The organism is Streptomyces sp. NPDC047130 (assembly GCF_040643475.1).
GTDB lineage: Bacteria > Actinomycetota > Actinomycetes > Streptomycetales > Streptomycetaceae > Streptomyces.
On sequence record NZ_JBEYUK010000023.1, the window covers coordinates 56,767 to 104,556 of the forward strand.

40 protein-coding genes, 1 tRNA gene and 1 pseudogene (1 of these 42 only partly in view) are annotated in these 47,790 nt (G+C 74.2%); 20 read left to right on the plus strand and 22 right to left on the minus strand.

Annotation, left to right across the window (positions count from 1 at the left end; all coding sequences use genetic code 11):
- Positions 1-2,658, plus strand: partial view of a penicillin acylase family protein gene (locus ABZ836_RS23950; protein WP_356129844.1) — the 3' portion only. Its footprint begins 102 nt before the window's first position; only the last 2,658 of its 2,760 coding nucleotides appear in the window; the start codon falls outside the window, past its left edge; the stop codon is at positions 2,656-2,658.
- 134 nt (positions 2,659-2,792) lie between these two features.
- Here ABZ836_RS23950 and ABZ836_RS23955 read toward each other — a convergent pair whose 3' ends face one another.
- On the minus strand, positions 2,793-3,371 hold the full coding sequence (locus ABZ836_RS23955; protein ID WP_361145326.1) for a 5-formyltetrahydrofolate cyclo-ligase: 579 nt from the start codon (positions 3,369-3,371) through the stop codon (positions 2,793-2,795).
- Between the two features lie 159 nt (positions 3,372-3,530).
- Between ABZ836_RS23955 and galU the strand changes: the two genes are divergently transcribed.
- The 7 genes from galU to ABZ836_RS23990 all read left to right on the plus strand — a co-directional run bounded on the left by galU (position 3,531) and on the right by ABZ836_RS23990 (position 9,294).
- Complete coding sequence (gene galU, locus ABZ836_RS23960; RefSeq protein WP_356129842.1) at positions 3,531-4,433, plus strand: UTP--glucose-1-phosphate uridylyltransferase GalU; 903 nt, start codon at positions 3,531-3,533, stop codon at positions 4,431-4,433.
- Between the two features lie 5 nt (positions 4,434-4,438).
- Positions 4,439-5,803, plus strand: coding sequence for a gephyrin-like molybdotransferase Glp (gene glp, locus ABZ836_RS23965; protein WP_361145242.1), 1,365 nt, complete (start codon positions 4,439-4,441; stop codon positions 5,801-5,803).
- A 140-nt stretch (positions 5,804-5,943) separates the two neighbouring features.
- A complete protein-coding gene (moaC, locus tag ABZ836_RS23970; RefSeq protein ID WP_356129838.1) occupies positions 5,944-6,423 on the plus strand; it encodes a cyclic pyranopterin monophosphate synthase MoaC in 480 nt (159 codons plus the stop codon).
- On the plus strand, positions 6,420-6,953 hold the full coding sequence (locus tag ABZ836_RS23975; protein WP_361145245.1) for a MogA/MoaB family molybdenum cofactor biosynthesis protein: 534 nt from the start codon (positions 6,420-6,422) through the stop codon (positions 6,951-6,953). The genes moaC and ABZ836_RS23975 overlap by 4 nt, the downstream gene beginning before the upstream one ends.
- An 8-nt stretch (positions 6,954-6,961) precedes the next feature.
- Positions 6,962-7,570, plus strand: coding sequence for a GNAT family protein (locus ABZ836_RS23980; protein ID WP_356130267.1), 609 nt, complete (start codon positions 6,962-6,964; stop codon positions 7,568-7,570).
- A 197-nt stretch (positions 7,571-7,767) separates the two neighbouring features.
- Complete coding sequence (locus ABZ836_RS23985; RefSeq protein ID WP_361145248.1) at positions 7,768-9,123, plus strand: hypothetical protein; 1,356 nt, start codon at positions 7,768-7,770, stop codon at positions 9,121-9,123.
- Between the two features lie 97 nt (positions 9,124-9,220).
- Positions 9,221-9,294 (plus strand) — tRNA-Ala (locus ABZ836_RS23990).
- Between the two features lie 160 nt (positions 9,295-9,454).
- Here ABZ836_RS23990 and ABZ836_RS23995 read toward each other — a convergent pair.
- Positions 9,455-9,931 (minus strand): GNAT family N-acetyltransferase, encoded by a 477-nt coding sequence (locus ABZ836_RS23995; RefSeq protein ID WP_361145251.1) that lies wholly within the window; start codon positions 9,929-9,931, stop codon positions 9,455-9,457.
- 88 nt (positions 9,932-10,019) lie between these two features.
- Between ABZ836_RS23995 and xth the strand changes: the two genes are divergently transcribed.
- Positions 10,020-10,823: an exodeoxyribonuclease III gene (gene xth / locus ABZ836_RS24000; RefSeq protein WP_356129830.1), complete on the plus strand. Its 804-nt coding sequence runs from the start codon at positions 10,020-10,022 to the stop codon at positions 10,821-10,823.
- A 255-nt stretch (positions 10,824-11,078) separates the two neighbouring features.
- Here the strand turns inward: xth and ABZ836_RS24005 are convergent, their stop codons facing one another.
- From ABZ836_RS24005 to ABZ836_RS24020, 4 genes are all read right to left on the minus strand, one after another.
- Positions 11,079-11,261 carry a hypothetical protein gene (locus ABZ836_RS24005; RefSeq protein WP_356129828.1) on the minus strand — a complete coding sequence of 61 codons (183 nt, stop codon included), beginning with the start codon at positions 11,259-11,261 and terminating at the stop codon, positions 11,079-11,081.
- Between the two features lie 80 nt (positions 11,262-11,341).
- Positions 11,342-12,229 (minus strand): SDR family oxidoreductase, encoded by an 888-nt coding sequence (locus ABZ836_RS24010; RefSeq protein WP_356129826.1) that lies wholly within the window; start codon positions 12,227-12,229, stop codon positions 11,342-11,344.
- Positions 12,226-13,179, minus strand: coding sequence for an alpha/beta hydrolase (locus ABZ836_RS24015; protein WP_361145256.1), 954 nt, complete (start codon positions 13,177-13,179; stop codon positions 12,226-12,228). The genes ABZ836_RS24010 and ABZ836_RS24015 overlap by 4 nt, the downstream gene beginning before the upstream one ends.
- On the minus strand, positions 13,176-14,705 hold the full coding sequence (locus tag ABZ836_RS24020; RefSeq protein ID WP_356129822.1) for an NAD(P)/FAD-dependent oxidoreductase: 1,530 nt from the start codon (positions 14,703-14,705) through the stop codon (positions 13,176-13,178). Before ABZ836_RS24020 ends, ABZ836_RS24015 begins: the two co-directional genes overlap by 4 nt.
- 159 nt (positions 14,706-14,864) lie before the next feature.
- On the opposite strand from ABZ836_RS24020, the gene ABZ836_RS24025 reads away from it, so the two are divergent.
- The 3 genes from ABZ836_RS24025 (at position 14,865) to ABZ836_RS24035 (ending at position 17,023) form a co-directional block, all read left to right on the plus strand.
- A complete protein-coding gene (locus tag ABZ836_RS24025; protein WP_361145259.1) occupies positions 14,865-15,602 on the plus strand; it encodes a MerR family transcriptional regulator in 738 nt (245 codons plus the stop codon).
- A gap of 119 nt (positions 15,603-15,721) precedes the next feature.
- Positions 15,722-16,237, plus strand: coding sequence for a Pycsar system effector family protein (locus tag ABZ836_RS24030; RefSeq protein WP_356129820.1), 516 nt, complete (start codon positions 15,722-15,724; stop codon positions 16,235-16,237).
- 66 nt (positions 16,238-16,303) lie between these two features.
- Positions 16,304-17,023 (plus strand): Crp/Fnr family transcriptional regulator, encoded by a 720-nt coding sequence (locus tag ABZ836_RS24035; RefSeq protein ID WP_356129818.1) that lies wholly within the window; start codon positions 16,304-16,306, stop codon positions 17,021-17,023.
- Positions 17,024-17,051: 28 nt separating this feature from the next.
- Here ABZ836_RS24035 and ABZ836_RS24040 read toward each other — a convergent pair whose 3' ends face one another.
- From ABZ836_RS24040 to ABZ836_RS24070, 7 genes are all read right to left on the minus strand, one after another.
- Positions 17,052-18,761: a hypothetical protein gene (locus tag ABZ836_RS24040; protein ID WP_361145263.1), complete on the minus strand. Its 1,710-nt coding sequence runs from the start codon at positions 18,759-18,761 to the stop codon at positions 17,052-17,054.
- Positions 18,758-19,528, minus strand: a complete 771-nt coding sequence (locus ABZ836_RS24045) for a protein phosphatase 2C domain-containing protein (RefSeq protein ID WP_356129814.1) — start codon at positions 19,526-19,528, stop codon at positions 18,758-18,760. The genes ABZ836_RS24040 and ABZ836_RS24045 overlap by 4 nt, the downstream gene beginning before the upstream one ends.
- A gap of 695 nt (positions 19,529-20,223) precedes the next feature.
- Positions 20,224-20,901: a hypothetical protein gene (locus ABZ836_RS24050; RefSeq protein ID WP_356129813.1), complete on the minus strand. Its 678-nt coding sequence runs from the start codon at positions 20,899-20,901 to the stop codon at positions 20,224-20,226.
- A gap of 19 nt (positions 20,902-20,920) precedes the next feature.
- Entirely contained in the window at positions 20,921-22,621 is a 1,701-nt protein-coding gene (locus tag ABZ836_RS24055; RefSeq protein WP_361145267.1) for a hypothetical protein, read from the minus strand.
- A gap of 1 nt (position 22,622) precedes the next feature.
- Entirely contained in the window at positions 22,623-24,902 is a 2,280-nt protein-coding gene (locus ABZ836_RS24060) for a HEAT repeat domain-containing protein (RefSeq protein WP_361145270.1), read from the minus strand.
- On the minus strand, positions 24,899-25,663 hold the full coding sequence (locus tag ABZ836_RS24065; protein WP_361145273.1) for a hypothetical protein: 765 nt from the start codon (positions 25,661-25,663) through the stop codon (positions 24,899-24,901). Before ABZ836_RS24065 ends, ABZ836_RS24060 begins: the two co-directional genes overlap by 4 nt.
- Before the next feature lie 235 nt (positions 25,664-25,898).
- Positions 25,899-29,204 (minus strand): S41 family peptidase, encoded by a 3,306-nt coding sequence (locus ABZ836_RS24070; protein ID WP_361145275.1) that lies wholly within the window; start codon positions 29,202-29,204, stop codon positions 25,899-25,901.
- A 232-nt stretch (positions 29,205-29,436) separates the two neighbouring features.
- Between ABZ836_RS24070 and ABZ836_RS24075 the strand changes: the two genes are divergently transcribed.
- Positions 29,437-29,976 (plus strand): YbaK/EbsC family protein, encoded by a 540-nt coding sequence (locus tag ABZ836_RS24075; protein ID WP_361145278.1) that lies wholly within the window; start codon positions 29,437-29,439, stop codon positions 29,974-29,976.
- A gap of 188 nt (positions 29,977-30,164) precedes the next feature.
- On the opposite strand, the gene ABZ836_RS24080 is transcribed toward ABZ836_RS24075, so the two are convergent.
- Entirely contained in the window at positions 30,165-31,049 is an 885-nt protein-coding gene (locus ABZ836_RS24080; RefSeq protein ID WP_361145281.1) for an SsgA family sporulation/cell division regulator, read from the minus strand.
- Between the two features lie 132 nt (positions 31,050-31,181).
- Between ABZ836_RS24080 and ABZ836_RS24085 the strand changes: the two genes are divergently transcribed.
- The 4 genes from ABZ836_RS24085 to ABZ836_RS24100 all read left to right on the plus strand — a co-directional run bounded on the left by ABZ836_RS24085 (position 31,182) and on the right by ABZ836_RS24100 (position 35,264).
- Complete coding sequence (locus tag ABZ836_RS24085) at positions 31,182-32,297, plus strand: energy-coupling factor ABC transporter permease (protein ID WP_361145284.1); 1,116 nt, start codon at positions 31,182-31,184, stop codon at positions 32,295-32,297.
- Positions 32,298-32,302: 5 nt separating this feature from the next.
- The gene (cbiQ, locus tag ABZ836_RS24090) at positions 32,303-33,064 is read left to right on the plus strand and encodes a cobalt ECF transporter T component CbiQ (RefSeq protein WP_356129798.1); all 762 of its coding nucleotides are present in this window, start codon (positions 32,303-32,305) and stop codon (positions 33,062-33,064) included.
- A 73-nt stretch (positions 33,065-33,137) separates the two neighbouring features.
- Entirely contained in the window at positions 33,138-33,878 is a 741-nt protein-coding gene (locus tag ABZ836_RS24095; RefSeq protein ID WP_361145288.1) for an ABC transporter ATP-binding protein, read from the plus strand.
- Positions 33,879-34,073: 195 nt separating this feature from the next.
- Positions 34,074-35,264, plus strand: coding sequence for a serine hydrolase domain-containing protein (locus ABZ836_RS24100; protein ID WP_361145291.1), 1,191 nt, complete (start codon positions 34,074-34,076; stop codon positions 35,262-35,264).
- 16 nt (positions 35,265-35,280) lie between these two features.
- Here ABZ836_RS24100 and ABZ836_RS24105 read toward each other — a convergent pair whose 3' ends face one another.
- The 8 genes from ABZ836_RS24105 to ABZ836_RS24140 all read right to left on the minus strand — a co-directional run bounded on the left by ABZ836_RS24105 (position 35,281) and on the right by ABZ836_RS24140 (position 44,374).
- The gene (locus ABZ836_RS24105; protein ID WP_361145294.1) at positions 35,281-35,775 is read right to left on the minus strand and encodes a GNAT family N-acetyltransferase; all 495 of its coding nucleotides are present in this window, start codon (positions 35,773-35,775) and stop codon (positions 35,281-35,283) included.
- 103 nt (positions 35,776-35,878) lie between these two features.
- Positions 35,879-37,591, minus strand: coding sequence for a penicillin-binding transpeptidase domain-containing protein (locus ABZ836_RS24110; protein ID WP_361145297.1), 1,713 nt, complete (start codon positions 37,589-37,591; stop codon positions 35,879-35,881).
- Between the two features lie 219 nt (positions 37,592-37,810).
- Positions 37,811-39,430, minus strand: coding sequence for a penicillin-binding transpeptidase domain-containing protein (locus ABZ836_RS24115; RefSeq protein WP_361145300.1), 1,620 nt, complete (start codon positions 39,428-39,430; stop codon positions 37,811-37,813).
- Positions 39,431-39,535: 105 nt separating this feature from the next.
- On the minus strand, positions 39,536-40,411 hold the full coding sequence (locus ABZ836_RS24120; protein ID WP_361145303.1) for a TatD family hydrolase: 876 nt from the start codon (positions 40,409-40,411) through the stop codon (positions 39,536-39,538).
- Positions 40,412-40,445: 34 nt separating this feature from the next.
- Positions 40,446-40,754, minus strand: a complete 309-nt coding sequence (locus ABZ836_RS24125) for a hypothetical protein (protein ID WP_356129786.1) — start codon at positions 40,752-40,754, stop codon at positions 40,446-40,448.
- Between the two features lie 32 nt (positions 40,755-40,786).
- Complete coding sequence (locus ABZ836_RS24130; protein WP_356129784.1) at positions 40,787-41,728, minus strand: 4-(cytidine 5'-diphospho)-2-C-methyl-D-erythritol kinase; 942 nt, start codon at positions 41,726-41,728, stop codon at positions 40,787-40,789.
- On the minus strand, positions 41,725-42,597 hold the full coding sequence (gene rsmA / locus ABZ836_RS24135; RefSeq protein WP_356129782.1) for a 16S rRNA (adenine(1518)-N(6)/adenine(1519)-N(6))-dimethyltransferase RsmA: 873 nt from the start codon (positions 42,595-42,597) through the stop codon (positions 41,725-41,727). Before rsmA ends, ABZ836_RS24130 begins: the two co-directional genes overlap by 4 nt.
- 70 nt (positions 42,598-42,667) lie before the next feature.
- Positions 42,668-44,374 (minus strand): phospholipid carrier-dependent glycosyltransferase, encoded by a 1,707-nt coding sequence (locus ABZ836_RS24140; RefSeq protein ID WP_356129780.1) that lies wholly within the window; start codon positions 44,372-44,374, stop codon positions 42,668-42,670.
- Between the two features lie 63 nt (positions 44,375-44,437).
- Here ABZ836_RS24140 and rsmI point away from each other — a divergent pair, with 63 nt between their 5' ends.
- The 3 genes and pseudogenes from rsmI to ABZ836_RS24155 all read left to right on the plus strand — a co-directional run.
- Positions 44,438-45,337, plus strand: a complete 900-nt coding sequence (gene rsmI, locus ABZ836_RS24145) for a 16S rRNA (cytidine(1402)-2'-O)-methyltransferase (protein WP_361145308.1) — start codon at positions 44,438-44,440, stop codon at positions 45,335-45,337.
- A gap of 173 nt (positions 45,338-45,510) precedes the next feature.
- Positions 45,511-47,319, plus strand: a complete 1,809-nt coding sequence (locus ABZ836_RS24150; protein ID WP_356129776.1) for an ABC-F family ATP-binding cassette domain-containing protein — start codon at positions 45,511-45,513, stop codon at positions 47,317-47,319.
- Positions 47,320-47,542: 223 nt separating this feature from the next.
- Positions 47,543-47,790: pseudogene (locus tag ABZ836_RS24155) on the plus strand (hypothetical protein); the annotation flags it as partial.

Consider the following 47,790-nt stretch of genomic DNA (forward strand, 5'->3'; position numbering starts at 1 on the left):
CTCATAGGCGGCCTGGTCTACGGCGGGTACTGGACGGTCAGCACCGTCCGTGCCTCGTTCCCGCAGACCAGCGGTGCGCTGACCCTCAAGGGCCTGTCCGGCCCGGTGGAGGTGCGGCGCGACGGCCAGGGTGTGCCGCACGTGTACGCCGACTCCGAGGAAGACCTGTTCATGGCGCAGGGCTTCGTCCAGGCGCAGGACCGCTTCTACGAGATGGACGTCCGCCGCCACATGACCGCGGGCCGCCTCTCCGAGATGTTCGGCGCGAGCCAGGTCTCCACCGACGAGTTCCTGCGCACCCTCGGCTGGCGCCGGGTCGCGCAGCAGGAGTACGACAAGAAGCTGTCGGCCTCCACCAAGAAGTACCTCCAGGCGTACACCAAGGGCGTCAACGCCTACCTGGACGGCAAGGCGGCCGACGAACTCTCCCTCGAGTACGCGGCGCTGGCGCTCACCGGCGACTACGCGCCCGAGCCGTGGACCCCCGTCGACTCGGTGGCCTGGCTGAAGGCGATGGCCTGGGACCTGCGCGGCAACATGCAGGACGAGATCGACCGTTCGCTGCTCACCAGCCGCCTCGACGCCGAGCAGATCGCCGACCTGTACCCGGGCTACCCGTTCGAGCGGAACAAGCCGATCGTGCAGGAGGGCGCCTACTCCGGGGCGACCGGCACCTGGGACCAGAACGCCACGGCGACCGAGGGCGTCCAGGGCGGCGCGGCGGCCGGCCTGCCGGGCGTCCCGGCCGAGGACGCGGCCGGGCTGCAGTCGCAGCTCGCCGGGCTCTACGGCGCGCTGGAGGAGCTGCCCATCGCGGTCGGCGTCAACGGCAACGGCATCGGGTCCAACTCCTGGGTGATCTCCGGCGAGCACACCGTGGGTGGCGCCCCGCTGCTCGCCAACGACCCGCACCTGTCGCCCGCGCTGCCCTCGGTCTGGTACCAGATGGGCCTGCACTGCCGCACCGTCTCCGAGACCTGCCGGTACGACGTCTCCGGGTACACCTTCTCCGGCATGCCCGGTGTGATCATCGGCCACAACCAGCAGATCGCCTGGGGCTTCACCAACTCCGGCGTCGACGTCAGCGACCTGTACCTGCAGAAGATCAGCCCCGAGGGCTACCAGTACGACGGCAAGACGGTCCCGTTCCGGACCCGCGAGGAGACCATCAAGGTCGCCGGCGGATCCGACAAGAAGATCGTCGTCCGCGAGACCAACAACGGGCCGCTGCTCTCCGACCGTGACGACGAGCTGGTCCAGGTCGGCAAGAAGGCCGGCGTCGACTCCGGTTCGCCCGACCGGGGCGACGGCTACGGCGTCTCCCTGCGGTGGACCGCGCTCGACGCGGGCCGCACCATGGACGCCGTCTTCGCGATGAACACCGCGGAGGACTGGGAGGACTTCCGGGCCGCCGCAGAGCTGTTCGAGGTGCCCTCGCAGAACCTGGTCTACGCGGACCGCAAGAACATCGGCTACCAGCTGCCGGGCCGCATCCCGGTCCGTGCCGAGGGCCACGACGGCTCGCTGCCGGCGCCCGGCTGGGACTCCGGCTCCCGCTGGACCGGCTGGATCGACCAGGACGAGCTGCCCTACGAGTACAACCCGGACCGCGGCTACATCGTCACCGCCAACCAGGCCGTCGTCGACGAGGAGAAGTACCCGTACCTGCTCACCGGCGACTGGTCCTACGGTGCGCGCAGCCAGCGGATCAACGACCTGATCAAGGCGAAGACCGAGGGCGGCGGGAAGATCTCGACCGAGGACATGCGCGAGATGCAGACGGACAGCAGCAGCGAGATCGCCAAGCTGCTGGTGCCCGAGCTGCTGAAGATCGACCCCGAGGACGAGGACGTCCGCGACGCGCAGGAACTGCTGGAGCACTGGGACCGCACCCAGACGCCGGACTCGGCGGCGGCCGCGTACTTCAACGCGGTGTGGCGCAACCTGCTGCGGCTGGCGTTCGGCAACAAGCTGCCGAAGGAGCTGCGGGTCGAGGGCCAGTGCCTGTGGGTGGAGCCGGTGAACACCACCGGGCCCGCGGACGAGGCCGACAAGGTCCGCGAGTGCGGTCAGCGCAGCGCCACGCAGGCGCAGCCGGACGGCGGCGACCGGTGGTTCGAGGTCGTGCGCGAGCTGCTGGACGAGCCGGACAGTGCCTGGTGGACCACCGGCGAGACGGCCAGCGGGCGGCCCTCGGCGGACAACCGTGACGAGCTGCTGCGGCGGGCGATGATCGACGCGCGCTGGGAGCTGACCGCGAAGCTGGGCAAGAACATGGACACCTGGAGCTGGGGCCGGCTGCACACGCTGTACCTCAAGAACCAGACCATGGGCACGGCCGGTCCCGGCTTCCTGCAGCACATGCTCAACCGCGGGCCCTGGGAGCTGGGCGGCGGCGAGTCCACCGTCAACGCGACCGGGTGGAACGCGGCCGGCGGGTACGGGGTGGTGTGGGTGCCGTCCATGCGGATGGTCGTGAACCTGGGTGACCTCGACAAGTCGAAGTGGATCAACCTCACGGGGGCGTCGGGGCACGCGTACAGCTCGCACTACACGGACCAGACGGACGCGTGGGCGAAGGGCGAGCTGTACGACTGGGCGTTCACCGAGGCCGCGGTGAAGCGGGCCACGAAGGACACCCTCACCCTCAACCCGTAACCCGCCCGCCCGTTCCCGCCCCTTCTCCCTCCCTTCCCTTCTCTTCCGTCCCCTCCACGGGGCGGCTCCCTCCCGGGGAGCCGCCCCGTCGGCCTTTCCCCAGGGCGGCCCTGGAGATGGCGGATGCCGTGCGGTCAGGAGAAGTGGTGGAGGGCGGAGGGGGTGAGGGCGGTGGTCACGGGGCGGTCGTGGGGGTCGGCGGGGACGGTGTCGCGGAGTTCCGTGTCGTGGAGGAGGACGACCAGCGCCGGAGCCGCACCCGCCGCGTCGAGGCGGGCGAGAACCCGGTCGTAGGAACCGCCCCCGCGGCCCAGCCGCATCCCGCGGCGGTCCACCGCGAGACCGGGCAGCAGCACCACGTCCGCGTCGAGGACCGCGTCGACCCCGGCCCGCGGACCCCCCGGCTCCAGCAGCGTCATCCGCCCCGCCCCCAGCGGGACCTCCACCAGCGAGCCCGGGCCCTCGTACACGCCCCAGTCGAGGTCGTCGTCCTCCCGCAGCACCGGCAGCAGCACCCGCACCCCCCGTTCCCGCAGCGCGTCCAGCAGCGTCCGGGTCCCCGGCTCGGACCCCACCGACACGTACGCGGCGACCACCTCCGCCCCCGCCACCGCCGGCAGCTCCAGCGCCCGTGCCGTCAGCGCGCGTTCGGCCTCCCGCCGCTCGCCCTCCGGCAACCTTCTCCTCGCCCGGAGGATCTCCGCGCGCAACATTCCTTTGGCACTGTCGTTCGCCACTGTCCACCTCTTCCTGCTCGGCCCGACGCTCCACCGCCGCACGAACGGTTCTGTTTTCCCCCCGAATGCAGCCATATGACGCGGAATCGAATGGAGCTCCCGATTCCGTACAACTCAATGGATATGGTTGCGAACATGATGAAGGCACATCCTCGGATCAGTAAGGCTGTCATCCCGGCGGCCGGTCTCGGCACGCGGTTCCTGCCGGCCACCAAGGCGACGCCCAAGGAGATGCTCCCGGTCGTCGACAAGCCGGCGATCCAGTACGTCGTCGAGGAGGCCGTCCAGGCCAGCCTGCGGGACGTGCTGATGGTCACCGGCCGCAACAAACGCCCGCTCGAGGACCACTTCGACCGCAACTACGAACTCGAGAACGCCCTCGAACGCAAGGGCGACAGTGACCGGCTGGCCCGTGTGCAGGAGCCCACGGACCTCGCCACCATCCACTACGTCCGCCAGGGCGACCCCCGCGGTCTCGGCCACGCCGTGCTCTGCGCCGCCCCGCACGTCGGTGACGAGCCGTTCGCCGTGCTCCTCGGCGACGACCTCATCGACCCGCGCGACCCGCTGCTGGCCCGCATGATCGACGTGCAGGCGGAGTACGGCGGCAGCGTGATCGCGCTGATGGAGGTCGACCCGGCCCAGATCCACCTCTACGGCTGCGCCGCCGTCGAGTACACCAAGGACGCCGACGTGACGCGGGTGACCGGCCTGGTCGAGAAGCCGGACCCGACCGACGCGCCCTCCGCCTACGCCGTCATCGGCCGGTACGTGCTCGACCCGGGCATCTTCGAGGTGCTGCGCCGCACCGAGCCCGGCCGCGGCGGGGAGATCCAGCTGACCGACGCCCTCCAGCACCTGGCGGCCGACGAGTCCATCGCCGGCCCCGTCCACGGCGTCGTCTTCAAGGGCCGCCGCTATGACACCGGCGACCGTGGCGACTATCTGCGTGCGATTGTCCGACTGGCATGCGAACGTGAGGACCTGGGACCGGACTTCCGGACCTGGCTCCGCCGATTCGTAGCCGAGGAGATGTAACGGACTTGAGCACCACCGCGCCCCGCAGCACCGCGTCGGACCAGGACCGCGCGCAGGCGGACCGCCTGTGGACGGTGGAGGAGCACCTCGAGGACATCCTCTCCACCGTCCGCCCCCTGGAGCCGATCGAGCTGCAACTGCTCGACGCCCAGGGCTGCGTCCTCGTCGAGGACGTGACGGTCCCGGTCGCGCTGCCGCCCTTCGACAACAGCTCGATGGACGGCTACGCGGTACGCGTCGCGGACGTCGAGGGCGCGAGCGAGGAGTTCCCCGCCGTGCTCGACGTGGTGGGGGACGTGGCGGCCGGCCAGGAGCCCGGGCTGCGGGTGGGCCCGGGGCAGGCCGCCCGCATCATGACCGGCGCGCCCCTGCCGCCCGGCGCCGAGACCGTCGTCCCCGTCGAGTGGACCGACGGAGGGCTCGGGGCCGGACCGGCCACCGGCATGCGCGCCCGCAGCCAGGCGCCCGAGGGCGCCTCCGGTCAGGTCCGGGTGCACCGGCCCGCCGAGGCCGGGGCGCACGTCCGCCGGGCCGGCAGCGACATGAAGGCCGGCGACCGCGCGCTCACCGCGGGAACCGTGCTCGGCCCGGCCCAGCTCGCCCTGCTCGCCTCCGTGGGCCGGGCGACCGCCAAGGTCCGCCCGCGCCCGCGGGTCGTGGTCCTCTCCACCGGCAGCGAACTCGTGCCGCCCGGCGAGCCGCTGAAGACCGGGCAGATCCACGACTCCAACAGCTTCGCCCTCACCGCCGCCGCCCGCGAGGCCGGCGCCATCGCCTACCGGGTGGGCGCGGTCGCCGACGACGCGGAGACCCTGCGCACCAGCGTCGACGACCAACTGGTCCGCGCCGACCTGCTGGTGACCAGCGGAGGCGTCAGCGTCGGCGCGTACGACGTGGTCAAGGAGGCGCTCACCGCGCCCGAGCCGGCGGACGGCGAGGACGACGAACCGGTCGCCCCGGGCGTCGAGTTCCGCCGCGTCGCCATGCAGCCCGGCAAGCCGCAGGGGTTCGGGCTGATCGGGCCGGACCACACGCCGGTGCTGACGCTGCCGGGCAACCCGGTGTCGTCGTTCGTCTCCTTCGAGATCTTCGTGCGGCCGGCGATCCGCGCGCTGATGGGACTGCCCGAGGACCAGCTCCACCGGCCGCGGGTCCGCGCCGCGCTGGCCGCCGACCGGGCGCTCTCCTCGCCGCGGGGCCGCCGCCAGTTCCTGCGCGGACGCGTGGACGGCGACCGGGTCACCCCGGTCGGCGGGGCCGGCTCCCACCTGGTCGGCGCGCTCGCGCAGGCCGACGCGCTGATCGTGGTACCCGAGGACGTCACCTCGGTGGAGCCCGGTGAGGACGTCGAGGTGGTCCTGCTCGGCTGACGGGCCCGTCCTGGCGGTACCGTGGCGCGCATCGCCGAACGCGGGGCACACGGCATTCCGGCCCCGAACGACCGCCCCGCACGACCGCCCTGAACGACCGCTCCGAACGACCGCCCTGAACGACGAAGGACGCCTTCCGCATGGGTACGCAGGATCGACTGACCCACATCGACGAGGCGGGCGCCGCCCGCATGGTCGACGTCTCCGGGAAGGACGTGACCGCCCGCACCGCCCGCGCGAGCGGCCGTGTCCTGGTCCACCCGCGGGTGGTGGAACTGCTGCGCGGCGAGGGCATGCCCAAGGGCGACGCCCTGGCCACCGCGCGGATCGCCGGGATCATGGGGGCCAAGAAGACCCCCGAACTGATCCCGCTCTGCCACCCGCTGGCCCTCTCCGGGGTGAAGCTGGACCTCGCCGTCGCCGACGACGCGGTGGAGATCACCGCGACGGTGCGGACCACCGACCGCACGGGCGTGGAGATGGAGGCGCTCACCGCCGTCACCGTCGCCGCGCTCACCGTGGTCGACATGGTCAAGGCGGTCGACAAGGGCGCCGTCATCACCGACGTGCGGGTCGAGGAGAAGACCGGCGGGAAGTCCGGCGAGTGGAGGCGGGCGTGACGGCGGCTCCGGAACCGGCCGGCGGGTCCGGCGCCCGCCCCCGCAGGGGCTTGGTCGTCACCGCCTCCAACCGGGCCGCGGCCGGGGTCTACGAGGACCGCGGCGGCCCGCTCCTGGCGGCCGGCCTGGAACGGCTCGGCTTCGCCGTGGACGGCCCCGTGGTGGTGCCCGACGGCGACCCGGTGGAGGCCGCGCTGCGGGACGCCGTGGCGGCCGGCTACGACGTGGTCCTCACCACCGGCGGCACCGGCGTCTCGCCCACCGACCGCACCCCCGAGGCCACCCGCCGGGTCGTCGACCACGAGGTCCCCGGCATCCCCGAGGCGATCCGCGCCCACGGCCGCGCCAAGGTGCCCACCGCCGCGCTCTCCCGGGGGATCGCGGGTGTCGCCGGCTCCACCCTGATCGTCAACCTCCCCGGGTCCACCGGAGGGGTGAAGGACGGGCTCGCCGTCCTGGGGGACCTGCTCGCGCACGCCGTGGACCAGCTCCGCGGCGGTGACCATCCGTCGTCCGGGGGTGCCAGCTGAACGGCCTGATCTGGCCCGTGGGCCTGGAGCACGGCGACGTCCGGCTGCGCCCGATGCGGATGCGCGACCAGGCCGACTGGCGCGAGGTCAACCGGCGCAACCGGGAATGGCTGCGCCGCTGGGAGGCCACCATCCCGCCGCCGCTGCCGGGCGCCCCGGCCACCCAGCGGCCCACCTTCCGGCAGATGGTCCGCCACCTGCGCTCCGAGGCCAAGGCCGGGCGGATGATGCCCTGGGTCGTCGAGTACCAGGGGCGGCTGGCCGGGCAGCTGACGGTCGGCAGCATCACCTGGGGCTCCATGTGCTCCGGGAACATCGGGTACTGGGTGGACGAGGCGGTGGCCGGCCGCGGGGTGATGCCGACGGCGGTGGCGCTCGCCGCGGACCACAGCTTCCGGACCGTGGGACTGCACCGGCTGGAGGTCTGCATTCGCCCGGAGAACGGGCCCAGCCGGCGCGTGGTGGAGAAACTCGGATTCCGCGAGGAAGGGCTGCGGCCGCGCTATCTCCACATCGACGGCGACTGGCGCGACCACCTGGTCTACGCGCTCACCGTGGAAGAGGTCCCCGAAGGGATGATGACGCGTCTGTCCAGGTTGGGCGGCCGGACGCGGTGAAGGGTACGCAGCCCGCCGGAAATTGAATAAGTGTTCGAATTTAGGCTCAAGCTGATCACGTTTGGGCGTCTGAATTCACGCTTCCGGCGGCCTGTGATCACATCGGTCGCGTAAAAGGCTCGAAATATCAGCCAGATCGTGCGACACACCGTGTGAATAGGCAGATGGCCTCACCCGAACCGCTCTACCGTGTGACTGTGAGCAGCAGCGGCCTCATCTACGCAGTCATTGTCGGGGCCTGGGCCGCCTACTTGGTGCCGATGTGGCTCCGTAGGCAGGACGAGCTGAACGAGGCCCGTCCGACGGAACGCTTCAGCACCGCCATCCGGCTGCTGTCCGGAAGGGCGGGGATGGAGCGCCGTTACGCCAAGGACCTCGCGCGCTCCGCCGACGAGGCGGAGCCCGGGCCCGACGTGGTCGACCCGGACGCCGTGACCGACTCGGTCGACGTCCGGGCCTTCGCCGTACCCCCGGACGATCCCGGGCCCGGCGGGCCGGAGCGTCGCCGCGGGGAGCCCTCCGCCTCCCGCAGGCGTCCCGGGCCGGCCGATCCGCCGGCCGGGGCGGACGCCGGGCGGCCCGGCCACCCCGAGCGGGTCGACCGGGGCGAGCGTGCGGACCGGGCGGACCGGGCGGACCGGGCCGGACGGGTCGCCGCCGAACGGGACGCGGAGGTCGTGCGGGCGCGGGTCGCGCGCACCAGGGTGCTGGCCCGCAGACGCCGCACCATCACCTTGCTCTTCCTGGCCTTCACCGTCGGCGCGGTGGCCGCCGCGGTCGGCGGAGTGGCGTTCCTCTGGGCGCCCGCCGCGCCGGCCGTGCTGCTCAGCGTCTACATCGCCTACCTGCGCACGCAGGAACGCCGCCGCTTCGCCTACCGCATGGACCGCGGTCAGGCCGAGGAGGCGGCGCGGCGCGTCCGGGAGCGGGGCCGTGAGCGGGACCGGGAGCGCGGCGGCCGCCGTCGCCCCCGCCCCTCCGCGGAACCGGCCACCGACGGGCGCACCGAACGGATCGGCCGGGGCCCCCGGACCGGTGCCGAGCGGGCCGTCGTCCGGCCGGGCGAGGCCCCGCGGGCGCCGCGGGAACAGCGGGAGCCGCGGGAGCCGGAGGGTCACGACCCGGGCCCCGCCACGCTCTCCTCCCTCGCCGCCGACCGGCTGGCCCTGATCGAGCAGACCGACCACGCCGAGTGGGTCGACCAGCAGCGCGAGCCGGAGCGGGAGGAGGGGCCGGCCGACGGCTGGGAGCCGGTGCCGGTCCCGCTGCCGACCTATGTCACCGCCCCCGTGGCCCCGCGGGCCACCTCCGACCTCGACCTCACGGACGACGCGTGGAGCTCGGCGCGCGCCGCGCTCGACCCGGACCGGCACGAGCGGCCCGCCGCGCCGGAGGAGTCCGCGGCGCCCGCCGAGGCGGCCGGTCCGCCCCCGGCCCAGCCGGAGCCCCGTGGCCGGTCCGGCGCCCGCCGCGGCCGGGGCCGGGGCCGCACCCCGCTCTTCGACCAGTACGCCGAGTCGGACCGGGACCGGCCGCGGGCGGCCAACGAGTAGAGGGGGCGTCCGGAGGTGGCGTCCGGCCTGCGGGTATCGCCCCGGGACGAAATTGCCAAGCACCCGGATGGGGATGCTAGAGTTTCACTCGTTGCAAGGGCCTGTGGCGCAGTCCGGTAGCGCACCTCGTTCGCATCGAGGGGGCCAGGGGTTCAAATCCCCTCAGGTCCACTGCACGACAAGATCCCGCCGATCTCACGATCGGACGGGATCTTCGTCGTTTCCGACGCGATGTCAGACGGAGTGGACGCCGGAGCGGAAGCCGGAGTGGAGAGAGGCCCCGATCCGCCGCCGGGCGGGGGATCGGGGCCTCACCGGTCTTCGGCCGGGTTCAGAGCTGCTTGGACATGCAGATGCTGTTCTCGTGGAAGCGGTAGTAGCCGAACTTCCGGCAGCGGTCGTAGCCGGAGGAGGCGTAGAGGGCGACGGCCTCCGGCTGCTGGTCGCCGGTCTCCAGGACCATGCGGGTGCGGCCGGCGGCGCGGGCGTCCTCCTCGAGCATCGCGAGGATGCGGCGGGCCAGGCCCCGGCCGCGGCACTGCTCGATCACGAACATCCGCTTCAGTTCCGCGTCGCCGTCCTCGTTGCCCTCGCCGTTCTCGTCCTGGGCGCGCCAGCCGCCGGTGGCCACCGGGCGGTCGCGGTCGTCGTAGGCGATCAGGAAGAGGCCGTGCGGCGGGCGGAAGTCCTCGGGGTGGAGCACGGTGGCGTCGCCGCCGTCGCCGTAGCGGCGCTGGTACTCGGCCTGGACCTCGTCGTTCAGCTTCACGGCGTCGGGGTGGTCGAAGGGGACGCTGCGGATGTTCATGGACACGGATCGTACTTTCGTGCGGGAGGGCCGGGGGCCGGGCGAACGGGTGGGCGGGTCTCGTCCAGTGTGCCGGTATTGTGCTCCGGTGCTCACCGTGACCTCCGTCAATGTCAATGGACTCCGTGCCGCCGCGAAGAAGGGCTTCGTCGAGTGGCTCGCGGAGACCTCCGCCGATGTGCTGTGCCTCCAGGAGGTGCGGGCCGAGCCGGAACAGCTCCCGCAGGCCGCCGGGGCGCCGGAGGGCTGGCACGTCGTCCACGCGCCGGCTGCCGCCAAGGGCCGGGCGGGGGTCTCGCTCTACACCCGGCGTGAGCCGGACGCCGTGCGGACCGGGTTCGGGTCGGCGGAGTTCGACGGCAGCGGGCGGTACGTGGAGGCCGACCTGCCCGGCGTGACGGTCGCCAGCCTCTACCTGCCCTCCGGCGAGGTCGGCACGGAGCGGCAGGAGGAGAAGTACCGCTTCATGGACGCGTTCCTCCCCTACCTGAAGGCCCTGCGGGAGCGCGCGGCGGCCGACGGGCGGGAGGTGCTGGTCTGCGGGGACTGGAACATCGCCCACGAGGAGGCGGACCTCAGGAACTGGCGGGCCAACCGGAAGAACTCCGGCTTCCTCCCCGAGGAGCGCGAGTGGCTGACGCGGGTGCTGTCCGCGGGCGACGGCGGGTACGTCGACGTGATCCGCGCGCTGCACCCGGACATGGAGGGCCCGTACTCCTGGTGGTCCTACCGGGGTCGCGCCTTCGACAACGACTCCGGGTGGCGGATCGACCTGCACGCGGCGACCAAGGGGCTCGCCGACCGGGCCGTCTCGGGCCGCGTCGAGCGGGCCGCCACCCATGCCGAGCGCTGGTCGGACCACGCGCCGGTCACGGTGGTCTACGACCTCTGAGCGGGGTCCCGCGACCTCGGTGCGGTGGCCTGCGGCCTCGGTGCGGTGGCCCGCGACCTCTGAGCGGTGGCCTGCGGCCTCGGTGCGGCGGTCAGCGGCCTATGGGCGGTGGCCTGCGGACTCTGGGCGGAGGTCCGCGGACTCTGGGCGGAGGTGCGCGGCCTCCGAGCAGCCCGAAGGGCGCCCCTCGGTGAGGGGCGCCCTCGGTGCACGGCGGGCCGTGCGAGCCGGGCCAGGGGCCGGGCGGGCGACGCGTCAGATCGTGTCCTCGTCGTAGACGTCCTCGTTCGACGAGGAGCGGCGCGAGCGGTCGCCCTCGCGCTCCGGGGAGCGGCGGGACGAGCGGTCGGCCACGTCGTCCCGCTTCTGGCCGACGCGCTGGTCGGCCTCCCGCTGGAGACGCTCGGCCTTGTCCTGGAACTGGTCCTTGAGGCCCATGTGTGTTCACTCCCAAGAGTGGTGAGGGGATCGGGGCCCGACCAGCGTGACACGCCCGCGCACGCACCGCATTTCGATCATCACGCGCTGTGCCGGCCGGTCCGTTCCTGCTGGTCGGCGGCGCCTCCGGCGCCCACCAGGCCGGTGCCGACCTCGTCCAGACGGTCGTCGAAGCGGCGCACCTCGCGCGGCCCGATCGTGCCGATCAGGGTGGGCAGCGCGCCGCGGATCGACTGCATGCCGCGCAGCCACCACTGGGCGTAGATGTGCGCCGAGCGCCGCTCGATGCCGTCCACCAGCCGGTCCACGGCCGGGCCCAGCGGGTAGGTCTTGTTGGTCGGCCACGGCAGCCGCTTGCGCAGCTCGCGCATCACGTCGTCCTGGTCGGCGCCGCGGACCATGTCGGTGTCGGTCCACGACAGGTAGCCGACGCCCACGGCCACGCCCTTGTGGCCGACCTCGCCGCGCAGGCAGTGCGCGTACGCCTCGACGCCCGACTTGGAGGCGCAGTAGGCCGACATCATCGGCGCCGGGGTGAGGGCGGCGAGCGAGGCTATCTGCAGCAGGTAGCCGCGGGTCTCCACCAGCGCGGGCAGGAAGGCCCGGGCGGTGACCGCCGAGCCGATCAGGTTGACCTCGATGACCCGGCGCCAGGCGGCCGGGTCGGAGTGCATCAGCGGGCCGCCGGTGGCGACGCCCGCGTTGGCGATCACGATGTCCACCCGGCCGAACCGCTCCTTGACCTCGGCCGCCACCTGGTTCATGGCGTCCTGGTCGGTGACGTCGGCGTGCCACCAGTCGCTCTCGGCGTACAGGCGCGAGGAGACCTCCTTGAGCCGCTCCGGCTCCAGGCCCACCAGCGCGACCTTCACGCCGCGCACCGACAGCTTGCGGGCCAGCAGCTCGCCGACGCCGCGCGCGGCGCCGGTGATGACGGCGACCCGTCCTTCCAGGTTGACCTTGCTCATGCGGCGCTCTCCTCGGTGTGCTCGGGCTTCTCGCCGGCCGTGGCGCCGGGCGTGAGGTAGGCGGCGGCCAGGGCGCGGATGCGCTCGGTGACCAGGTCCGGCGCCTCGACGGGGGTCATGTGGCCGAGGCCCGGGAGTTCCGTCACGCCCAGGCAGTGGGGCAGTTCCTGGGCGAGGGTACGGGCGTGCACCGGCGGTGTCAGCCGGTCCCCGGTGCCCACGATCACCTCGGTGGGGACCTGCAACCGCCGCGCGCCCTCGGTGAGTTCGAGGGAGGCCAGGACGTGGGACCAGGCGTGCCGGGCCTTGGTGGGGCAGGCGTGCACCACACGGGCGCAGGCCTCCACCATCTGCGGCGTCGAACCGGCGCCCATGGTCCCGTACTTGAGGATCCTGCGGCTGAACGCCGTGGGGCGGCCGCCGATCGGCAGCGGGGAGCCCAGGATCTGCCCGGTCAGCCAGGTGCGGACCGCGCCGCGCCGCATCGGGACCACCGTCGACTCGGGGACGAGGACGGAGGCGCCGGTGGAGCAGAGCAGCACGGCCGCGGCGTGCTCCCGGAAGCCGGGGCGTCCGGAGGCCGCCATGACGGTCATGCCGCCCATGGAGTGGCCCGCGATCACCGCCTTCTCGCCGGGGGCGAGGGTGGCGGCGAGGACCGCCTCGAGGTCGTCGGCGAGCTGCTCGGTGCCCACGGGGGCGTGCAGCGCGCTCGCGCCGTGACCGCGCTGGTCGTAGGCGACGACCCGGAAGCGGCCGGACAGGTCGCGGATCTGCGCCGCCCAGAAGGCGACGGAGCAGGTCCAGCCGTGGGCCAGCACCACGGCGGGCGCGTCCTCGGGGCCGTGGACCTGGACGGCGACGCGGGCGCCGTCCGCGGAGAGGGCAATCAGTTCACGGGTGGGCGCGGGGGGCTCGTAGCGGCCCAGGCCGGTGCGGGTGCCGCTCATGCCGCGGCCTCCACGGTGGCGGAGTCCGGGTCGGTGTGCGCGGTGGCGGGCTCGGGGCGGATCACGTCGTACTCCAGCAGGTCGACCCGGCGGGTGGCCCTGCGGAACTCGGAGGTGGTGCCCGGCCAGACGGTGGTGTTGCGGCCGTTCGCGTCCAGGTACCAGCTGGTGCAGCCGCCGGTGTTCCACACGGTCCGCTTCATCCGCTCCTGGACCCGGTCGGTCCAGGCGTCCTGCGCCGCGGGCCGGACGTCCAGCGCGGCCCGGCCGCCGAGGGTGTCCAGCTGCCGCAGGTAGTCGGCGAGGTAGTTCAGCTGGGCCTCGATCATCAGGATCATCGAGGAGTTGCCGAGGCCGGTGTTGGGCCCGATGACCAGCAGGAAGTTCGGGAAGCCGGCCGTGGTGGTGCCGCGCAGGCCCGCCATGCCGTCCTTCCAGGTCTCCGCCAGGGTCCGCCCGTCGGCGCCCACCGCGCGCTCGGCGATCGGCATGTCGGTGACGTGGAAGCCGGTGCCGAAGACGATCGCGTCGACCTCGGTCCCGGTGCCGTCGGAGGCCACCAGCGTGGAGCCCCTGATCTCGGCCAGACCGCTCGCCACCACGTCCACATTCGGCTGCGCCAGCGCCGGGTAGTAGGTGTTGGAGAGCAGGATGCGCTTGCAGCCGATCCGGTAGTCGGGGGTCAGCTTGCGGCGCAGCGCCGGGTCCTTGATCGCCCGGTGCATGTTGGCCTTCGCCAGCTTCTCGACCACGCCCAGCATGTCGGGGTGCTTGGTGAACGCCTGGACCTGGAGCTCGCGGATGCCCCACAGGACGCCGCGGCGCATCTTGGTGGTGAGCGGCACGGCGCGGTGGATGCCGCGCTCCAGCCCGCCGATCGGACGGTCCGCGCGGGGCATCACCCACGGGGGCGTGCGCTGCACGACGGTCAGCCGGCCGACCTTCGGCTGGATCGCGGGCACGATCTGGATCGCCGAGGCGCCGGTGCCGACCATGGCGACGCGCTTGCCGGTGAGGTCGTAGTCGTGGTCCCACCGCGCGGAGTGGAAGACCTTCCCCGGGAAGGAGTCGATGCCGGGGACGTCCGGCAGCTTGGGGTCGGAGAGCGGGCCGGTGGCGTTGACCACGACGTCCGCGGTGAGGGTGCCGGACCGGGTCTCGATCACCCAGCGCAGGTCCTGCTTGTCCCAGGTCATCCGCTCGACCTCGGAGTCGAAGCGGATGTGCGGCCGCAGGCCGAACGTGTCGGCGACGTTCTCCAGGTAGGCGTGGATGTGCTGCTGGCCGGAGAAGGCGCGCGGCCAGTCCGGGTTCGGGGCGAAGGAGAACGAGTAGAGGTGCGAGGGCACGTCGCAGGCGCACCCCGGGTAGCTGTTGTCGCGCCAGGTGCCGCCGATGGCGGAGGCGCGTTCCAGCACGACGAAGTCGGTGATGCCCTCCCGCCGTAGCCGGACCGCGGCGCCGAGGCCGCCGAAGCCGGCTCCGATCACCGCCACCCGTACGTGCTCGTGCTCGTAGTCGGCCATTGCGCCGCCTCCCGCGCTCTGTCTGGTCGTTGCCTGGGCCGTGCGAACCTTGCCAGTGTTCACTGGCACTGTTCTGTTCGGAGCGTAGGGCAGGGGCGTACTGATGGGTAGGGGTCGGGGCGAGGAAAGTTACCGGCGGTACGGCCTAGGGTGATCGGCGTGACGGACGAGGCGGCGACGGCGGCAGCACACGACGAAAGCCCGGGCGGCGACGGTGGCGGCAGCGGCCACGGGGGCGGCGGCCACGGCGACAGTGGCAGTGGCGGCGGGCGGGAGTACCGTGCCGAGGAGCTGGCGCGGCTGGCCGGCATCACCACCCGCACCCTGCGCTTCTACCGCGAACGCAAGCTGCTGGCCCCGCCGCGGCGGGAGGGGCGGATCGCCTGGTACGACGAACGCCACCTGGCGCGGCTGCGGACCATCGCCGCGCTGCTGGAACGGGGGCACACGCTGAGCGGCATCGCCGAGCTGGCGGACGCCTTCGAACACGGCCGGGGCGTCGGGGAGTTGCTGGGGGTGGCCCCCACGGAGGAGACCCCGGTGCGGCTCTCGCCGGAGGAACTGGCGGAGCGGTTCGCGGGGGAGGTGACGCCCGAGAACCTGGTGGCCGCGATGGAGCTCGGCTATGTCGCCGTGGACGGCGAGGAGTTCGTGCACATCAGCCGGAACCTGCTGGACGTGTCGTCGGCGCTGGTGCGCGAGGGGATCCCGCTGGGGGCGGTGCTGGAGGCGGGGCGGCGGGTGCGGGAGCACGCGGACGCGATCGCGGACCTCTTCGCGGAGCTGGTGGCCGCGCACGCCCCGGCCGAGGAGGCGCACCGCCTGCGTCCGCTGGCCCGCAGCGTGGTCCAGGCGGAACTCTCCCTCGCCCTGGACCGGCGGTTGCGCAAGGGGTGAAGCGGGTAACTCCCCGAGCGTCGTCCCGTGTTGCCGCGCCATGACACACACACGCGCGAGCGCTGTCCGCAGGGGCGCAGGGTCGCAGCGGCCCAGGGGGAACAGGGGAGGGGCGGGGAGTGTCCGAAGGGGAGCAGGAGCAGCGGGAGAAGGCGGTGGGGACCGCCTGGCGGCTGCACGCGACGCTGGCGGAGTGGACCAGGACGATCGATGCGAAGGCGTCCTTCGCCCTGGCCCTCGAGTCGGCCGCGCTGGCCGGCGTGGCCACCTTGCGAGGGGACGGACGGGTGCTGGGTGACATCTCCGGCGCAGGACCCATGGTGCTGCTGTGGGCGGGGGCGGTGGTGCTGGGGCTCTCCGCGGTCCTCGCCGTCGCGGCAGTGGTCCCGCGCCAGGACACGACGGAGGCGTCGGCGGCCAGGCCGGGAGAGATCGTCTACTACGGTCACCTGCGGCACTGGGAGCCGGAGGCGCTCGTCGACCAGCTGGTTCAGCAGGATCCGCTTCCGGCGCTCTCCCGGCAACTGGTCCGGATGAGCACCATCCTGTGGAGGAAGCAGCGGCTCGTCCGCCTGTCGCTGGCCGCGGCCGTGACCGGTGCCCTGGTGATCACGACGGCGGCCCTCACCGGATGATGTGCCGTCCGGCCGGCCGAAGCGCGGCGCGGAGGGCGACAAGGAGGGTTCCACGGGAGGGAACGGATGATGGCGCGACCGGCGGTCGTCGAACTCGGGGGCCGAGGCGGGAGGACCGCCTTCTGGGGTCTCCTCGACGCCCCGGCACGCAAGGCGCTCGCCGAGGCCGGACAGGAGGCCGTCTACCCGGCTCTCGCTCAGTTGGTCCGGCAGCACGACCTGACGGATCACCTTCTGGTGGTGCTCGGAGGCTGCGTGCGGGTGAGCACGGTGTCCGCCGGCGGCTACCAGGCGGTGCTCGCTCTTCGCGGACCTGGCGACCTGCTGGGCGAACAGTCCGGGCTGGACGGCCGTGCCCGGTCCGCCACGCTCACGGCGCTCACCCCCGTCCACGCGCTCCGGCTGCCCGCCGACGTGTTCTCGGACGTCGCCCAGGGGCACCCGTGCGTCTCCCGGGCGGTCAACCGGGTGCTGTCCGTCCGCCTCCGGGAGGCGGACCGTCACCGCACCGCGGCCGGCGCGGACTCCAGCGCGGCACGGCTGGCCGGGCTGCTCCTCGAACTCGCCGTTCTGCACGGCCGTCGAGGGGCGTCGGGGGAGACCGAGATAGGCCTCCCCCTCTCCCAGGACGATCTCGCCGGGCTGGTCCTGGGGTCCCGCCGGACCGTCAGCCGGCTGCTGGAGCAGTGGCGGCGCGAAGGCTGGGTCACCACCGGACGGAACCGGATCGTCCTGCACGACCCGGACGCCCTCAAGCGCGTGGGCGAGGACGGGGGCGGTCGCTGAGGCCGGCGGCGGACGTCCCCGTCGGCCCTCAGAGGTCGGACCACTCCAGGCCGGACATCGACGCCCCGTGCTCGGCGGCGAGCGGGTTCCACGCGGCCACGAAGTCCCTCTTGGCCTCTGTCGCCCGCCTGTTCGCCTCCTCGGCCTCCGCCGAGGCTCCCGCCGCGGCCACCCGTGAGGGCGAACAGGATCCCGAGACCTCGTCGACGACCTCGACGTAGGCGAGGTCCGCGTCCTCGGAGGCGTCCCAGGCGTTCCGCAGATCGCTCACCAGACCCTCAGGGAGGGCGTCCAGGTCCAGTCCCGAGAGCTGGTCCAGCAGGGCGGCCCGGGTATCGGCGGCGTCCTGGAAGACTTCGCGGGCGGAGGACAGGTCGTGGCACGCGTGCAGCGCCTCGACGGCCCCCTGCACGCTCTGCCGCCGCCCGGAATTCTCCGCCAGGAGGGAGTCCAGACGCTCCGCCTGTCCCTGCTCGGCAGAAGTGCCGGAGGAGGTGTCGGAGGAGGAGCCGCCCCCGCCGGTCGTGTCCGTGCCACCCGGTCCTGTCGCCCCCGTGCCGGTGCCGGCCGTCACGCCGGACGATCCGGACGAAGCCTGGGTGGCGTCGCCCGTGCCGTTGAGCTGGGCGAAGAGGAAGACCACCACGGCGATCAGGCCCACGAGGAGTCCCGGACCGCGGAGGCCGCGCCCGGTCGTCGGCGTCGGGGTGAGGTGTGGTGCCGGCTGGGCCGCCCGCGGGGGTGGGACGGCCCCGCCCGCCCGCGGCCGTGCACCGGGCGGCGGAGGTGCGGCGGTGGACACCGGCGTGGACGCGTTCACGGGGGCCGGCCCGGGCGGGGTCCGGGGGGTGGCGGGCCGGGGCCACTCGTCGGGCGCGGTCTCCGCCGCGTGCCGCAGGGGGTCCAGCCACCTGGACATCACCGGCCGGTCCGCCGGGCCCGACTCCAGGGTGGCCCGGGCCACTTCGGCGACGTCGGGGGCCAGGGCGCGCAAGGGGGCGAGGTCCGTGCCCCGCTGATCGCGGATGAACAGCCGTGCCGCCAGCAGGGCGAACTTGTAGGCGTCGCCCGCCGTGGTCATGGGCCGCTCACGGTGGGGCAGTTGCCACTGGTCCGTGTGCACGGGCGGCAGCGCCCAGGTGCCGGACACTCCCATGGAGTCGCAGTCGATGAAGAAGCAGCGGGGTCGGTCCCCGGTGAAGGTGAAGAGCAGGTTCTTCGGGGAAAGGTCGCCGACCACCACCCCGAGCCGGTGCAGGCGGTGGACCTTCGTCGCGACGTCCGCCAGCAGACCGAACAGCCGGCGCGGTGTGACCTCTCCCATGGCTCGGGTGATCCCGGCGGTGGCCAGGTACGACGGCGGGTTGAGAAGGTACTGGACGCCGGTGGTGGACCGTTGGCCCAGCAGCTCGGCGAAGAACTCCTCGGGGATCCGTCGCATCAGCAGGCCGGAGACCGTGCCGTCCCTGGTCACGAGTCCGGCCGGCCAGCAGCTGTTCTCCGCCAGCCAGAGGCCGTCGGCCGGGGCCAGCCGGGGGACGAAGGCGACGAGGGACTCCAGGGCCTCCACCTCGAGCCGGGCGAGGGCGTCGGCCTGGTACTCCTTGTACACCACGGGCCACCGCCCATTGATCTTCCGGTCCTCCACCGCCCATACGGTTCCCTGCCCGCCCTTGCCGATTTCGGCGCCCAGGCGCAGGGACGCGTACGGCACCCGGGGAACGCTGTATCCGCTCATGAGAGTCCTTCCGCGAGCCGGTGGCGGGGCCAGACGGCCAGCAGCGTCCGGTCGTCGTCGAAGGTCTCCTTGGAGAAGTCGAGGAGATCGGCGAGGACGACCGGGCGTGCGGGAGGTTCCTCCAGGAGCCGGAAGAGCTCGCCGACCCGGCCGGTTCCCGGGCCCAGGGGGACCCCGAAACCGTCCGTGCCGATCAGCAGAGCGGCGCGCGGTGGCAGCCGGAACGACACGGGTTCCACCGGGTCCGGGTACCAGGGGAGCGGACGGACGTGTGAGGTGGAGATCAACTCGTCCTCCTCCTGCCCGTCCCGGAACAGTTCACGGAAGCGCCCTTCCTCCAGGGCCCAGGCCGACGAGTCGCCGACACGGACCAGCCGCCCCCGCAGGCCGCCCTCACCGTCCGCCCGCGCGATGCCGGCGACGAGCGTGGTGGCCAGATCCCGGTTGGCCGCCTGACGGGCCGCGGCCATCTCCTCCCTGCCGCCGGGCTGTCGCCCGCCGGTGATACGCATCGTCAGCTGGAAGGAAGCCGCCGCCAGGACCCGGGACCAGTCCGGATCGGAGCGGCCCAGTTCCAGCTGGGCCAGCAGGTCGTTGACCGCCGTACGGCAGGCCAGCGTGGAACCGACGTGGGACGTGACCGCGGAGGAGACTCCGTCCGCGACGGCGTAGACGAGCGTGCCCGTCCTCGGGTGCCAGGTGACGACGGCGTCGTCCTGACGCGGGACCCCCGAGTAGCGGTGGGCGTCGCCGCGGACCGAGGCCACCCGGACGGTCAGTTCCGGCGTCGACCAGCCGTCGCAGAAGGTGTCCGGCCGGTAAGGGTCCGAGGGCGGGGGTTTGGCCTCGAACCGCGAGGCAGGCCGGCCGGTCGGGATGCGCTCCCAGCGGCCGGGCAGATCGGGCGGCGTTCCCGGACCCCCCCGGCCGCCCGGCGGAGCGGCGTGCCGTGGACCCGCGCGGTGCGGAGACGGCGGGGCGGCGCCGGGCGGCGGTGAGGCGCCCCAGGCACCTGCGGACGCCCGGTCGTCGGGGCCGCTCCCGGGAGCGCCGCCGGGCCCGGGGAGCGGGCCGACGGGAAGGACGGCGGATCCACGGGGCGGCGCCCCGTCCGGCCCGAGGGACGGGCCGGACGGACCGGGACCGGTCCACGCGGGCGGATCCTCTTGACCCGGAGGTGGCAAGAAGCCGTCCGGCTCGTCCCGGTCGGGGCGCCGGAGAGGGCCGGGCAGCGGTTGTCCGGCACTGTGGGAGGGCGTGGGGAGGGCGGGACCGACAGGCCGATGGTCGACCGTCGACGGCGCGTGGGGGTCCTGCCCCGTGACCGGGCGCGGGACCTGTGAGGGCCGGTCCTCGGAGGCCCGCCAGACCCCGTCGTCCCAGTCGTCGGCCTCCCCCCGTCCGCGAGGACCGAGAGGAAGCAGGCCCGCGAGGGTTCCGAACAGCCGGTGCAGGCCCATCCTCACACCTCGTCGATCGCCATGACGAACCCCTCCGGCGGCGTCACCGACAGCGTGGGCGTACCCGCCACCATGGAATTGCCCGACTCCACGACGCTCTTGGTCAGGCTGCTGAAGAACCCGGCGATGCAGGACCCCAGGTCCGTGCCCGGGACCGAGACATAGGCGTAGTTCTGCTCGGTCGCCACCGCGAGGATGGTCGCGGCGTCCACGCTCCCGATCCCGAACGAGACGATGTTCGGTGCGGCGGGCGTCCGGGTGCGGTCGGTGAGGCGGCGGTGCGCCTCCCGCCAGTCCGCACCGTCGTTGGGCAGTCCGTCGCTGAGGAAGAAGACGGCCGGGCGGTGCACCCGGTACCCCTGGGCCTTCAGCGTCCGGACGTCCTGCGGAATGCGGGTGCGGAGGTCGTCGAACACGGCCAGGTAGCTGGTGCCGCCGTACGCGGACAGTCGGGGAAGCTCCGACTCGTCGCGCAGATCGGCGAGCGACAACCGTTCGGTCACCGAGTTGGCGAAGCCCAGCACCGAGAACCGGATCTTGGCCGCGGCCATGGGCTCCCGCAGCAGCGCCATGTGCAGCGAGCGCATGCCCTCGTTGAGATTGCCCACGTACTCGTTCATCGAGCCGGACTCGTCCGCCAGCAGGTACACCGGCAGCAACTGCCCCTCTGCTTCTCTCATCCCCGTTCCCCTCTCTTGCTTACCGTTCCACCGGTACGGGCGTCAGCCCTTCCGGACAGGCGAGCGTCATGTCCATGCGGCCCGCCAGCATGCCCCGGACCAGGTTCAGCACCGTCTGCTGGACGAAGACCGAGAACTGCACCACCGACCGCCCGAGGTCCGCCCCCTCCACCGCCGTCACGGCGAGCTCGGGGCGGGAGGCGATCCGCGCCGCCAGCCGGACCCGGTCCTCACCGATGGCGCAGGCCACGATGTGCGGGCGGAACTCGTGCCCCATCAGGGCCGTGTGCACCGCGGGCCACTCCGTGTCGTCCTCGGGGCCGCCCACGGAGAGGAAGAACACGACCGGGCGCACCACGCGGGGCACCTGCTGCTTGAGCCGTTCCGTCTCCTGCGGCACGAGATCCAGCAGGCGACGGAACACCGGGCGGTACCGGCAGCCCGCAGAGGCGTGCAAGGACGGCATGCCGGTGGTCCAGGACACCCTGGTCTGCGGCAGGATGACGTCCGCGCCGTCCGAGTACGTGATCACGGACAACCGGACGGCCTCCGATATCTCGTTGCTGTTGCTCAGCACCGTCTGCAGCGAGCGGATCGCGTTCTCGAGCTCGGTGACACAGCCCGAGGTCGCGGGGGAGGCGTCGACGACCAGGTAGACCGGCACCACGCCCGTCCGCGAGACGGCGGAGACCGGCGCGTTGCCCGTCGAGGCACCGGACGTCTGCTGAGCGGCGGGCGCCGGAGTGTCCGGGGAGCCCACCGCGGGCGGCGCGGTCGAGAAGGCGACAGGAGAGCCCGGGTCCAGCGCGGCGGCGGCTCCGGTGTCCACTCCCAGGGCCTCGCGGCGGAGCCCGTCCAGGTCCGCCTTGCCCAGGACCTGTTGCTCCACCAGGTACCGCATCAGGTCCTGACGCTGCTGGGACGCCGTCTGGAGCTGTGCGGACTCCGCGGCCTTCAGCTGCGTCAGCAGGTTGAGCACCGTGGCCGTGTCGTCCGGATGGCGCGCCAGGTGCTGGCGGACCAGGCGTTCGATGTCCATCCTCTCGTTCGCGGTGGCGGACAGCCGTTCCGTCATCCGTCTCGCCTCCGCCCTGTCGCGCAGGTCGCGGACCTCCTCCTCGCCCTCGGTCTGCTGCACCACCGTCAGATGCGTGGTGTGCCCGAGCTGCCGGCGACGGGTCTCCTCGCTCAGTGCCCGCAGGTGCTTCTCCACGGCCTCGTCGGCCTCCATCCGCACCCGGCAGTGGAAGATGGTGATGCCTTCCGGCAGTGCGATGTCACGGTTCAGCTCCTGGTTGACCTGGTACTCCGCCTGCCGGGCCTCCTCCACGGGGAACCGGGCGGCGGTCCGGCGGACCACGTCGGTCACCCATCCGTAGACGACCGCGAGCGCGTCGCGGACGTTGCGCTGGACCAGTGCCGCGGGGTCGTGGACCCGGAAGCCGACGTCCATCGACGCCCGGAACCGGTGCGCGCCGTCCCGGCAGGTCAAGGGCGTGCGGGTGACGTTCGCCTGTCGGCGGTGGTCGCTGAGGTCGACGACGAAGCACGGCCGGTTGCCGCCGAACCAGCGTTGGCCCCGTGTGCGTTCCCGCTCCACCTCGAAGCGGCCGCTGCCCTCCACGGGATAGACCACGGCGAAGGCGGGAGGGAGGTCGCGGCGGGTGCCCACCACGCCGCGGGGTATGGCGGTCTCGTTGAGAATCAGAGACAGGGACATGTCACTCCCTTTCGAGCTGGGTGTCGAGCTGGCTCAGCACCAGCGTGGCCGTTCGCGGCAGCTTCACGACGCGATCGGCCGCGCGCCACGACTCGGCGCATCCACGCAGGACGCGGCCGGCCCTGGGGTCGTGCTCGGCGACCGCGCGAGCCAGCTGCCGGAGCATCTCGCGGAGTTCGGCGTCCCTCTCGGCGAGCCGGGCCCAGTCGGTGAGCACCTGCTGAGCCTCCCGGTGCAGGAACGGCTCGTTGAGCGCTTCGCACCACAGCCACCGGGACACCTCCCTGAGCTCGCCGCGCCGGTGGGCCAGGTAGAGCAGGGAGGGCCACTCGGGCACCGTGGCGTCCGGGTCGACCTCCTCGGTCCTGACCACCACCTGGGAGGCCACGATGAGGAAGGCGAGGAGGGCGCAGTGGCGTGACGCCGCCCGCTCCGCCGCGAGCCGCAAGTGGTGGAGCAGGTGGCCGGCCACGTCCTGGTCCACGGCGAGGAGGTCGGCGAGGGCGTAGCCGGCGGCGACGGCCAGCCGGATGTCGTCCACGGCGAGCACCGGCACGATCTGCCCGACCTGGTCGTCGGTCAGCGCGGTCAGTCCGTGCACCCGTACGGAGGTGGCCCTCAGCCGCGCGTCGTCGTCCGCGTACCAATCGGTGAGCAGGTCGGTGACCTCCGCCTGGACCCAGCCGTCCCCGCAGGCGACGGCCAGGGCGCAGGCGACGGCCTCCCGGTGGACCGGGTTGTCGCTGGCGGCCCAGGGCGAGAGCACCCGGCGCCGGACGTGCCGGTAGGAGTCCGTGGCGAGCACGCCCAGGCTGGTGGCGGCGTAGGCCCGGACGTCCTCGGACGGGTGTTCCGCGAGCTCCGTCAGCCAGGACAGCAGCTCCCCCTGGATCTCGTACTGCGTCCATGCGTGCAGGATGACGCGGCGCGGATAGCCAGGATCCTTGTACTCGAGGCAGCGGCCGGGTTCGCCGTCGGGCTTCTCGCACTCGGTTGCCCTGAGACGGGCGAGCTGCCGTCGGCGGGGAGTCGCGAACGGGTCCCGGGAGGAGACGATCCGGCCGTCGGGGCCGGTGCCGCGGACGTAGGGGGTGGTGTCCTCCAGCCGTTCCCGCAGCTTCCGCGCGGCCTCGGCGATGTCCTCCCTGGGAAGGCCGTTGAGCACCGCCAGGGCGAGTGCGAAGCTGCGGGCGGCGGTGTCGGGCAGTCCTTCGGCCCAGACCTCGAAGTCCTCCGCCTCCAGCCGGACGCGGTGTTCCCGCAGCCGGTCGAGGTCGACCTGGCCCTGCTCCTCGAACTGGCGGCAGAGTTCGGCGGCGAGTTCCCCGGCCTGGCGGCAGGCCGGGAGGCCCCCCAGCAGGTCGTGGACCGTCTCCTCCAGTCCGTCCACGCCCAGGACGCGTTCGGAAGTCCGTCCCGGCAGCAGCCGGCGCACGTGTGCCTCCACGACCTGGAACGGCGGCGGGGCGGTTTCCTCGGCGACCTCCCGGACGCACGCGAGGATCTCCCCGTCGACCGGGTCGCCCTCCGCGACGGTGACCACCATCCAGGCCCGCGCCCGGGACAGCGCGCCGCGCACCCGCTCGTAGGTCTGCCGGTCCAGTCCGGTGATGTCCTGCGGACGGTCGAGCAGGAAGCCCGCCCCGGTCTCCACCTGCCCCTCGTCGTCCTCCAGCTGCTCGGCGAGGGAGGAGAAGTCCACGGCGCTGTCGAGGTGGTACACGGCCGACGCCTCGCAGCGGCCGAGCAGGAGCCGGACGGCCATCGCGGACTTCCCCAGTCCGGGGCAGCCGCGCAGGATGAGCAGACGGTGGTCGGCCAAGGCGTCCCGGGCCTCCTCCTGCGCCCGCTCGCCGTGATCCACGTAGGCGCTGCGGACCTGCTCGACCACGAGGGGCGACAGCAGGCTCAGGCTCTGACGGCGGCCACCGAGCAGCACCACGTACTTGTCGCCGCCGACCACGTCGCCCGCGACGTTGGCGGCGGCCTGTCGCAGCCGGGCACGCCGCTGCGATCCCTCGCCGAGCCGGCTGGTCGCCTCCTGGGCGCTCGACTCCTGTTCGGCACGCTGGTCCTGGGAGGCGGACTCCTCCTGGCCGGTGTCCGCCGGGGTGTCCGCGGACGGCGGCGCGCCGGGGGCCGCCCCGGCTGCGCCGCCGCTGTCCGCAGAGCCGGGCCTGTTGCCCTCCTGACCTGCGGGCGGGGACGCCGCAGGGCCGGCCGCCGGTGGGTTCCCCCGTGCCTCACCGGCGGCCGGCTGTCCTTGGGGGGTGTCGGTCACAGCCGCACGTCCCCGCTCGTGCGCACGGTCTGGATCTTGTCGCCGGCCACCATGTCGCCCTGGACCGTGCCCGCGTTCTGGGAGACCCGTGGCGCGAGGCCCTGGTCCCTGACCGGCGTGGCCCCGCCCCGGGGGCGGCCGGACGGGACCCGGGCGCCGGCGGCGGGAAGCCCGGGCGGCGCCGGGTAGCCCGGTGCGGTGACCCAGCCCTTCAGCGGCTGGTCGTGCTTGGCCGTGAACTCGAAGGGAAGGAAGGAGGCCGGGTCGACGCCCCGGTGAGCGTGTCGGACGACGTCCCGGTAGAGGCCGTCGGAGACGGCGAAGACCATGCGCGACGCGGTGGCGGCGGACAGCACCTCGCGCAGGGGCGGCGCGTCGACCAGGCGGAAGGCCGTGTTCACCGCGTCACCCGACCAGCCGTACTCGTCCCGTCCGGTCGGTCCCTGGTGGAGCGCCACCCTCAGACGCAGCGCGTGCTCCTCGTTGGTCTGCTCCGCGTGCTGGACGAGTTCCTCGTTGAGCTCCCGCATCAGCGGCCCGACCAGCAGCAGGGGCGAGACGTCGGGGGTGACGACCACCAGAGCGCCGTCCCCGCGGTCCTCGGTGGTGCGGGAGGCACGGGGGAGCCGCGCCCGCTCGCACGCGCCGTCGAGTGCCCGGTACATCGCGGCACGCACGCGTTCCTGGACCGGATCACGGCGTGAACTGAAGTTCTCCACGTCGAGAACCAGGATCCAGTGGTGCATGACGTCGCCGGCCATGACGACCTCCCCCGAGGCGGTCGAAGGGTGGGCCCTGTGCGGGGTCCGGGGTGTGTGGGAACCCAGTACAAGGCACACGGCGCTTCATGGTCCACGCCATTTGGCGCATTCCTGCGATTGACCGATTAGTGACCCGGAGGGGCGAATTCCTGCTCGGTGCGCCGGCGCCGACCGGCCTGGTCCCGGCCACCGCGCAGCCAGTTGACCGGCGTCGGTCTCAGGGGCGTCCCGCCGGTCAGGGGCGTGGCGGGAGGGGAGGGCGGGTGCGGTCGGGGACGGCGGCTCGGGTGGGGGGTTCGGCGGCGGGGTGGGCGGAGAGGAGGTCGAGGGCGATGCGGACCGCCTCCTCGAGGCCGGTGAGGCGCCCCTCGGCCCAGTCCAGCGGCGTGCGCAGCGCCTCGACGTCCGGCTCCACCCCGTGGTTCTCGACGGACCACCCGTACGCGTGGAACCACGCCGCGTTCATCGGGACCGTGATGACCGTGCCGTCGCCGAGGCGGTGGCGGCCGGTCATGCCGACCACGCCGCCCCAGGTCCGCTGGCCCACCACCGGCCCGAGTCCCAGCAGCTTGAACGCCGCGGTGATCATGTCGCCGTCGGAGGAGGTGGCCTCGTCGGCGACCGCGACCACCGGGCCGCGCGGCGCGTTGGAGGCGTAGGAGACGGGGTCCGCGTGGCGGGTGACGTCCCAGCCGAGGATGGTGCGGGTCAGCTGTTCCACGACGAGTTCGCTGATGTGGCCGCCCGCATTGCCCCGGACGTCGACGATCAGCGCGGGCCGTGAGACCTCCATCCGGACGTCCCGGCTGAACTGGGCCCAGCCGGAGCCGCCCATGTCGGGGATGTGCAGGTAGCCGCACCGGCCCTCGCTGAGCTCCCGCACGATCTCCCGCCGTTCGGCCACCCAGGTCTGGTACCGCAGCGGCCGCTCGTCGACCAGCGGCAGCACCGCGACCCGGCGAGTGGGGCCGCCGCCGGGCGCCGTGAAGGTGAGGTCCACGGTGGTGTCGCCGGTGCCCGCGAGCAGCGGGAAGGGCCCCGCGGTGACCTCGACCGGCCGGCCGTTCACCTGGGTGAGCACCGCGCCCTCGCGGATGCCGGTGCCGGCCAGCGGCGAGCGGGCGCGGGAGTCGGAGGAGTCGCCCGGCAGGATCCGCCTGACCTGCCAGCCCGCTGGCGTGCGCACCAGGTCCGCGCCGAGCAGGCCCTGACGGCGCTGGTAGTGCGGCGGGCCCTCGTTGCGGCGGGCCGGGGTGACGTAGGCGTGCGAGGTGCCCAGCTCGCCCAGGACCTCGCGCAGCAGGTCGGCGAACTCGTCGGGCGTGGTGACCCGTTCGACCAGCGGCCGGTACTGGGCGAGCACGGCGTCCCAGTCGAGGCCGCACATGCCGGGGTCCCAGAAGTAGGCGCGGGTGAGCCGTCCGGCCTCCTCGTAGGCCTGGCGCCACTCGGCTCCCGGGTCGACCCGGTGGGAGATGCGCCGGGCGTCGATCCACACGGTGGTGTCCGGGTCGCCGGGCTCGGTGGCCGGCATCGCGCGCAGCTCGCCGTCCTGGACGACCACCAGCCGGCTGCCGTCCCCGCTGACGCCGAACCACTCCAGGTGGCGCACCAGTTCGGTCCGCCGCGCCTTGGCGATGGTGAAGTGCTCCAGCGACGGCCGGTCGCTGGGGTCGTCGGGGTTGGCGAAGGTCTCGCCGAGGGCGCCGGAGATCGGCCAGCGCAGCCAGACCAGGCCGCCGCCCGCCACCGGGGTGAGCGAGGAGTACTTGGAGGCGGCCACCGGGAACGGCGTCACCCGGCTCTCCAGCCCCTCCGTCTCGATGGAGACCACGCCCGGCTCGTCCGCCCCCTCCAGCTCCAGCCCGCCCGCCGCCGGGCGGCCCTCGGGGGAGAGGGCGAACGGCGACGGTGTCGCGGAGGACAGCGGCACCAGGTACGGGCGGGACCCCAGCGGGAAGGAGAGGTCGCCGGTGTGCACGTCGTACACCGGGTCGAAGCCGCGCCAGGAGAGGAAGGCCAGGTAGCGGCCGTCGCTGGTGAAGACCGGGCTCTCGTCCTCGAAACGGCCGTCGGTGACGTCCACGACCAGCCCGTCCTTGATCCGGGCCAGCTTGATCCGGCGCAGGGTCCGCCCGACCGTCGGGTGCGACCAGGTGAGCCAGGCGCCGTCGGGGGAGAAGGCGAGGTCGCGGACCGGGCCGTTGGTGGAGCGGACCAGTTCGGTGACCGAGCCGTACGCCTCGGTGTCGGAGCCGGCGTCCTCCGAGACGGTGATCAGCGTCAGCCGCCCGTCGTGCGAGGCGACCGCGAGACGGTTGCCGTCCGGGTCGGCGTGCATCTCCAGCACCCGGCCCAGCCGCTGGGAGGCCAGCCGGTGCGGGGCCCGGTCGCCGGTGGCGCGCGGGAGGTAGGCGATCTCGACGGCGTCCTCGCCCTCCGCGTCGGTGACGTAGGCGATCCGGCCGCTGCCGCCCAGCATCTCCGGCAGCCGCACCCGCACCCCGGGCACGTCGGTGATGGTGCGGGCCGGCCCGTCCCGGTGGGTGAGCCAGTACAGGCTGCCGCGCACCACCACGGCGCTGGCCCGGCCGGTCTCGTCCACCGCGATCCCGCCGACGTGCTGCGCCGACGGCACCTGGTACACGCGGCGTCCGGCCCGCGGGCCGCCGGTGCGGACGTCGAGCCGGCGGGGCTCGGAGTCCGCGGCCAGGTCGTCGACCATCCACAGGTCGCCGCCGCACTGGTAGACCACCCGGGTGCCGTCGCCGGCGGCATGGCGTGCGTAGAACTCGGCGTGGTCGGTGTGGCGGCGCAGGTCGGTGCCGTCGAGGGCGCAGGAGTAGAGGTTGCCGACTCCCTCGTGGTCGGAGAGGAAGGCGATCCGGTCACCGACGAACAGGGGGGAGTCCAGGTGCCCGCCGATGCCGGCGAGCAGCCGCTGCCCGTCCAGCCAGAGGCGGCCGGTGGCGCCGCCGCGGTAGCGCTTCCAGGAGGCCGGCTCGTGCGGGGGCGTGCCGGTGAGCAGCAGGGTCCGCCAGTCGTCGTCCCCCGCCTTCTCGCCCTCCGCGGGTTCCCGGGCCACGCGGGGGTCGGCGGTGAGGTCGATGTCGGACACCGGGCCCCAGCGCAGCCGGGCGCCCGGGCCGCCGTCCAGGGGGACGGCGTAGGAGAAGGTGATGGGGAACGGCTGTCCGTGCGAGGACACGGCGAGGATGTCGCTGCGGCCGCCGAGGTCCGGGTCGGGCGGGGTCCAGCCGCAGACCCGGGCGTCCGGGCCGCCCCAGTAGGTCAGCCGGGTCGCCCGACCGCCCTCCACCGGCACGACGTGGACCTCGGGGACCAGGGTGTGCCAGGAGGTGTACGCGATCAGGGTGCCGTCCGGCGAGAAGCGGGGGTGCCCGATCTTGGTGCGGTCGGAGGTGAGCCGCCACGCCCGGCCGCACTCGCCGCCCTTCTCCAAGGGCGCCAGCCAGAGGTCGTCCTCGGCCACGAAGCACAGCAGGTCGCCGCGGATGTGGGGCAGGCGCAAAAAGGTCACCCCACCATGCTTCGGCGGGCCGGGCGGGCGGGCAACTCGGGAGGACGGGGAGGACGGGGAGGACGGGGAGGACGGGGTCACGGGCGGTCACGTCGCGCGGGCTCGGCCACGGGTTCCGTGGCGCGGGGGCGCGGGGCGCGGGGCGCGGTGGACCGGGGGGTGCGGGGGCGCGGTGGTCCGGTCGGCGAAACGGGGTCGCACCGGGGCGGGGGAGATCACTAGCGTGCCGGTCATGACCATCGAGCACCGGACACATGGCACGAACGGCGCCGCCGGCGACGGAGCCGGGGCCGCGCACCCCCGGTTCGCCGAGGCGCTGCGGGAACAGGGGCTGGAGGAACTGCTCGCGGGGGTCCGCCGCTATCCCGACGCGGTGCGGACCGCGGCCGAGGCCGCCGCCGCGGTGGGGTGCGAGCTCTCGCAGATCTGCAAGTCGCTGATCTTCGCGGTGGACGGGGAGACCGTGCTGGTCCTGATGGACGGGGCCGGGCGGGTCGACGTGGAGGCGGTGCGGCGGGAGCTGGACGCGAAGGAGGTCGCCCGGGCCACGGCGGCGACGGTGCGGGAGACCACCGGTTACGCCATCGGGGGCGTCCCCCCGTTCGGGCACCGCACCCGCACCCGGGTCCTCGCCGACCGGTCGCTGCTCGCCCACGAGGTGGTGTGGGCCGCGGCGGGGACACCGCACTCGGTGTTCCCGATCGCGCCGGCCGAGCTGGTCGAGCGGGCCGGGGCGACGGTGGTGGAGGTTCGTGAGCGGGCGGCCGGGTGACGCCTGTGGCCGGCGCGGCGGTGGGGCTCGCCCTCGTCCTCCCGTTCCCCGGGGGATGAGGTTCCCGCCGGGTGCGGGCGCCGTTCCGGACGCGCGGTCCGGCGCGCACCGCGCCGCCCGCCCGGGGGACGCGGCCGGGCGGCGGGCCGGGGCACCGGTCACGGCCCCGGCGGCCGGGGGCGCTCCCGTCAGGGCCGGTGCGGCGGGTGTGCCGAGTCCGGGTCGGCGCCGACCGGGGCCTGCGCGGCACCCGTCGGGAGCGGGGCAACACCCCTCTGGGCGGTGGCAGACGGGGTGACGGCCCGGACGGCATCGGTGGGGACCGGGGCGGCCCCCGCGGCCACTGCTCGTGCGGCGCCCGTCGAGGGCGCTGCGGCAGCCGGGGCGGCGCCCGCGGTGGCCGGGGCGGCCCTCGCGGCAGCTCGGGCGGCGCTCCTCGGAGCCGCTGCGTCAGCCGGAGCGGCCCCTGCGGCGGCCGAGCCCGGAGCGGCCCCCGTGGCCCCCGTGGCAGCCGGGGCGGCGCCCGCGGTGACCGGGGAGGGCGGGGCGGCCCCTGCGGCACCCGCGGCAGCCGGGGCGGCGCCTGACGGGGGCGGGGCGGTGGCGGGTGTGGCGTGCACGGGGGTCCGGGCGGCGTTCGTGGGGGTCGAGGCGGCGGCCGAGGCGGGCCCCGCGGCGCCCGTGGGGGCCGGGGTGGGGGCTCCGGTGGCGGCGGCGTGGATGCGGCCGAGGAAGCGGAGCAGGACCGTGGTGTCGAACTGCGCGACCACCACCCCCTGGTCGCCGGGCAGTTCCACCACCGTGCTGGCCCGCCCGCAGGGCCACACCCGCACGCACTCCCCGAGCCCGGGCGGTCGCGGCGGTTCCCCCGCCCCGTCGCCGTGCGCGGGGCTGCACACCCCGCGCTCCAGCAGCGCCCGGTCCACCCGCCACTCCCGCGCCGTGGGCGCGGCCAGGCGGATCGTCACCTCCGACGCCCCGGGCTCGTGGCGCAGCACCGCGGGCACCCTGCCCTGGTCCTCGTGCGACGCGGTCAGGACGTGCGCTCGTGTGTACTGTTCGATCACGGACACTCACCCAATGTCCCACTCCGTCCCGGTTTCCGCTCTCCGGGGCCGCCCGGAGCCCCTGCGGAGCGGCACCGGCGCCCCTCCGGCCGCGGAGACGCTCTTGCAAGGGAGTTGCAACAAGAGCACCATCGAACGGTGCATGTACCCGATGGGTTCCTCGACGCCCCCACGTCCGTCGCGACCGGGGCGATGGCCGCCGCCGCGGTGGCCGTGTCGCTGCGCGGCGCCCGCCGCGAACTGGCCGGTCAGGCCGGTGCCGGCCCGGCGGGAGCGGAGCGCACCGCGCCGCTCGCGGGCCTGACCGCGGCGTTCGTCTTCGCCGTGCAGATGCTCAACTTCCCCGTCGCCGCCGGGACCAGCGGCCACCTGCTGGGGGGCGCCCTGGCGGCCATCCTGGTCGGGCCGTTCACCGGCGTGCTGTGCGTGTCCGTGGTGCTGCTGCTCCAGGCGATCCTGTTCGCCGACGGCGGCCTCACCGCCCTGGGCACCAACATCACCTGTATGGCGGTCGTCACCGTGGTGGTGGCCCACCTGGTGTTCCGCACCCTGCTGCGGGTGCTGCCCGCCGGCCGGTCCACCGTCACCGCCTCCGCGTTCGCCGCCGCGCTGCTCTCGGTGCCGGCGTCCGCCCTGTTCTTCACCCTGCTGTACGCGGTCGGCGGCACCACGGACGTGCCGATCGGCCAGGTCGCGGCGGCGATGGGCGGCGTGCACGTGCTGATCGGCATCGGCGAGGGCGTGATCACCGCCCTGACCGTGGGCGCCGTGATCGCCGTCCGCCCGGACCTGGTGCACGGGGCGCGGGGCCTGTCCCGTCCGCTGAAGCTCAGGGTCGGCGGCGCACTGGTCGACGCCCCCGCCGCCCCGGCCGCCGCCGCCCCGGCCGCCGCCGCCCCCGCGGCAGCCCCGAAGTCCTCGCGCGCGGTCCCTCTCGCCGGACTGGCGGCCTCGCTGGTGCTGGCCGGGTTCGTCAGCTTCTACGCCTCCGCCTCGCCGGACGGCCTGGAGAAGGTGGCCACCGACCACGGCATCGACCGGGCCGCAGAGGAGCACGCGGTCGCCGACGGCCCGCTCGCCGACTACGGGGTCAGCGGTGTGGACGACGAGCGGCTGTCGGTGGGCCTGGCCGGCGTGATCGGCGTGGGCGTCACCGCCGCCGTGGGCACCGGCGTCTTCCTGGCCGTGCGCCGCCGCGAGACCTCGCGGGCCACCGGGGACGAGGCCGGCGCCACCGACCGCGAGAGGATCTGACCGTCGTGGGATCCGGGCACGCGCACCGGCTGCACCTGCCCGGCGACTCGCCGGTGCACCGGCTGCCCGCGCACACCAAGCTGGTCGCCGTCCTCGCCTTCGTGGTGGTCGTGGTCTCCACGCCGCGCGAGGCGGTGTGGGCCTTCGCCGGTTACGCGCTGCTGCTCGCGGCGGTGGCCCGCGTGGCCCGCGTGCCCGCCGCCTTCGCGTTGCGGCGGATGGCCGTCGAGGTCCCGTTCGTGGCGTTCGCGCTGCTGCTGCCGTTCGTGGCGCAGGGCGCGCGGACCGAGGTGCTGGGCGTGCAGCTCAGCGTCTCCGGGCTGTGGGGCGCCTGGAGCATCCTGGCCAAGGGCACGCTGGGAGTCGGCGCGTCCGTCCTGCTGGCCGCCACCACCGAGCTGCGCGACCTGCTGCTCGGGCTGCAGCGGCTGCGGATGCCGCCGCTGCTGGTGCAGATCGCCTCGTTCATGCTCCGCTACGGGGACGTCGTCGCCGACGAGCTCGCCCGGATGCGGATCGCCCGCGAGTCCCGCGGCTTCCGGGCGCGCGGGCCGCGGGCCTGGGGCGTGCTGGCCCGGACCGCGGGGGCGCTGTTCATCCGGACCTACGAGCGCGGCGAGCGGGTCCACCTCGCGATGGTGAGCCGCGGCTACACCGGCACCATGCCGGTCCTGGACGGGGCCGCGGCGACCCGGCCCCAGTGGTCGCGCGCGCTGGCCCTGCCGGTGACCGCCCTCGCCGTCCGCGTGCTCTCCCGGACCCTGTGACGGTGACCGTGACGGTGACCGTGACAGTGACGGTGACGGTGACGGTGACCGCTCCCCGTCCGCCCCTGCGACGATGGACCCCGTGACGTACTCCCTGGAGGTCTCCGGCCTCGCCTTCGCCTACCCGGACGGGCACCAGGCCCTCTTCGGCGTGGACCTCGCCGTGGAACGCGGCGAGCGCGTCGCTCTCCTCGGCCCCAACGGCGCGGGGAAGACCACCCTGGTCCTGCACCTCAACGGCATCCTCACGGCAGGCGCCGGGAGCGTGACGGTGGCCGGACTGCCGGTGGACCGCGACCACATGGCCGAGGTGCGCCGGCGGGTCGGCATCGTCTTCCAGGACCCCGACGACCAGCTGTTCATGCCCACCGTCCGCGAGGACGTCGCCTTCGGCCCGGCCAACGCGGGCCTGCGCGGCGCCGAGCTGGAGGCCCGGGTCGCCCGCGCGCTGGAGCGGGTCGGCATGGCCGAGCACGCCGACCGGCCCCCGCACCACCTGTCGTTCGGGCAGCGCCGCCGGGTGGCGGTGGCCACGGTGCTGGCGATGGAGCCGGAGATCCTGGTCCTCGACGAGCCGTCCTCCAACCTGGACCCCGCCTCCCGGCGCGAGCTCGCCGAGATCCTGACCTCGCTGGACGTCACCGTCCTGATGGTCACCCACGACCTCCCGTACGCGCTGGAGCTGTGCCCGCGCTCGCTGATCCTCTCCGGCGGCACCGTCGTCGCCGACGGGCCCACGGCCGGGCTGCTGGCCGACGAGGCGCTGCTGCGGGCCAACCGGCTGGAACTGCCGTACGGCTTCTCGCCGCGCTGAAGCCGGGCTGAAGGGGGCGGTGGCTGTGACGGCGGCCACGCGGCCGGCGGACACGGAATCCCGGCGGACCGGCGGTTGTTGCGCCCGTGGGCGCGGACTCGGCGGACACCGCCGGGGCCGCGATCGCTGCGAGGGCTGCCAGGCCCGCGAAGGCTGTCGAAGGCAGTGAAGGCTGTTGAAGGGCTTGAGGGAACGGTGGAGGACCAGGTGGACGTCGACGGCACGGTGAGCGACCGGTTCGCACCCGTCCGGGAGGCATTCGAACGGAACTTCACGCACCGCGGCGAACGGGGCGCGGCCGTCGCCGTGCACCTGCGCGGCCGCAAGGTCGTGGACCTGTGGGGCGGCGCCCGGGACGTCGACGGCGACGCCGCGTCCGCGCCCTGGGAGCGGGACACGGCGCAGGTCGTGCGGTCGGCCACCAAGGGCGTGGCGGCGGCCGTGGTGCTGCTGCTCCACCAGCGGGGTCTGCTGGACCTCGACGAGCCGGTGGCCGCGTACTGGCCAGGGTTCAAGGCGGCCGGCAAGGAGCGGGTGACCGTCCGCCACCTGCTGGCGCACCGGGCCGGGCTGCCCGCCGTGGACCGGCCGCTGACCCCCGCCGAGGCCCTCGACCCGGAGCGCACGGCGGCGGCGGTCGCCGCGCAGGCCCCGGCCTGGGAGCCGGGCACGGACCACGGCTACCACGCGCAGACCTTCGGCTGGCTGGTGGGCGAACTGGTGCGGCGGGTGACCGGGGTGTCGCTGGGCGCCTGGCTCGCCGCGGAGGTCACCGGCCCGCCCGGCGCCGACCTGTGGATCGGGCTCCCGGAGGCGGTGGCCGCGCGCGCCGGGCGCTGCGGGCCGCTGCCCGCGCCGGAGGCGGCCGGCACGGGGCTGAAGGCCCGGCCCAAGCGGGCGGTGTCCGAGGCGTACGCGGACCCGCGGTCGCTGACGCGGCGGGCGTTCGGCGCGATCTCCCCGACGGCCGACGAGAACGACCCGGCGTACCGGGCCGCCGAGATGCCCGCCTCCAACGGGGTCGCCACCGCGGAGGGGCTGTCCCGCTTCTACGCGGCGCTCTCCGGCGAACTCGACGGCCGCGGGCCGCTGTTCACGCGCGAGACGCTGGACCTCGCCCGCACCGAGCACGCGGCCGGGCCCGACCGGGTCCTGATCGTCACCACCCGTTTCGGCGCGGGGTACATGCTGCACAGCCCGGCCTCGCCGCTGCTCGCCCCCGGCTCCTTCGGCCATCCGGGCCGGGGCGGCGCGCTGGGCTTCGCCGACCCGGAGAGCGGCGTGGCGTTCGGCTACGTCACCAACGGCTTCCTGAAGTCCGTCACGGCCGACCCGCGGGCGCAGGCGCTGGTGCGGGCGGTGCGGGAGTCGCTGGCGGCGGGGTGAGCGCACGCCGGCCCCGTCACAGGGGCAGGTGCATCACGTGGACGCCGACCAGGCCGTGCGCGGGGTGCCGGAACCCCTCCGGGACGGTCCCCACGATCCGGAAGCCGAGGGACTCGTAGAGCCTCACCGCGTGCGTGTTGGTCTCCACGACCGCGTTGAACTGGATCGCGTGGAAACCGGACTCGCGGGCCCAGTCGATCACGTGCTCGCACAGGGCGCGGCCGATGCCGCGGCCGGAGTGGTCGGGGTCCACCATGAAACTGGCGCTCGCCATGTGGGCGGCGTTGCCCCCGCGGGGCATGTTGGCGTTCATCTTCGCGGTGCCGACGACGCGGCCGTCGTCGTCCTCGGCGACGACGGTGCGGTCCGGGGCGGGCAGGAGCCACCAGGAGCGGCCCTCCTCCTCGCCGAGGTCCCGCGGGTAGGGGTACGTCTCCCCGGCCTCCACGATCCGCCGGAAGAACGGCCGGATCCCGGCCCAGTCCCCTGCCGTGGCCTCGCGCATCAGCATCCCCGCATGCTCCCGCCCCCTCCCCGCGACGGCAACGCCTTTTCCCCGCCGCGGCGGAGGCGGCGGGCGTGGCGGGGCCCGGGGGTGGGACCGGAGGGCGGGGTCAGGGGGTGGCGCGGAGGAGGGCGGCGACCAGGGGGCCCGCGTGTTCGCCGCCGTGGCCGCTCTCCCGTACGACCCCCGCCGCCGCGAAGTCCCCCCGGTAGGCGGTGAACCAGGCGTTCGGCTTGTCCTGCCCCTCGACCTCCGCCGTCCCCGTCTTCGCCCCGTACGACGGCCCGAGCCCCGCCATCGCCTCCGCCGCCGTGCCCGCAGCGGCGGTGTACCGCATCAGCTCCCGCAGCTGTCCCAGCACGGACGAGGACATCGAGCGCGACGCCCGCGCCAGCGCCCGCCCGTCCACCGTGGGCGGCACCAGGTAGGGCTGGTGGAACGAGCCCGCGGAGACCGTCGCGGAGACCGAGGCCATGTTGAGCGGGTTCATCCGCACCCCGCCCTGGCCTATCAGCGAGGCCGCCATCGGCGCGTCCGTCTGCACCGGGACCGCGCCGTCGAAGGTGGAGACGCCCACCGACCAGTTGTTCAGCCCCAGTCCGAAGACCTGCTGGGCGACCTTGGTCAGGTCGTCGTCGGAGAGCTCCTCGGCCTGGCTGATGAAGGCGGTGTTGCAGGAGCGGGCGAAGCTGGCCTTGAAGGTGGCGTCCTTCATGGCGAACTTGTCGTCGTTGTGGAACTTCCAGCCGCCGTACGGGGAGTACTTGGGGCAGGGGTGCTCGCGGTCGTTCGCGGCCAGGTCCTTCTCCAGCAGCATCGCGGAGGAGACGACCTTCATGGTGGAGCCGGGGGCCAGGGAGCCCCGCAGGGCCGTGTCGACGTCCGGGTCGCTGTTGGCGGAGGCGAGGATCTCGCCGGTGGAGGCGCGCAGCAGGACCACCGAGGAGCGGGCCTTGCCGGCCACCGTCTCCTCGGCCAGCTTCTGCAGCCGCGGGTCCAGCGTGGTGCGCACCTCGCCGGGCGTGGGCTCGGCCAGGCGCAGCAGCTCCCGCCCGTCCGCCGTCTTGTCCTTCGTGCCCGGCGGGGTGTCGCCGTTCTTGCCGTCCTTCGCGGCGTCCTCCGGCGTCTCGGCCGGCACCGCGCGCAGCGCGACCGCCGGGGTGCCGCCGGACTCCTCCCCGTACTTCTCGGCGAGGCTCTTCAGGATCGGCCCGACGGACGGGTAGGCGTCGGTGGTCAGCTTCCCGCCGTTGCGGTCCAGGGCCTTCACGGGGGCGCTGCCCGCCTCGCCGGTGACCAGCCGCTCGCCGTCCCTGAGCTCCGGGTGGAGGACCGACGGCCGCCAGCGGACCACCGGCTCGCCGTCGGCGGGACTGCGGACCACGGTGAGGCCGCCGTCGTAGACCAGCGGCTTGCTCAGTTTCCCGTGGGTGACGGTGGCCTTGACCGCGAACTCGAGCGCGGCGCCCCGCGGTGCGCGGGCGGTGAAGGCGGCTTCCTCGATCCCCGCCTCCTTCGTCCAGCCGGCGAGGTGGACGCGGGCCTCCTCGGGTGCGGAGGTGGCGCGGGCGGCGGCCGCCACGTCGCCCGCCTCCCAGGCGGCGAGGAAGGTCTCGGCGGCCGTGGACACCTCGGCGGCGGTCAGCGGGGCCGTGCGCCGGTCCTCGGCGGACTGCGCGGAGCCGGCCGCGGAGGCGCCGTCGCCGAAGACGACGTAGCCGCCGGCGCCCAGCCCGGCCACCGCCGCGGTGACCAGCAGGCCGGTCAGCGCGGGACGGCGGCCGAGGCCCTGTCGCTCGGGGACACGCCTTCTCTTGCCCACGGTCTGTTCCTCCGGGAGGGATTCCTGTCCTGGCCGGAGGAGCCGGCCGGAGCGCTGGGGGTGCGGAGTCGATGCGGAGTGCGGTGCTCATGTTCTCAGCGCCGACGGACATCGCGGGAGGGGGGCGGCACATTGCCCTCCCGCGGCCCCCGCACCCCGGCCCGGCACCGGACGTCGCCGCAGGTCAGCGCCGTCGAGCAGCGGGGGGCGTGATGGTGGTCACCCCGTCGCGCGCAGCACCGCGGCCACCATCGGGCCCGCCGCCTCGCCGCCCCGGCCGCCCTGCTGGGCGACCGCCGCGGCGGCCACGTCGCCGCGGTAGCCGGTGAACCAGCTGTTGGGGAGCTTCTGGCCGTCGACCTCCGCCGAGCCGGTCTTGGCGCCGATGTCCGGCCCGAGCCCGGCCATCGCCGCCCGCCCTGAGCCCTGGGTGGCGGTGAGCCGCATCATCCGCCGTAGTTGCTGGGCCACCGCCGGGGCGAGGCCGCGCGCCGTGGCGAGTTCACGGTCGTCGGCCTCGGGCGACACCAGGTAGGGCTGCCGGAACGTGCCGGTCTTCGCCGTGGCGGTGATCGAGGCGACGTTCAGCGGGCTGAGCTGCACCTGGCCCTGGCCGATGGCGTTGGCGGCGCGGTCGGGGCCGCCGGAGGGCGGCACGCTGCCGTCGAAGGAGACGATGCCGGTCTTCCAGTCGTCCCGGCCGAGGCCGAACCGGTCCTCGGCGACCCGCGTCAGGGTGTCGTCCTCCACCTCGTCGATCAGCTTGATGAAGGCGGTGTTGCAGGACCGCGCGAAGCTGTCGGACAGGGTGGCGTTCTCGTTCGGGGTCAGGCCGGTGATGTTCTCGAAGGTCTGGCCCTGCCACACCGCGGTGTCCGGGCAGGGGGCCGCCCCGTCGGCGCTGGTCACGCCCTGCTCGATCAGCATGGCCGCGGTCACGATCTTCAGGGTGGAGCCGGGGGCCAACTGCCCCTGGAAGGCCGCGTTGAAGCCGTCCGAGCGGTGGTTGGCCACGGCCAGCACCTCGCCGGTGCTGGGCTTCAGGGCGACCAGCGAGGACTCCTCGTACTGCTCGACCGCCTTCTCCGCCGCTTCCTGGGCGGAGGCGGAGAGGGTGGTGCGGACCGTGCCGGCCTTGCCCTCGGAGACGGTCAGCAGGGTGGTGTCCGGGGTGTCCGGTGCCTGGTGGCGGATCGCCAGGTCCACCGACGGGCTGCCGCCCGCCGAGGCGCCGTAGCGCTCCCGGAGCTGGTCCAGGATCGGCCCCAGCGAGGGGTACTTCTCGGCGGTGAGCACCTTGCCGTTCCGGTCCACGGCCTCGATGGCCGGGGCCTCGGACGGGCCGGTGACGAGGGTGTCGCCCTCCTTCAGCCGCGGGTGGACGACCGACGGCGCCCAGTCGACCAACGGCTTGCCGGTGGTGCGCCCGCGCACCACGGACAGTTCGCTGGCGTACGTGAGCGCCTTGCTCCTCCCGTTCGCGCTCACCGTCGCCCGCACGGTGAAGGGCACGGTCGGGCCCTTCGCCTTCCCCGGCGTGATCCGCACGTCGCCGACCGAGGCCTGCTCGGCCATCCCGTCGAGCACGGGGCCTGCGGCCGTCTCGTCGTTGGTGGCCGCGGCGGCGGCGTACCCGTCGCCCTTCTCCCAGGCGTCGAAGAACGCGGACGACGCCTCCTCGACGTCGTCCGCGTCCAGCGGATCGTCCGGATCGGCCGCGAACACCCCGACGTCGTCGCTCCCGAAGGCCGACAGGATGTTGTACCCCCCGTAGCCGGCCCCGCCCAGCAGTACGACGCACGCCGTGGTCACGACCGCGCCCTTCACTCCCTTGCGCAATGCCTTCCCCTCCCCGAGGTCCCCCTGTTACTGGTGGTACCGAGGAGGACGAACGGGAGGACGATGCGGTTCTGCGACAGGTGTGCGACGGCTCGTCCCCAGCTCTCAGTAGCCGAAGGCCCGTGCGGTGTTGGCGGCGATCGCCTCGCAGAGCGCCTCCTCCGGCATGCCGCGCACCTCGGCCATCGCCCGCACGGTGACCGGGATCAGGTACGGGGCGTTGGGACGCCCGCGCCAGGGGGCCGGGGTCAGGAACGGCGCGTCGGTCTCCACCAGCAGCAGCTCCGCGGGGGCGACGGCCACCGCGTCCCGCAGGTTGCCGGCGTTCTTGAAGGTGACGTTGCCGGCGAACGACATGTAGTAGCCCTCGCGCGCGCAGATCTCCGCCATCTCGGCGTCGCCCGAGTAGCAGTGGAAGACGGTGCGCTCCGGGGCGCCCTCCTCCCGGAGGATCCGCAGCACGTCGGCGTGGGCCTCCCGGTCGTGGATGACCAGCGCCTTGCCGTGCCGCTTGGCGATCTCGACGTGCGCCCGGAACGACCGCTCCTGCGCGGCCCGGCCCTCGTCACCGGTGCGGAAGTGGTCCAGCCCCGTCTCGCCGACGGCCTTGACCTGCTCCAGCGCGGCCAGCGCGTCGATCTCCGCGAGCTGCTCGTCCAGCGCGGCCTCGCCGCCGGGCACGCGCGCCCCCTGCCGCGACCAGCCGTCCGGGTCGCCCATCACCACACGCGGCGCCTCGTTGGGGTGCAGGGCGACCGCGGCGTGGACGTCGGCGTGGGCGGCCGCGGTCTCGGCGGCCCACCGCGAGCCCTTCAGGTCGCAGCCGACCTGGATCAGCGTGGTCACCCCGACGGCCGCCGCGGCGGCGAGGGCCTCCTCGACGGTGCCGGACTGCATGTCCAGGTGGGTGTGCGAGTCGGCGACCGGGACCCTCAGCGGCTCGGGTGCAGGCGGGGCTTCGGCGTGGTTCTTCGAAGGCATGCCTCCGATCCTACGAACGTTCCCGGGCCGCCGGTCACGCCGTGGAGCGCTGCCACCAGTGCCGGGTGGGCCGCTGCCCCCGGTGCGAGCCGTGCAGCAGCTCGTCGAACTCGTGCACCACACCGGGCCGCATGATCCGGACCACGTGACTGCCGCAGTTCAGGCAGGTCGGCCGGGACAGCGGCGACGGCACGGTCTCACCGCCGGCGCGGTAGGTCACCACACCGGTGCCGTCGAGGCGGACGTGGTGCTCGATCTCGTAGTCCTGTTCCCAGCCGTGCCCGCAGCGCATGCAGGCGAAGGCGTAGGCCTCGTGGACCTGGCGGGGATGCTGCGTCGTCATGGCGGACTCCTTCCGACGCCCTCTCCTCCAGGTTAGGACCGCGGCGCGGTTCCGGATCCCGTCCACGGCCGGCTCCGGACCACCGTCGCGCCCGGTGCCGGGCCGGTGGCGAGGCGGACGTCGCGGCAGGCGCCGGAGGCGGTGAGGGCCTCCGCGACGCGGGCCGCGGAGGCCGCGTCGCGGGCCAGGTAGGCCGTGGTGGGGCCGGAGCCGGAGACCAGGGCGGCGGCCGCGCCGGCCTCGCGGCCCACCCGGAGGGTGTCGGCCAGCTCGGGGAAGAGGGAGAGCGCCGCCGGCTGGAGGTCGTTGGAGACCGCCGCGGCCAGCGCGTCCACGTCGCCCTTCGCCAGGGCGGTCAGCAGCGACTCGTCCGCCACCGGCTCCGGCACCGGCCGGCCCTCGGCGAGGCGGTCGAACTCGCGGAAGACGGCCGGGGTCGACAGCCCCCGCGGGGCCATCGCGAACACCCAGTGGAAGTCGCCCCCCACCTCCAGCGGCGTCAGCAGCTCACCGCGCCCGACGCCCAGCGCCGCCCCGCCGACCAGGCTGAACGGCACGTCGCTGCCGAGCTCCGCGCAGATCTCCAGCAGCTCCGCCCGGGACGCGCCCGTGCCCCACAGGGCGTCGCAGGCGACCAGCGCGGCCGCGCCGTCCGCGCTGCCGCCGGCCATGCCGCCGGCCACCGGGATGTCCTTGTCGATGTGGACGTGGACCGCGGCGTCCCGCCCGTACCGGGCGCCCAGCGCCAGCGCGGCCCGCGCGGCGAGGTTGCTCGCGTCCAGCGGGACCTGGCCGGCGTCCGGCCCGGAGCAGGTGACCCGCAGTTCCTCGGCCGGGGTGACCGTGACCCGGTCGTACAGCCCGACCGCGAGGAAGACGTTGGCCAGCGGGTGGAACCCGTCCGGGCGCGGGGCGCCCACGGAGAGCTGCACGTTGACCTTGGCCGGGACCCGGACGGTCACGCCGCGGCTCACCCCTGGGCCCCCTTCCGCTCGGCGATCCGTGCGAACTCGTGCACCGTCAGCGCCTCGCCCCGCGCCTGCGGCGACACCCCGGCGGCGACCAGCGCGGCCTCCGCGGCGGCGGCCGACCCGGCCCAGCCGGCCAGCGCCGCCCGCAGCGTCTTGCGGCGCTGCGCGAACGCGGCGTCGACCACCGCGAACACCTCCCGCCGGGTGGCGGAGGTAGCGACCGGCTCGGTGCGGCGGACCAGCGAGACCAGCCCGCTGTCCACGTTGGGCGCGGGCCAGAACACGTTCCGCCCGATCGCCCCGGCCCGCTTCACCTCGGCGTACCAGTTGGCCTTCACCGACGGCACGCCGTAGACCTTGTTGCCGGGGCCGGCGGCCAGCCGGTCGGCGACCTCGGCCTGCACCATCACCAGCGTGCGCTCGATGCTGGGGAACGTCTCCAGCATGTGCAGCAGCACCGGCACCGCCACGTTGTACGGCAGGTTCGCCACCAGCGCCGTCGGAGCCGGTCCGGGCAGCTCACGGACCTGCATCGCGTCGGAGTGGACCAGCGCGAACCGGTCGGCGCGCTCCGGCATCCGGGCGGCGATCGTCGCGGGCAGCGCGGAGGCCAGCACGTCGTCGATCTCCACGGCGGTGACCCGGTCGGCGACCTCCAGCAGGGCCAGCGTCAGCGAGCCCAGGCCCGGGCCGACCTCCACCACGGTGTCCTCGGGGCGGACCTCGGCGGTACGGACGATACGGCGCACCGTGTTGGCGTCGATCACGAAGTTCTGGCCGCGCTGCTTCGTGGGGCGGACCCCGAGGGCGGCGGCGAGTTCGCGTACGTCTGCGGGACCGAGAAGGGCGTCGGCGGGGGTGGGGCTGCTCACGGCACCAGCGTACGTTGCCCCGGCCGCCCTCCCCGCCGACGCCCGTCGGCCCGCCCCCGCCTCGGGGCGGTCACACCCAGGTGTCCAGCCACATCCGGCTCTGCCACTCCTCCAGGGGGATCGACTCCCCGGCGAGGATCGGCCAGAAGTGCGCGAAGTTCCACACCACCAGCAGCACCAGCAGCCCGACCGCGGAGATGCCGGCCACCCGCCGCGTCTCCTGCGCGCCCGACCGCCCCAGCAGCGCGCCCGCCGTCATCGCCAGCGCCAGGCACAGGAACGGCACGAACACCACCGCGTAGAAGAGGAAGATCGTCCGCTCCTGGTACATGAACCACGGCAGGTACCCGGCCGCGACCGCGCACAGGATCCCGCCGGCCCGCCAGTCGCGGCGCAGCGCCCAGCGCCACAGCACGTACAGCAGGGCCAGGCAGCCCGCCCACCACAGCATCGGCGTGCCGATCGCCAGCACCTCGCGGGCGCACTTGTCCGCCACGTCCACCGGGCAGCCGTCCTGGCCGGGGCCGGGCGACTCGTAGAAGTAGGAGACCGGGCGTCCCATCACCAGCCAGGACCACGGGTTGGACTGGTAGGTGTGCGGCGAGGTCAGCTCCACGTGGAAGCCCCACACCTGGCTCTCGTAGTGCCACAGGCTGCGCAGCCAGTCCGGCAGGAAGGACCACCAGCCGCCCTCGCCCGCGGTGGCCGCCCAGTCCCGGTAGTAGCCGCCGGAGCCGTCCCGCGGGGAGAGGATCCAGCCGGTCCACGACACCACGTAGGTGACGACGGCGACCGGCACCGTCGACAGGAACGCGGGAACGACGTCCCGGCGCAGCACCGCCGCGTACGGGTGCCGGGCCCCCGCCGTGCGCCGCGCGCCCACGTCCCACAGGACCGTGAGCAGCCCGAACGCGGCCAGCACCGGCAGGCCGCTCCACTTGGTGCCGATGGCCAGGCCCATCATCAGACCGGCCGCCCACCGCCAGGGCCGCGCGCCCAGCCGCAGCGTCGCCGCGATCTCCGCGTCCGGCCGCACCAGGCGGAACTCGTCGACCGGCAGCGCCGCCGCCAGACGCGCCCGCGCCCGGTCCCGGTCGACCACCAGGCAGCCGAACGCGGCCACCACGAAGAACATCAGCACGCCGTCCAGCAGCGCGGTGCGGCTCATCACGAAGTGCAGCCCGTCCACCGCCAGCAGCAGACCGGCCAGGCACCCCAGGAACGTCGAGCGGAACAGCCGGCGGCCGATCCGGCACACCAGCAGCACCGACAGCGTGCCGAGCAGCGCCGGCATGAACCGCCACCCGAACGGCTCGAAGCCGAACATCAGCTCGCCCAGCCCGATGACGTACTTGCCGACCGGCGGATGGACGACGTACGCCGCCTCGGTGGGCAGCGGCACGTCCCCGGCCCGCTCGATGATCAGCTTGTCGACGTCCTTGGGCCAGCTCAGCTCGAACCCGCGGTGCACGAGCGCCCACGCGTCCTTCGCGTAGTACGTCTCGTCGAACATCACCGCCCGGGGGTTGCCCAGGTCGCGGAAGCGCAGCAGGCCGGCGAAGAGGGTCACCAGGAGCGGCCCCACCCACCCGGACCACCGCGCCAGCCTCTCGCCCGCGCCCGGGGCGATCCGCAGCGTCTCCCACAGCCGCGGGCCGGGCGACATGAACGGCGGCACCAGGCGGCTGCGGACGTCGTCGGCGGGCGGGCCCGCCGCCTCTTTCCTGAGCGGCGCCCGCTCCTGCCGGAGGTCCGTCTCGGTCGGGGTACTGGTCACCGCGCCATCGTAGGGAACCGGGCGGTGCGTGGGGCAGGGTTGTCGTCCTGCGACGATGGAACGGTGACCGATACGCCTTCCCCGCAGCCCTCTCCCGCCGCCCCGCCGTCCCCGGGGGGCGGTGTCCTCGTCCTCGCCGGGACGCCCATCGGGGACGTGGCCGACGCCCCGCCGCGCCTCGCCCGGGAACTCGCCACGGCCGACGTGGTCGCCGCCGAGGACACCCGCAGGCTGCGCCGCCTCACCCAGGCGCTCGGGGTGCGCACCGAGGGGCGCGTCGTCTCCTACTTCGAGGGCAACGAGACCGCGCGCACCCCCGAGCTGGTGGAGGCGCTGCGGGGCGGTTCGCGGGTGCTCCTGGTCACGGACGCGGGCATGCCGTCGGTCTCCGACCCCGGGTACCGGCTGGTCGCGGCGGCCGTCGAGCACGACATCAAGGTCACCGCCGTGCCGGGGCCGTCCGCGGTGCTGACCGCGCTGGCGCTGTCTGGGCTGCCGGTGGACCGGTTCTGCTTCGAGGGGTTCCTGCCGCGGAAGGCGGGCGAGCGGCTGGGCCGGCTGCGGGAGGTCGCCGGGGAGCGGCGCACCCTCGTCTACTTCGAGGCGCCGCACCGGCTGGACGACACGCTCGCGGCGATGGCCGAGGTCTTCGGCGGGGACCGGCGGGCGGCGGTGTGCCGCGAGCTCACCAAGACGTACGAGGAGGTCCGGCGGGGTTCGCTGGCCGAGCTCGCCGCCTGGGCGAAGGAGGGCGTCCGCGGGGAGATCACCGTGGTCGTCGAGGGCGCCCCCGAGCCGGCCCCGGGCGACGTCGACGCCGAGGAGCTCGTGCGGCGGGTGCGGGCGCGGGAGGAGGCCGGGGAGCGGCGCAAGGAGGCGATCGCGGCGGTCGCCGCGGAGGCGGGCCTGCCGAAGCGGGAGGTCTTCGACGCGGTCGTCGCCGCGAAGAACGCCGCCCGCTGACCCCACCGCACCCGGGACCGGAGCCGCGGTCGCGCGGCGGTGGGCACGGTGCCGTGCGCGGGGCGGTGGGCACGGTGCCGTGCGCGGGGCGGGGAGGGCGGCCGAGCGTGGGGCGGGGGCGGTGACGGGGGCTAATCTGGGGCGCTGAGCTCGTTCCCCTCGGTTGGAGTGAAATGGCCGTCAACCTGGTCAATGTCGAGAACGTCCGCAAGGTGTACGGCACCCGCACCCTCCTGGACGGCATCTCCCTCGGCGTGTCCGAAGGGGACCGCATCGGTGTCGTCGGCCGCAACGGCGACGGCAAGACCACCCTGATCCGCATGCTCGCGCAGCTGGAGGAGCCGGACTCCGGCCGCGTCACCCACGTCGGCGGCCTCCGCATGGGCGTCCTCACGCAGCACGACTCCCTCGACCCCGCCGCCACCGTCCGCCACGAGGTGATCGGCGACCTCGCCGACCACGAGTGGGCGGGCGACGCGAAGATCCGCGACGTGCTCACCGGCCTCTTCGGCGGCCTGGACCTGCCCGGCTTCCCCAAGGGCCTGGACACCGTGATCGGCCCGCTGTCCGGCGGTGAGCGCCGCCGCATCGCGCTCGCCAAGCTGCTGATCGCCGAGCAGGACCTGATCGTCCTGGACGAGCCCACCAACCACCTCGACGTCGAGGGCATCGCCTGGCTCGCCGCCCACCTCGCGGCCCGCCGCTCCGCGCTCGTCTGCGTCACCCACGACCGCTGGTTCCTCGACCAGGTCTGCACCCGCATGTGGGACGTGCAGCGCGGCGACGTCCACGAGTACGAGGGCGGCTACTCCGACTACGTGTTCGCCCGCGCCGAGCGGGAGCGGATCGCGCAGACCGAGGAGGTCAAGCGGCAGAACCTGGTCCGCAAGGAGCTGGCCTGGCTGCGCCGCGGCGCCCCCGCCCGCACCTCCAAGCCCCGGTTCCGCGTCGAGGCGGCCAACGAGCTGATCGCCGACGTCCCCCCGCCGCGCGACACGGGCGAACTGATGAAGTTCGCCTCCTCCCGCCTCGGCAGGACCGTGTTCGACCTCGAGGACGTCACCGTCACGGCGGGTCCCAAGACGCTGCTGGAGCACGTCACCTGGCAGCTCGGCCCCGGCGACCGCATCGGCCTGGTCGGCGTCAACGGCGCCGGCAAGACCTCGCTGCTGCGGGCCATGGCGGCCGCCGCCCGCAGCGAGGGCGAGGAGCAGCCCGCCGCCGGAAGGATCAAGGTCGGCAAGACGGTCCGGCTCGCGTACCTGTCCCAGGAGGTCGCCGAACTCGACCCCGACTGGCGGGTCCTGGAGGCGGTCCAGCGGGTGCGGGAGCGCGTGGACCTCGGCAAGGGCCGCGAGATGACCGCCGGACAGCTCTGCGAGACGTTCGGCTTCGGCAAGGAGAAGCAGTGGACGCCGGTCGGCGACCTCTCCGGCGGTGAGCGCCGCCGCCTGCAGCTGCTGCGGCTGCTGATGGACGAGCCCAACGTCCTCTTCCTCGACGAGCCCACCAACGACCTGGACATCGAGACCCTCACCCAGCTCGAGGACGTCCTCGACGGCTGGCCCGGCTCGATGATCGTGATCTCCCACGACCGGTTCTTCGTCGAGCGCACCACCGACCGGGTGTTCGCGCTGCTCGGCGACTCCGCGCTGCGGATGCTGCCGCGCGGCATCGACGAGTACCTGGAGCGCCGCCGGCGGATGGAGGAGGCCGCCGCCGCCTCCGCGCCCGCCCCGGCCGCGAAGCCGGCCGCCGCCGGGAGGAGCGCGGCGGACGAGCGGGCCGCGAAGAAGGAACTGCAGAAGATCGAGCGGCGGCTGGACCGGATCTCCGAGCAGGAGGGCAAGCTGCACGGACAGATCGCCGACAACGCCACGGACTTCGCGAAGGTGGCCGAACTGGACGCGCAGCTGCGCGACCTGGCGTCGGAGCGGGACGAACTGGAGATGCGGTGGCTGGAACTGGCGGAGGACGCCTGACGCCGGCACCGTCCCGACGACCGCGGCGACCTGACGGCGCGTCACCGATAACGGGGGCGTCACGGGCCGGTCCTCCCTTGGGAACAGGGGAGGAACCGGCCCGTCGTGTTCCGGCGTGGGTGATAGAAAAGGCCCCGGTATGACAACTGGTCCCTGAGTACAGCTGAGGGGCCCAGGTAGCGGCCAGGCGCGGGGCGTCGGTCAGTGAAGAGGGGGAGGCGCTGTGACACAGCCGCCCGAACAGCCGTCCCGGTCGTCCGACGATCCGCTGCGCAAGCAGGACCCGCAGGACGCTCCGCCGCCGGGATACACCGCCCCGCCGGAGCCGCCCGCCGAGCCCGAGCCCGCCGCGTCCGCCGAGCCCGGCCGCGACGCCACCACGCCGCCCGGGACGGTGAAGAACCGGCCGCTGACGTGTCCGACGTCCCCGGTGCGCGGGTCCACCGACCATCCCTGGAGGGCGTCCAGCGG

Bases quoted from the DNA above. Each gene is read 5' to 3' on its own strand.
- ABZ836_RS23955 (WP_361145326.1), bottom strand. From the start codon at position 3,371: ATGTTGCGCGCGGAGATCCTCCGGGCGAGGAGAAGGTTGCCGGAGGGC.
- galU (WP_356129842.1), top strand. From the start codon at position 3,531: ATGATGAAGGCACATCCTCGGATCAGTAAGGCTGTCATCCCGGCGGCC.
- moaC (WP_356129838.1), top strand. From the start codon at position 5,944: ATGGGTACGCAGGATCGACTGACCCACATCGACGAGGCGGGCGCCGCC.
- ABZ836_RS23995 (WP_361145251.1), bottom strand. From the start codon at position 9,931: ATGAACATCCGCAGCGTCCCCTTCGACCACCCCGACGCCGTGAAGCTG.
- ABZ836_RS24005 (WP_356129828.1), bottom strand. From the start codon at position 11,261: ATGGGCCTCAAGGACCAGTTCCAGGACAAGGCCGAGCGTCTCCAGCGG.
- ABZ836_RS24010 (WP_356129826.1), bottom strand. From the start codon at position 12,229: ATGAGCAAGGTCAACCTGGAAGGACGGGTCGCCGTCATCACCGGCGCC.
- ABZ836_RS24015 (WP_361145256.1), bottom strand. From the start codon at position 13,179: ATGAGCGGCACCCGCACCGGCCTGGGCCGCTACGAGCCCCCCGCGCCC.
- ABZ836_RS24020 (WP_356129822.1), bottom strand. From the start codon at position 14,705: ATGGCCGACTACGAGCACGAGCACGTACGGGTGGCGGTGATCGGAGCC.
- ABZ836_RS24035 (WP_356129818.1), top strand. From the start codon at position 16,304: ATGATGGCGCGACCGGCGGTCGTCGAACTCGGGGGCCGAGGCGGGAGG.
- ABZ836_RS24040 (WP_361145263.1), bottom strand. From the start codon at position 18,761: ATGAGCGGATACAGCGTTCCCCGGGTGCCGTACGCGTCCCTGCGCCTG.
- ABZ836_RS24050 (WP_356129813.1), bottom strand. From the start codon at position 20,901: ATGAGAGAAGCAGAGGGGCAGTTGCTGCCGGTGTACCTGCTGGCGGAC.
- ABZ836_RS24055 (WP_361145267.1), bottom strand. From the start codon at position 22,621: ATGTCCCTGTCTCTGATTCTCAACGAGACCGCCATACCCCGCGGCGTG.
- ABZ836_RS24065 (WP_361145273.1), bottom strand. From the start codon at position 25,663: ATGGCCGGCGACGTCATGCACCACTGGATCCTGGTTCTCGACGTGGAG.
- ABZ836_RS24075 (WP_361145278.1), top strand. From the start codon at position 29,437: ATGACCATCGAGCACCGGACACATGGCACGAACGGCGCCGCCGGCGAC.
- ABZ836_RS24095 (WP_361145288.1), top strand. From the start codon at position 33,138: ATGGACCCCGTGACGTACTCCCTGGAGGTCTCCGGCCTCGCCTTCGCC.
- ABZ836_RS24105 (WP_361145294.1), bottom strand. From the start codon at position 35,775: ATGCTGATGCGCGAGGCCACGGCAGGGGACTGGGCCGGGATCCGGCCG.
- ABZ836_RS24120 (WP_361145303.1), bottom strand. From the start codon at position 40,411: ATGCCTTCGAAGAACCACGCCGAAGCCCCGCCTGCACCCGAGCCGCTG.
- ABZ836_RS24125 (WP_356129786.1), bottom strand. From the start codon at position 40,754: ATGACGACGCAGCATCCCCGCCAGGTCCACGAGGCCTACGCCTTCGCC.
- ABZ836_RS24150 (WP_356129776.1), top strand. From the start codon at position 45,511: ATGGCCGTCAACCTGGTCAATGTCGAGAACGTCCGCAAGGTGTACGGC.